A 57671-nucleotide genomic window follows, 5' to 3' on the forward strand; every position below is an offset into this window, starting at 1 on the left:
GACCTCGACGGCGCGCGCATTGAGCTGGTTCCCGTAAATTACGCCGAAACTGCTGGGTGAGTTGATGTCGTTAAAGTTATCCGAGGAAGAAAAGTGGTTGAAGACGTTGGTGGCTTGCGCGTTCAATACCGTCGAAAAGCGCTCCGACAACGCCAGGTCCTTGGTCACCGAAAAATCTACGTCGGTTTCGCTCAAGCCAGGGAAGTTGTTGCCTTCCGCTCCCGTGGTGTCCTGACCCAGTACAATTGGCCGGAATTCGGCCTTAATGGCCGCCGGATCCGCCCAGCGGTCCATGCCCGTCCCGCCCTGCGCCGGGTTCGCCTGTCCGTAGGTGGAGTTCCGGACAATACCGCTGCCGCCGGTATAGCCCGTGGTGAGAATCGCAGCTTCCTCCGTGTACGCCCCGATACAGTTGCTCTCCCCGAAGGAACCGCATTGGGAACCGTTAATGACCTGGGAGATGCCGCCGTTCAGAGAGTAATAGTTGGCGCCGATCCGCTGCCAGGTAATGATCGGCGCAAGCGACCAGCCGTGCGCAAGATGCTGCCAGAATGTGCTCTGACTCTTGGCCCCCGGTGACCAGACAAAGTAGGCGTTGTACGCCAGCGGAGTCTGGTTTTCCTGCGGGCCGTACATGGCGTGCATATTGAACGCGTCGGTGACGGTGTATTCGCTATTGAGCTGCTCGACCTGGCCCGTACCCATGGACCTGGCCCAGGTGAAATTGGAGGCTCCAGTAAGGCCATGGAAATTCCGGAAGTTCAATGTCCAGATGAACGCATTGTAGTTGCCCCAGCCCACCGAATCGTTGTCGAAGACATCCGCGAGCTGCCCGCCCCCGCTGATGAGACCGTTGGCAGGGCAGCCCGGCTGGGAAGCCGGGTTGCAGGTCGTAGGCGCATTCATGTTCGTCCGCCCGAATGTCCAGGAGGGAGAAGACTGCAGGTCCTGCCACAAATTGAACACCGTGTTCCCGTTGACCGGGTCAATGTTGTCGGCTGCGGCTGGCCCTTCGTTTTCGGCCACCGCCAGCGCGCAGTCACCGGCTGCGCGGCAATAGGCGGAGTTGTTGCCCCCCAAAGCGGCGGTGAAAAACGGCGATGCGGTGACGCGATCGTAGGGATTGGCGTCGTTCTGCCCTGCGCCAATCTGGTTGAACAGCGTGGCAAACGCCTGCTGGAACTGCTGGCCGCCGGCCGTTAGCATATAGGGCACCACATCCAGATTGGTTTCCTGGTATTCGTTGCGGATGATGCGGCCGGTGTAGCCGAGCATGGTGGTCAAGCTCGGTGTGAGCTGGCGTTGGAAGGTTAGATCAAACTCATCGGACCGGTTCGGACGGAAGTAGGGATCCAGGAAATCACCGTTCCCTGCCGAGGGGTTGGGCACGCCGTTCTGCAATTCGCCTGAGAAATATGGTTGCGGCAGCGTGGGCGTGGGTGCCTGCCCCAGCGGCGCCGTCATGCCGTTGTAGCCATCGGCTGCGGGCCCGATGCGGAAGGCATCGGTCGGATCCACGCCGCTGGAGCCCAGGCACTGTCCGCTCCCCGAGGCGCCGATGCATTCCACCGGCTGTCCCAGTCCGGTCCCGAGCAAGGGCACCAGCACCAGATCCACGCCGTTGAGACGCCCGTAGATGCGCGACCAGCCGCCGCGCAGCACGGCCTTGTTCCCGCCAAAAATCGCTCCCAGAAAACCGCCTTGGATATTGGGATTCCACGCCAGCGCCAAGCGGGGCGAAAAACCGGCGTAGAAAGGATGGTAGGGGTATTTCAGCCCGCCGCCTACGTTGCCGACCGTAGCCCAGCCAATCTTGGGGTTGTAGATCTGGCCGCCCAGCGCCGCACGTTCTTGCGAGGCCAGATAGTTGTTGACATCGAGCGGGCTCCCAGCAGCATCCACCAGTGCTACCTGCTTGCCATGATCCTCCCTGGGGGGTAACTCGACGGTGTAGCCGGCGCCGAAATCCACCGTCAGGCTTGGCCGCACGTGCCAGGCGTCGGAAAAATAAACGTTGTACATAGGGATATAGCTGTTGTCGAACATAGGCGTGCCCAGCGGCTGCAGTCCCAGGTTCGCGCCCGAACGGGTGTACAGCGTCTGTGGCTGACTTACCATGCCCAGCGTCTCCGCATAGTACTGGTTGAAGGTCCCCTTGTCGGCGCCGGCGCCGAAGTCTGTGGGGAGATAATCGAAGCGGATGCCTGGACCGTTGGTGACCTGATAGACGGTGTTGGCCATGATACCGCCGCCGTTGTCATTGCGCTGGTGGTAGTCCCACTGATCCGTAAACCGCCCGCCGAACTGGAACAGATGGTTGCCATGCAGGATGCTGACGTCGTCCTTGAACGTGTTTCCGACTCCGTCCCACACGCGCGTGCGCACGGCCTGCGTATCCACGTTGTAGGGAATCAGCGCGTTGGAGCTTTCGCCGCCGACTTCGAGCGCGCCCCCTAAAGCCGGAAAGCCGCTGAGCGGCGTGGGTTTCAGATACGAGCCGGCCCACTGCCAGAAATTGCGCAAGTACGAATAGTTGAACGTATTCGTCACATTCGAGCTTATGTTGGTAGTGAATTGCGCCGTCCACATCGAAGGCAGTTGCGGGCGCTGGCTGCTCGTCGCGGGCACGCCAAAGGTATCGCCGGGGATGCCGCCGCCGATATCGTGCTGCGCGTTGGGATCCAGCCGGACGAGACTGAAAAAGTGGTAGGTCAGCGTAAAGTGGGTTTTTGCGCCAAAGTCGTGATCGATGCGGGTCACGAAGAAATTGGTATTCTGGGCGGCCGGAATATTACCCGTGAAGCCTTGCGTGTTGAAGTGGTCACCCGCATGGCTGTTGTTGGCCGTGGGCATGTACTGCTTCCACAACTGCGCGACTACCGGGTTAATCCCCAGCTTCTCAGGATCGCAGGGAACGGCGCCCGCGCCATTCGCCGTGCAGCTCGCCGGTGCATAGGCGACATTGTTGACGGTGACCGTATTCGGGTTCAGGTTGTAGAAGCCGACCGAGTGCGACGCGTCGGCACAGTCGGCAGCTCCCGCAGCCCCCGCACTGCCGCATACAGCTTCCGTGTTGCCGCTGCCGTTGTCGGCCGCAATGACCCCGGCCCGCAGCGTGGCTGTGGGCGTGTTACGCGTGAAGGTCGGTGACTGGGGATAGCGCAGGCCCTCAAATAAACCGTACAAGTAGGTCTTTCCACCCAGCCAGTCCGGTAACAGTCGGCCGCCCAGCGAGACCCCGAAACGATTCCGGTGTTTTTTGGCCCGCGGAATCCCCGCCTGGTTGTTGCCCCAATCGTTGGCGCTCAAATAACTGCCAAGATAATAATCGTAGGCGGCGCCATGCACCGCGTCTGTACCGCGCTTGGTCACCATGGCGACGGTCGAGCCGGCAGCGCTATTGACATCGGCGGTCTGGTTTTGGGTGGTGATGGTGAACGTCTCCACACTTTCCGCCGGGGTCGGAATAGTACCGGAGGTGTAGCCGCTGGACGATGCGGAGGTGTACGTATACGCGGTATGAAAGCCGTCCATGTCGTCGGTATTATTACCGCCATCGAGCGTGAAGCTGTTTTGATCGCCGGCGGCACCGCCGACGCCCCCTTCCTGGTTGATTTCCGGCTGCAGGTTGGTGAGCGCATTGGCGTCGCGGTTGAGGCTGGGCAGTCGCACGATGGCTTGGCCCGACAGGGAGCTGGCGACGGTGGAGTTGAGCGTCTGCAACTCCGCGCCCGTGGCCGTCACCTCCACGGTTTGCGTAGTCGAACCTACCTGCATGGTGATATTGAGCAGCCGGTTCTTGCCCACGCTGACGAGCTGGTCGGTCACCGTGGCGCTTTTGAAACCGGCTTTCTTGACGGCTAGCGTGTAGGTGCCGGGCTGCAAGTTGGAAAAACTATAGCGGCCGGCGCCGTTGGTGACCGTGGGAGTCACGCCATTGGTGGCGACGTTGGTTAGCGTGGCTACCGCCCCCACAATGGCCTTGCCTTGGGCGTCTACCACCTGGCCAGTTACGGAACCACTGGTGGCGTTTTGGGCTGGCAGCCCTAGCGGTGAAAAGCAACACATGCCGGCGATGGCGCCAGCCACGAGCAACAGGTTCGAAGCGTGTTTACCGAAACAACGAAGTGACATTTCCTGGTCCTCCCCTTGGACGTCTACACGCGCTTACTTGCAGTGGCCGGTCCGCCCCCAGGGCGGCCCGACACGGTTCACGGCTACCACCGGAGAAGTAACCCCACCTCGACGGTGCGTGGAGCGAGGCGGTTTCCGGTGATCTCTCCAAAACTCGTCGGCCGATCGATGCGTCCGATCGCCTTTGCACTCTCCTTACCCTGAGTCCTCGTGCCAAGCTACTAGAGCCCCAAACGCGAGTTAGATACTATTGAAATGAGTCTCATGTCAAGCACAAAATATAAGTCTCCTCATTGTGATCGCGTCAAACTGCTAGTCTCGCTAGTATTTCGGATCGTAAAAATAAGGGCCGCAGCATCGCAGCGCTGCAACGTTGCGGCCCAAACGCTTGCTCGCTGGAGTGCTACCAGCGGACCAGCAGTCCCACCTCCACCGTGCGCGGGCTGAGAGAGTTGTTGTAGATATAACCGAAGTCCGACGGCGCCGTGATGTTGTTGTAGTACTCCAGCGCCGAAAAGTGATTGAACACGTTGGTCGCCTGGGCGTTCAGCTCGGTCGAGAAACGTTCCGAGAGCGCCAGATCCTTGGTCACCGCAAAATCCACATTGGTCTTGCTCAGACCAGGGAAGAAACTGCCGTTGCCGGTGGTATCGAGCCCGAGCACCAGCGGCCGGAAGGTCGCCAGTACCGCTGCCGGATCCGCCCAGCGGTTCAGGCCGGTGCCGTGGGCTTTCGGATTGCTGCGACCGTAAGTTGAGTTGCGCACCATGCCCGAGCCGCCGGTGTAGCCGGTAGTGATGACCGCGTTTTCGATGGTCGAGCCGGTGGAGCAGTCTATCTCGCCGAACGAGCTGCACTGCCCGCCGTTGCCCACCGAATCCATGGCGTAACCGTTGGCGTTTGCCGCCGCCTGCCGCGTCCATGTGATGATCGGGGCGAACGACCAGCCGTGCACCAAGTGCTGCCATATTGTGCTCTGGTCTTTCGCCCCCGGCGACCAGACGAAGTAAGCGTTGTACTGTACCGGCGCCGAGTTGAACTGCGGCCCATACATGAACTTCAGGTCGAACGGATTGGTCACTGAGTATTCGCTCGACGCCTGCACCGTCTGGCCGGTGCCCATGGATTTCGACCAGGTCAGGTTCGACCCGCCGGTGATGCCATGGAAGTTGCGGAAGTTCACGCTCCAGAACAGGGAATTGAAATTCCCCCAGCCAATGGAGTCGTTCATGTAGATGGCCGACAATTGGCCGCCGCCGCTGATGACGCCGCTCGCCGGGCAACCCGGCTGCACGCCGACCTGGCAAGTCGTAGGGGCGCTGGCCGTGGTCCGGCCCAGCGTCCAGGCGGGGTTGGACTGCAGTTTCGCCCACAGGCCATACACATCGTTGCCAAACGTGGGGTCAATGTAGTCTCCGCCGCTGGGGCCCGCCATTTCGGCCACCGCCAGAGCGCAATTGTTCTGCGCCGGGGCGCAGAACGCCGAGCTATTGCCCCCCATCGCCGCCGAGAAAAACGGTGATTGCGTGACCTTGCTTAGCTTCGTGGGGTCGGCCGCGATCTGCTCAAACAATTGGGCGAAGGCTTTCTGGAACTGCTCGCCCCCGGCGGTCATCATGTAGGGCACGGCGTTGGGCGTCAGCTCCTGGAACTCATTGCGGATGATGCGGCCGGTGTAACCGATCATGGTGGTCAGGTTCGCCGTAAGCTGGCGCTGGAAGGTCAGATCAAATTCATCCGAACGGTTGGGCTTGAAGTTGGGATCGAGCGAGGAACCGGAACCGGCCGAAGGGTTGGCCACGCCGTTTTGCAACTCGCCCGGGAAGTAGGGTTGGGGCAGCGTCTGTGTGGGCGCATGCCCGAGCGGCGCGCTCATGCCGTCGTCGCCGTTCGCGGTGGGCCCGATGCGGAAGGCATCAGTGGGATTCGCACCGCGGCTCCCCAGGCAGGCACCCGTACTCGTAGCGCCCAGGCAGCTCACCGGCTGGCCGAGGCCGGTCCCCAGCAGGGGCACCAACACCAGATCCACGCCGTTGAGGCGGCCATAGATGCGCGACCAACCCCCGCGCAGTACCGACTTGTTGCCCCCAAACATCCAGCCCAGGACTCCACCCGAAACGTTCGGGTTCCAGGCCAGAGAGATGCGTGGCGAAAAGCCGCCATAAAAGGGATGGTAGGGGTACTTCAGGCCGCTGCCGACGTTGCCGACGGTGGCAAAGCCCAGCTCGGGATTGAACGTCTGCCCGGCGAGCGCCGCCTTTTCCGTCTGCGCCAGGTAGTTGGTGGTCACCACCGGGTTATCGGCGCCATCCACCAGCACCACCTGCTTGCCCTGCGCCTCATACGGCGGCATCTCGATGGTGTAGCCGGCGCCGTACGTGAAGGTCAGCGAGGGCTTGATATGCCAGGCGTCGGAAAAGTACATGTTGTACATCGGAATCGAGCTCTTGTCGAACATGGGCGTGCCCAGCGGCTGCAGCGCCAAATCCTTGCCCGCTCGGGTATAGAGCGTCTGCGGCTGGCTCACCATGCCCAGCACTTCGGCGTAAGTCTGATCAAAGGTGCCCTTGTCCGCTCCCGAGTTGGCCCCGGTCTGGAAGTCCGCGGGCAGGTAGTTGAAGCTGATGCCGTTACCGTTGGTGACCTGATAGACGTTGTTGGCCATAATGCCACCGCCATTGTCATTGCGCTGGTGGTAGTCGATCTGGTGGGTGTAGCGCCCGCCAAACTGGAACAAGTGGTTGCCGTGCAGAATGGTGACATCATCCTTGAAGGTGTTCCCGATCCCGTCCCAGACGCGCGTGCGCACACGCTGCGTATTGACGTTATAGGGAATGAGAGCGTTGGAGCTTTCGCCGCCAATCTCCAGCGCACCGCCCAGCGCTCCAAAGCCGCTCAGCGGCGTTGGCTGAAGATACGAACCCGCCCACTGCCAGAAGTTGCGCAAATACGAGTAGTTGAAGGTGTTGGTGATGTTCGAGTTCACGTTGGTAGTGATTTGCGCCGTCCACATGGAGGGCAACTGCGGGCGCGTCGTGGGCGAGACGGGCACGCCGAAGCTGTCGCCGGGTATGCCGCCGCCGATATCGTGCTGGGCGAACTGATCGACCCTCGAGAAGCTGTAGAAGTGGTAGGTCAGCGTGAAGTGGGTTTTCTGCCCGAGGTCGTGATCAATGCGGGTCACGAAAAAATTGCTTGACTGTGGCGTATTGATGTTGGCGGTGAATCCCTGGGTGTTGAAGCCGTCGCCGCCGTTGGGATTGTTGGGGTTAGGCATGTACTGCTTCCAGAGCTGTGCCACCACCGGGTTCAATCCCAGCCCGCGCGGATCACAGGCGACCGCAGGCAGCGGGTTGGCGCTGGTGGAGGCGGGGTTCGCACACTGCGCCACCGGATAGGTGATGCCGCCGACCTGCGTGGAGTGGTTGTTGAGGTTGTAGTAGGTGACGGTGCGCGAGGAATCCGCGCAGCCGCCGGCAGCATCGGAACCCTGGCCGCAAATGGGTTCGGTCGCTTCGTTGCCGCTGGTCGCCGCCACTACGCCCGCGCGCAGCGTCGCCGTCGGCGTGTCCCACGTGTTGCTCGGCGCTTGCGGATAGCGCAGCCCTTCGTAGTTACCGAAAAGGTAGGTTTTGCCGCCCAGCCAGTCGGGCAGAATCCGCCCGCCCAGCGCCGCTCCGAAACGGTTGCGGTGGCTCTTGGCGCGCGGGGTGTGGCTGCGATTGCTTCTCCAGCCGTTCGCGCTCAGGTAGGACCCCAGATAGTAGTCGTACGCCGAGCCATGGATGGAATCGGTCCCGCGCTTGGTGACCATAGTCACCGATGAGCCGGCCGCGGAGTTCACATCCGCAGACTGATTGGAAACGCTGACCGTGAATTCAGTGACGCTTTCCGCGGGCGTCGGGATGACACCCGACGTCTGGCCGCCGGTCGCAGCAATGTAGATGCCCGCGCCGCCACCCATATCGTTGGTATTGTTGCCGCCATCCACCGTGAAGCTGTTCTGGTCGGCGTCCGCACCGCCCACGCCGCCGTCCGGATTGGTGTTGGGCTGCAGCATCGTCAGTGAGTTGGCGTCGCGGTTGAGGTTGGGCAGATCGACAATCGCCGCTCCGGACAGGGAGTTGCCCACGGTGGCGTTCATGGTCTGCAGCTCAGCCCCCGAGGCCGTCACCTCTACGGTCTGGTTCGCCTCGCCCACCTGCATCGACACGTTCAGCGTCAGCGGCCGCCCCACAATCACAGCCTGATTCTTGACGCTGGCGGTTTTGAATCCCGCCTTCTTCACCATCAGCGTGTAGGTGCCCGGCTCCAGGTTGCCGAAGGTATACCGGCCCACGCTATTGCTGACCGCGGGCGTCACCCCGTTGCTGGCCTGATTGGTCAGCGTGATGACGGCTCCCACAATCGCCTTCCCTTGAGCGTCCGTGACCTGGCCGGCCACGGTGCCGCTCGATGAATTCTGCGCGAGGGCGAGGTTGGGTGCAAAGCAGCTCAGCCCAACGATCGCCGTTGCGACGATGAGCAGATTGGTGGCGCACTTCCCGAAGCGACAACGCAACATGACAATTCCCCCTTTGGAATATCCACACGCCGGAACCATGCCGCACACACCATGCTGCACACCACCATGACGGCTCGGTCCGAACGCGAAGATGTTCGACGGAAGCAGGTCTCCCTGTCAAGTACAAATCGAGAATCTGTCATATGCGATTTACAACATTGCTAGCGTGACTAGCAATGTTTTCTGCAAAAAAAAATGGGCCGCAGCGCCCAAGCGCTGCGGCCCAAACTGCGGTTTCTGGATAAAATCTACCAGCGAACCAGCAGGCCGACTTCGACTTGGCGGGCACCCAGCAGGTTACCGCCGATCACGCCGAAGTTGGCCGGGTCGGAAATGTTATTGCCGTTTTCCGACGCCGAGAAGTGATTAAACAGGTTGGTCGCCTGAGCGTTGATCTCGGTCGAGAACCGCTCCGACAAAGCCAGGTTTTTGGTCACCGAGAAGTCCACGTTGGTCATGCTCACGCCCGGGAAGAAAGCGCTGTTCCCGTTCGTGTCCAAGCCCAGCACCAGCGGCCGGAACTCGGCGCGGATGGCCGACGGATCGGCGAAGCGGTTCATACCCGTTCCGCCGCTCCCCGGATCGCTGTTGCCGTAGGTGGAGTTCCGCACGATGCCCGAGCCGCCGGTGTAGCCGGTGGTCAGCACCGCGTTCTCAATGGTGTTGCCCGTCGAGCAGTCCATCTCGCCGAACGAGCTGCACTGCCCGCCATTGCTCACGCTGTCAGCGCCGCCGAAGAAGCTGTTGCTGCCGACGCGCCGCCAGGTGATGATGGGCGCAAACGACCAGCCGTTGACCAGATGCTCGAGGAAGCTCGACTGCGTCTTGCCGCCCGGCGTCCACACAAAGTAGGCGTTGTACTGCAGCGGCGTCGAGTCAAATTGCGGCCCGTACATGTACTTCAGGTCAAACGGATTGGTCACGGAGTATTCGCTCGTGGCCTGATCCACTTGGCCTGTGCCCATCGACCGCGCCCAGGTCAGGTTCGACCCGCCTGTAATGCCGTGGAAGTTGCGGAAGTTCACGCTCCAGAACATGGAGTTGAAATTCCCCCAACCGATGGAGTCGTTCATGTAGATGGCCGACAATTGGCCGCCGCCACTGATGCGGCCGCTCGCCGGGCAACCCGGCTGCGTAGCCGCGCAGGTAGTTGTGGCGCTGGCAGTGGTGCGGCCCAGCGTCCAGGCGGAATTGTTCTGCAGCTTCTGCCACAGACCGTAAACGTCATTGCCGTTTACCGGATCGATGTAGCCATTGGCGTTCGGCCCGGCCAGTTGGGCCACCGCCAGCGCGCAATCGCCCGCTTTGCCGCAGAAGGTCGAGTTGTTGCCGCCGAGCGCCGCCGTAAAGAACGGCGAGGACGTAACATGGCTCAGCCCCTTGGGATCCGCCGCGATTTGCTGGAACAGCGTCGCAAACGCGGTCTGGAACTGCTCGCCGCCTGCGGTCATCATGTAGGGCACCGCCGCCAGATCCACCGCCTGATACTCGTCGCGGATGATGCGGCCGGTGTAACCGATCATGGTGCTCAGGCTCGCGGTGAGCTGGCGCTGATAGGTGAGGTCGAACTCGTCGGAACGGTTCGGCTTGAACTTCGGATCCAGCACTTCGCCCGAACCGGCCGAGGCGTTGGCCACGCCGTTCTGGAGTTCACCGGGGAAATAGGGTTGCGGCAGCGTCTGCGTCGGCGGATTGCCGAGCGGCGCACTCATGCCATCGGTGCCAATGCGGAAGGCATTGGTCGGGTTCACACCCGCCACGCCGGTGCAACCGCCGGTCATGGAGGCGCCGATGCAGCTAACCGGCTGACCCAGGCCCGTGCCCAGTAGCGGCACCAGCACCAGATCGACACCGTTCAACCGGCCGTAGATACGACTCCAGCCACCGCGGATAACGCCCTTGTTGCCGCCAAACAGCCAGCCCAGCGGGCCGCTGCTGATGTTCGGGTTCCAGGCCAACGAAACGCGCGGCGAGAAGCCGCCGTAGAACGGCTTGTAGGGGTACTTCAAGCCGCTGCCCACGTTCTGCACCGTGGCAAAGCCGAGCTGCGGGTTGTAGGTCTGCCCGCTCAGCGCCGCTTTTTCGGTCTGGGCGAGGTAGTCGGTCGTGGTCACCAGATTGTCGGCGCCATCGACCAATTCCACCTGCTTGCCGTGCTCCTCCAGCGGCGGCATTTCGACGGTGTAGCCGGCGCCGTAGCTCAGCGTCAGGCTGGGCTTGATGTGCCAGGCATCGGCGAAGTAAGCGTTGTACATCGGAATCGAGCTCTTGTCGAACATGGGCGTGCCCAGGGGCTGCAGGTCCAGGTTCTTGCCCGCGCGCGTGTATAGCGTTTGCGGCTGGCTGACGATGCCCAGCACTTCGTCGTAGTAGGTGTCGTAGGTGCTCTTGTCGGCGCTGGAGCTGAAGTCGGTCGGCAGGTAGTTATAGTTCACGCCGTTACCCTTGGTGATCTGGTAAACGTTGTTCGCCATAATGCCGCCGCCGTTGTCATTGCGCTGGTGGAAGTCGATCTGGTGGGTGTAGCGGCCGCCGAACTGGAACAGGTGGTTGCCGTGCAGCACGGTCACGTCGTCCTTGAAGGTGTTGCCGATACCGTCCCAGATGCGGGTGCGCACGCGCTGCGTGTTCACGTTGTAGGGAATCAGGGCATTGTTGCTCTCGCCGCCGATTTCCAGCGCGCCGCCCAGCGTGCCCAGGCCGCCGCCGAGAGGCGTCGGTTTGAGGTAGCTGCCGGCCCACTGCCAGAAGTTCCGCAGGTAAGAGTAGTTGAAGTTGTTGGTGACGTTGGAGCTGATGTTGCTGGTGATTTCCGCCGTCCACATGGAGGGCTTCTGCGGCCGCACGCTGGTGATGGTGGGCACGCCCTTGACGTCGCCCGGAATGCCGCCGCCGATGTCCGCTTGGCCGTTCGGGTACAGTCGCGTGAAAGCGTACCAGTGATAAGTCAGCTCGAAGTGGTTCTTCGCGCCAAAATCGTGATCAACGCGGGTGACGAAGAAGTTAGACGACTGCGCTTCATTCGCGCTCGCGGTGTAGTTCAGAGTGTTGTGCCGGTCGCCCCCGACGGTGCTGTTGGGCATGGGCTCATACTGATTCCACAACTGCGCCACCACGGCATTCATGCCCAGGCTGCGCGGATCGCAGGGAACCGAACCGGCGCCGCTGGCGGTGCAGGTAGCGGGCGCATAGGCCGTGCCGTTTACCGTCACGGAGTTGGGATTCAGGTTGTAGGCTTCCCATTTACCGGTGTAGCCCGTAGCAGTAGAGTCGGTCACGGCCAGCGCCTGCACCACGCCTGCGCGTAGCAGCGCGGTGGGCACCGCCCGGCTGAATACCGCCGAGTTGGGATACCGCAGGCCTTCGTAGTTGCCGAACAAATAGGTCTTGCCGCCCAGCCAGTCGGGCAGGATTTCCCCGCCCAGCGCCGCGCCAAAACGGTTGCGATGGCTGATGCCGCGGGCCACGTTCGACTGGTTGTTGCCCCAGGCATTGGCGGATAGCTTGCTGCCGAGGTAGTAGTCGTACACCGAGCCATGCACCGCATTGGTGCCGCGCTTGGTGACCATGGAAACCGAGGAGCCGGCGGCGCTGTTCACGTCAGCCGACTGATTGGAGGTGGCGACGGTAAACTGCTCGACCGATTCCGTCGGCGTCGGGATGACGCCCGAGGTCATGCCGCCGGTGGCGTTGGTATAGTCGGCGTTGTTGCCGTCCATGTCGTTCGAGTTGTTGCCGCCGTCAATCGAAAAGCTGTTCTGGTCCGAGTCCGCTCCGCCCACGCCGCCATCCGGATTGGTGTTGGGCTGCAGCATGGTAAGCGAATTGGCGTCCCGGTTCAGCGCGGGTAACGCCGCAATGGTGGCGCCGCTGATGGAGTTGCCCACCGTGGCGTTCATGGTCTGCAGTTCGGCGCCGGAGGCCGTGACCTCCACCGTCTGTGTCGCCGCGCCGACTTGCATGGGAATGTTAATAGTAAGCGGCTTACCCACGATCACGGTCTGATCTTTCACCGCCGCGGACTTGAAGCCCGTCTTTTTCACCGCCAGCGAGTAGGTGCCCGCGCCCAGGTTGGTGAAGCTGTAGCGGCCGGCGCTGTTGGTGATGGTGGGCGTGACGCCGTTGGTGGCTTGGTTGGTCAATGTGACCACCGCGCTCACAATGGCTTTGCCTTGCGCATCGGTAACCTGTCCGGTCACCGTGCCCGAGGCTGAGTTCTGGGCCATGAGCATGGGCGTAAACCCGCTCAGGCCGATAAGCACCAGTAGAGCCATCAACAGGTGCTCCACACGCTTGCTGCATTTACTGCGAAGTTGCGGCATGCAATTCCTCCCCAAAAATTGCGGCGGTGCCCGTAACCCAACTGCCCTAGCGCACGGATCCCGCCGTCATGGGGAGTTTGCGACATGTCAGTCATTGTGTCAATACAAAAACATCCCGTTAATGATTATTAATTTTCTGTCATCCCTGTGACTGGCATTTTTTAGTTTTCAGTAATTAGTTTTCAATTTTGTGGAAACCGCCGTCAGCGCCGGGCGGGGGCGCCATCACTGCTTCCGCCTATAATGAAGGGGCGCCATGCCGTTTACGCTCACCACACCGCTTTATTACGTCAATGCCCGGCCCCATCTCGGCCACGCCTACTCCACCCTCGCCGCCGATGCCATGGTCCGCTTTCAGCGCCAGCAGCGGCAGGAGGCCTTTTTGCTCACCGGCACCGACGAACACGGTCAGAAAATCGAGCGCGCCGCCGCTGCCCAGAACATTGCCCCGCAGGCCTTTGCCGACGCCATCAGCGCCGAGTTCCGCAGCGAATGGGACCGCCTCGGCCTGCACTATGACGCCTTCATCCGCACTACCGAACCGCGCCATACCCGTGCCGTGCAGGACGTCTTCGAACGCCTGCGCCGCAATGGCGCCATCTATAAAGGCAGCTACAGCGGACCCTATTGTGTCAGCGATGAGCTCTTTGTAGGCGAAGGCAAGGTGGGTGACCCCTGCCCGCTCTGCGGCAAGCCCACCGAGCTGGTAAGCGAGGAAAACTACTATTTCAAGCTCTCTGCCTACGGCGATCAATTGCTCAAACTGTACCAGGACAATCCCGACTTCATCCGCCCCGAAACCCGCCGCAACGAAGTCATTGCCTTTGTGAAATCGGGCCTGAAAGACGTTTCCATCACGCGCACTTCGATCACCTGGGGCATTCCCGTCCCCGGCGATGAGAAGCACGTCCTCTATGTCTGGTTCGACGCCCTCATCGGCTATCTCAGCGGCATGGGCTACGCCTCGCCCAATGAAGCCGACCGCGCCCGCTGGGAGCATCTCTGGCCCGCCTGGCATCTGGTAGGCAAGGAAATTGTCCGCTTCCACTGCGTCTACTGGCCGGCGTTTTTGCTCGCCGCCGGGCTGCCCCTGCCGCGGGGCATCATTGCCCACGGCTGGCTGCTGTTTGACGAAGCCAAGATGTCGAAATCGGTGGGCAACGTCGTCCGCCCCGAACCCATCCGCCAGGTGCTGGGCGCCGACGCCCTGCGCTACTTCCTGCTGCGCGAGGTCAGCTTCGGCCAGGACGGTAACTTCAGCTACGCGGCGCTGATCGATCGCTACAACGCCGATCTCGCCAACGGCTGGGGCAATCTTGCCGCCCGCCTGCTGGCGATGATTGATAAATACTGCGGCGGCCGCGTCCCTCCGCTGCACCGCACCAGCGGCGCTATTCCGCCGGTGAACCAGACCCGCACGCACTTTGTCGACAACATGGAAAACTGGCAGTTCTCGCGCGCCCTCGAAGCCGTCTGGGCGCTGATCGGCCAAACCGACCGCTATATTTCGGCTGCCAAGCCCTGGGATCTGGCCAAGGGCGGCGCCGCAACTGCCGCGCAGCTCGACGATGTGCTGCGCGACGGCTACGAAGTGCTGCGCTGGACGGCGGTGCTGCTGGCGGCGATTTTGCCGGAAAGCGCCGAGCGGCTGTGGCAGCAGTTGGGCCTGCCCGGCAAGCCCCAAGGGGTTCCCTACGCCACGCTGCAGTGGAACATGCCGCTGCCCGCTGGCCCCCAGCTCGGTGCGCGCGCGCCGCTATTCCCGCGCGCCGACAAAGTGAAAACCATGGAAGAACTGAAGATCCTCGAAGAAAGCCATCAGCCATCAGCCATCAGCCATCAGTCCCCGGGCGCGGGCGATGGGCGTATTTCGATCGACGATTTCGGGAAAGTCGAAATGCGCGTCGGCACCATCGTCGCTGCCGAGCGCATCGAAAAAGCCGACAAGCTGCTCAAACTCACCGTCGACATCGGCGCCGAGGTCCGCACCATCTGCGCCGGCATCGCCAAATCCTACGACCCCGCCACGCTCCCCGGCCGCAAGGTGGTCATCGTGGCCAACCTCGCCCCGCGCAAGCTGCGCGGCATCGAATCCAACGGCATGATCGTGGCCGCCACCCTTCCCGACGGCAGCGCCGCCCTAATCAGCGTCCCCGACGACACCCCCAATGGCGCCCGCCTGAAGTAGTTTGTCAGTAGCTCAGTACATCAGTATTTCAGTTCTGCCGGGCACACCCGGACGTGGCGCGCGAACTGAAATACTGACAAACTGAAATACTGAAATACTCTTCATGATCGACTCCCACTGCCATCCCGACGACGCCGCCTTTTCTGACGATCGCGCGGCCATGCTGGCGCGTGCCGCAGAAAAACTCGAAGGCATCGTCGCCATCGACGGCGCCGCATCCATCGACGGCCTCAAGGTCTGGACCACGGTGGGCATCCATCCGCATCAGGCCGCCAACGCGGCCGCGCGCTGGGACCAACTCGAAGCCACGGTAGCGGGAGACCGACCGACCGACAGACCGATAGACCGACAACTTTCTCTCATCGCCATCGGCGAGATCGGCCTCGATTACCATTACGACAACTCCCCGCGCGCAACCCAAATTGCGGTTTTTGAGCGACAGCTCTCGCTCGCCGCCGCGCACCACTTGCCCGTCTCGGTGCACTGCCGCGAAGCCTGGGACGATGGCTTTGCCGCGATTCGCAACCAGCCCGGCATCCGCGGCGTGTTTCACTGCTTCACCGGCGGCCAGCGTGAAGCCGAGCAGGCTCTCGCCCTCGGCTGGTATCTTTCCTTTTCTGGCATGCTGACGTTCCCCAAGCTCGACGCCCTGCGCGCCGTCGCCGCATGGTCTCCCGCCGACCGCCTTCTGGTCGAAACCGACGCCCCTTATTTAGCCCCCGTGCCGCATCGCGGCAAGCGCAACGAACCCGCCTGGGTCTGGGACACCGCCCAGAAGCTGGCCGAATGCCGCAAAACCAGCCTTGACGAAATTGATCACCTGACCACCACCAACTTCTACGGCCTCTTTCCACTTGCGGCCGCACACTGAAAACTGAGAACTGATAACTGATAACCTTAGACCATGGCCGCCCAAGAAAACTCCTTCGACGTCGCCAGCGAGGTGAACCCGCAGGAGGTCGCCAACGCCGTGCAGCAGGCGCTGAAGGAAACCTCGACCCGCTACGATCTCAAAGACGCGCACACGACCATGGTCTGGAACGAAAAAGAAAAAAAGTTGATGCTGGCCACCAAAGACGACTACAAGCTCAAGGCGGTGACCGAAATTCTGCAGCAGAAGCTGGTCAAGCGCGGCGTCTCCCTCAAAGCCCTGCAATACGGCCCCATCGAAGCCGCTGCGGGCAGCACGGTGCGGCAAACCGTTGAGGTACAGAGCGGCATCCCCAGCGAAAAGGCGCGCGAGATCGTGCGCGTCATTAAAGACTCGAAAAAGAAAGTGCAGGCCTCGATTCAGGGCGAAGCCGTGCGCGTCGCCGGCAAGGACCGCGACACCCTGCAGGAGGTCATCGCCCTGCTCCGCGGTCATGACTTTGGCCTGGACCTGCAGTTTGTGAACTACCGCAGCCAATAAAGCGATGCAACCGGCGCTCACCGATTCCGAAGCCGTCACCGCCGCTGACGTACTGAGTCTGGTCCGCGACGACCTCGCCTTAGTCGAGCGCGAGCTGCGCGAGGGCGCCGCCTGCGCGGTTGAGGCGGTTACCGCTATCGGCCAGCACCTGCAGGCGAGCGGCGGCAAACGCATCCGCGCCGGGCTGGTGCTGCTGGCCGCGCGGCTGAGCGATTGCCCCGAGCAGCCGCGCGTGCGCCTGGCCGCGATTGTGGAGATGATCCACGCCGCCACGCTCATTCACGACGATGTTATCGACGAGTCCCCGCTCCGCCGCGGCCGCCCCTCGGCCAATGCGCAGTGGGGCAATCAGCGCTCGGTGCTCGCCGGCGACTGGCTCTACATGCAGGCCTTCCGCCTCGCCCTGGGCGAACGCAACTTCGCCATTCTCGACGCTCTCATTGCTCTCACGCAACAGATGGTCGAAGGCGAGTTGCTGCAACTGGAAATGCTGGGCCGCGTCGTGACCGCCGCCGAGCATCTGGATCTGATCGAGCGCAAAACCGCCCGCCTGTTTGCCGTCGCCTCGCAGTTGGGCGCGCTCGCTGCCGGCGCCGGCGCCGGCGCCGTCGAGCAGCTCGGCCGCTTCGGCCGTCATCTAGGCTTGGCGTTCCAGATGGTCGATGACATTCTCGACTTCAGCGCCGCCGCAGAAGTTTTGGGCAAGCCGGTCGCCAACGATCTGCGCGAAGGCAAAATGACGCTGCCGGCGATTTACGCCTATGAGGCTGCCGACGCCTCCGGCCGCGAAGCCATCGAGCAGATCCTGCGCGCCCGTCCTGCCGAGGGCGTCTGGCCGCGCGTCCGCGAACTGGTCGCCCGCCTCGGCCTCGAACGCGCCCGCCACGAAAGCCGCGAGCAGGCTGCACTCGCCGCCCGGGCTCTGGAGGAATTCCCGGCATCGCGCTGGAAAGAGGCGCTGCTGCGTCTGCCGGAGCTGGTCATTGCCCGAAGAAATTGAGCTGAAGTTTCCCCTCGCCGGGCCTCGCGCCCTACGCGCCCGCCTGCGCCGGCTCGGCTTCCGCGTCTCCCGTCCACGCACCCGCGAAACCAACTGGCTCTTCGATGACGCCCGTCACTCCCTGCGTGCCGCCGGCAAGCTGCTGCGCTTGCGCCGCGCTGGCCCCCGCTGGCTGCTCACCGCCAAAGGCCCCCGCCAGCCGGGCGTGCTCAAGCGCCGCGCCGAATCCCAAACCGGGGTCGACGATGGCTCGGCCTGCCGCGCTCTGCTCGAGCTCGTGGGCTGGCGCGTGGTCGGCAGCTATACCGTCGTCCGCACACTCCTGCGCAAACCGGGCGAGGCGGGCGAGATCGCCTGGGATGAAACCCCGCTCGGCCCGTATCTGGAAATCGAGGGCTCGGCCCGTTGGGTACGTCACACCGCCGCCGCCCTCGGTCTCGATCCCCGCGCCGCCGAGCCCCGCTCCTACCTCGAGCTGCTTATTGCTCGTCCGCCGAAGGCCCGTAGATCGACGGCACGGCGAGGTTGAGCAGCCGCAAGTAGACCCCCAACTGCGCCCGGTGATGGGCTACGTGATTGGCGTACATGGCGCGCCAGGCGAGAAACCGCGAGCCGCTGAAAAATACCTGCTCGCCCATGCACAGCTTCCAGGGCTCGCTCCAGGCGGCGTCGTCCACTTTTTGCAAGGCCTCGCGTACCTGCTTTTGCCCGGCGTCAAACTCCCGCACCAACTGCGCCGCCGACTCGAACTGCAGCGGCTTCATCCCGGCGGTGGCGAAATCCAGTTGCGGCATGGTGACGACCACCACCCCAAAGCCACCCAACTGCGCCACATGCGCCGCCAGCTTGCCCAGCGCCATGGATTTTTGATGCGGCTTGAACTCCGGCTGCTGGGGCACACGCTCCAGCGTTGTGCGGGTGCGCGGAGCATCGTAGTCCAGTTCCTGAAGCAGCAGGTCGCGAATGGCCATGCCCAAGTCTACCCCGCTCCGGCGGTTACGCCCCCGGCCGCCCCCTCCGCCGCCCTTTCTCACTGGCCCCCGGCCCCTGGTCTCTGATCCCTACGCCACCCCGTGGCACTTTTTGTACTTCTTCCCGCTGCCACAGGGGCACGGATCATTCCGCCCGACCTTGTCGTCGTTGCGCACCACCGTCGCCACCGCCGTGCCGCCGGAATCGTCGCCGCCGGAGAAGCGCAGCTCGCGCGCCTGCTTCTTCTTGCGCCGTTCCATTTCGCGCTCGTAGTCGCGCAGCGCCTGGGCTTCGGCGTCGCGCCGTGCCGCCATCTCCGCTTCCTGCTCCTCCCGCGTCTGGATGCGGGCGGTGCAGATGGTCCGCAGACTGTCGTTCTCGATGCGGTCCATCAAATCCTGGAACATGTCGAACGATTCTTTCTTGTACTCGATCAGCGGATCGCGCTGCCCGTAGCCCCGCAGGCCGATGCCTTCCTTCAGGTGATCCATCGCCAACAGGTTGTCTTTCCACAGGTTGTCGAGAATCTGCAGCATCACCAGCCGTTCGAAATGGCGAAGCTGCGGCGCGCCAATCAGCTCTTCCTTCTCGTTGTACTTCGTCTCGATCAGTCCCATCAGCGCCCGGTGCAGCTCATCGTGCGCGAGCTGATTGATGTCGAAGCCGTCCTTGTCGTCCTGAAAATCAACGCCGAACTGCTCCTTGACTGCGGTGCGCAGCGACGCTACGTTCCAGTTGTCGGGATGCACGTCTTTGCCGCAGTACTGCGTGAGATAGCCTTCGATGAGGCCATCGGCCACGCCCAGCAAAAAGTCTTTCTGATCGAGTCCGGCGAGCAGATCGTGGCGCATGCCGTAGATGGCCTCGCGCTGCTTGTTCATCACATCGTCATACTCGAGCAAATGCTTGCGGCTGTCGAAGTGCTGCGCCTCCACCTGCTCCTGCGCCGCGGCGATGCGCTTGGTGATCAGCTTGCTCTCGATGGGCGTGCCCTCTTCCATGCCCAGCCGCAGCATCAGCCCGGAAATCTTCTCGCCCCCGAAAATGCGCAGCAGATCGTCTTCCAGCGACAGATAAAAGCGCGATGAACCCGGATCGCCCTGCCGCCCCGCGCGCCCGCGCAACTGGTTGTCAATGCGCCGCGATTCGTGCCGCTCGGTGCCGATGATGTGCAGCCCGCCCAGGGCAACCACTTCATCGTGCTCGCGGTCGGTCTCGGCTTTATAGGGGATGAGCGCCGCCGCGCGCTCCTCCGCCGCCAGCTCGTCGTAGTTGATGCCCTTTTTGAGCAGCGCCGCGCGCGCCAGCGTTTCCGGATTGCCGCCCAGCAGAATATCGGTGCCGCGGCCGGCCATGTTGGTGGCAATCGTCACTGCCCCCATGCGCCCTGCCTGGGCCACGATTTCGGCTTCCTTCTCGTGGTGCTTGGCGTTCAGCACGACATGCGCAATCTTCTTCTTTCGCAACAGGTCGGCGACGCGCTCGGATTTCTCGACCGAGATCGTGCCCACCAGCACCGGCTGCTTGCGTCCGGCGCAGTCGGCAATTTCATCGACCACGGCGTTGAATTTTTCCCGCTCCGTCCGGTACACCACATCCGGAAATTCTTTGCGGATCAGCGGCTTGTTGGTCGGGATGACGGTGAGGTCGAGCTTGTAGGTCGAGTGAAATTCGTTGGCTTCGGTTTCCGCCGTGCCCGTCATGCCGGCGAGCTTCTTGTACATGCGGAAATAGTTCTGGAAGGTGATGGTCGCCAGCGTCTGGTTCTCGCGCTGGATCTTGACACCTTCTTTGGCCTCGACCGCCTGGTGCAGTCCATCCGACCAGCGCCGCCCCGGCATCAGCCGGCCGGTAAACTCGTCCACGATGATGACCTGCTTTTCGATCTGGCCGTTCTCGTCGTTCTTGTCCTCTTTGACGACGTAGTCCACGTCGCGTTTGTAGAGCGTATGCGCCCGCAGCGCCTGGTAGACATGGTGGATGAGTTCCATGTTGGCGATGTCGTACATGTTCTCGACGCCCAGCGCCTCTTCGCACTTCGCCACGCCCTCTTCGGTGAGCGTCGCCGTGCGCTGCTTTTCGTCGAGGAAGAAATCGCCGGTCGCGGGCTTGTCGTTATCGCCCGGCGGATCGCCGCGCTTCAGGCTGGGGATGATGCGGTCAATGCGGTAGTACTTCTCCGTGGATTCTTCTGACGGCCCCGAGATGATCAGCGGCGTGCGCGCCTCGTCGATCAGGATCGAGTCCACTTCATCGACGATGCCGAAGTGGTGGCCGCGCTGCACGCAGTCGGCCACATCGAACTTCATGTTGTCCCGCAAGTAATCAAAGCCGAACTCGTTGTTGGTGCCGTAGGTGATGTCGGCGGCGTAAGCGGCCTTGCGCTCCGCATCGTCCAGATCGTGGCTGATGACGCCCACCGTCAGTCCTAAAAAGGTATACAGCCGGCCCATCCATTCCGAGTCGCGCCGCGCCAGATAGTCGTTGACGGTCACCACATGCACGCCATGGCCGGCCAGCGCGTTCAGGTACACCGGCAGCGTGGCCACCAGCGTCTTGCCTTCGCCGGTTTTCATTTCCGCGATCTTGCCGTGGTGCAGCACCATCCCGCCGATCAACTGCACATCAAAGTGCCGCATCTGCAAGACGCGCCGTCCGGCTTCGCGCACCAGCGCGAACGCCGGCGCCAGCAACTCGTCGAGCGCCGCCTTCTCGGCCGCTTCTTTTTCCTTGGGATCGTCCGGCGCCTGCTCCACCCGCTCCCGGATCAGCGCCCGGAACTCCGCCGTCTTGGCCCGCATCTCCTCATCACTGAGGGCCTGCATGGCCGCTTCCAGGTCATTGATCTCCCCGACCTGCGGGTTCAGGCGCGAGACTTCGCGCTCGTTTTTAGTTCCAAAAACCTTGGCAACAATCGAGGGCATGGCGTGGGAAAACAGCTAGACCAAGAACACCCAATTTTACCACGCGCGCCGCAGGCCCGAGATGACGCGCAACGGCGTGAACCGGGCTATGGCGTCGAAGTCGCGGTCCTGGTGCCACACCGGAAGCTGATGCGCGAGCGCGATGGCGGCAATCAGACAATCCACCGACGAGCGGATGGTCAAGCCGCGCGCCCGCCCCCATTGGTACCGCTCGGCCGCACGCAGAAACAGCTCCAGGGGGAGCGGATCGCCGTAGCGCGGCAGCGCCAGCAGCGCGCTCCGGAATGAGGTCAGACTCCGCGCCAGCGATTCTCCTTGCAATACTTCCTGGATGACTGGTCCGCAGGTCGCCAACCGCACCTGCAGCCGCCCGGGCAGCTTCAGCGTCTGCCCCGGCCGCTGCAGCTCAATCCAGATCGAGGTGTCGACCAGAATCATTTGCGCCGCCGCGGGCGCCGCCCCTGCGGAATACGCGGCTTATCTTCCCGCATCGCGGCCAGGTCTCCCTCCCAAACCCCCGATCCAGTCCAATCGTCCAAACCGCGCAACTGATTGATCCGCACCAACTCCGCCAGCGCATGGTTCACCGTGGCCGAATAGGTCCCTGCGCCGGCCACGCACTGCGCTGCCGCCAGCAGCTTCTCATCCAGCACAAGATTTGTGCGCGTCATGTGGCTTAGGCTAACACGCCGGCGTGAGTTCTCCGTTGACGCCGGTGCGCCCCGACGGATACAGTTCCAGTCATGAAACTCCATGGCTGGGCCGTTGGACTGGCGTTGTTCGCTACCTTGCCCCTGTGGGCCGATACCGTGCCGCGGCCCAAGGGCTATGTCGTCGATCACTACACCTTCGCCGTCTCGCTGACCGACGCCAACAACTCCGTCGCCGTGCGCGACACCGTCACGCTGCATTTCACTGAGAGCGGCGTGCGCTCCGTCTGGCTGAACCTGTGCCAGTACCGCAGCCAGTCCGAGCCCGCCAATTCAGCCAATCCTTGCCTGCCGCGCGAACCCTACGGCGCGCCGAAAACCGCCCTCGCCCCGTCGGCCGGCACCGGCATGGTCGTCACGGCCGTCGCGGCCGCGGGCGGCAGCGCCGTGCGTTACCAGCAGGCGCACGATCTACTGACGATTACATTGCCGGGACCCTCGCGCGCCGGCGAGCAGTTCCAGTTCACCGCCGTCTACCATGGCGTGCCCGCCAACGGCCTCATCATCGGCGAGAACCGCCACAGCGATCGCGAGTTCTTCGTGAACGAATGGCCGGATCTGGCGCGCAACTGGCTGGCCGTCGTCGACCACCCATCGATGAAGGCCACGCTGACCATGGATGTCACCGCGCCGCGCAAGTATCAGGTGCTCTCCAACGGCACCAAGCAGAAGCAGATCGCCCTGCCCGGCGATCTGGAAGAGACCGTCTGGCAGGAGCACGTTCCCATCTGCACCTGGCAGTTCTCCCTCGCCGCCGCGCCCATGGCGGTTGACTACTTCGGCGAATATCACGGCATTCCGCTTTCTGCCTGGGTCTATCCGCAGGAGCGCAAGGTGGGCTTTAAGGCGTTCTCCACCTGGACGCAGCCGATTCTGGAGTTCTACATCGACCACATCGGCCCGTTCTCCTATGAAAAGCTGGCGCAGGTTGAGGCCAACGGCACCGGCGGCGGCATGGAGCTGGCCTCCGACATTTACTACGGCTATCCGCCCAGCGGCCCCGGACGTCAGCTTCTGGCGCATGAAATGGCGCATCAATACTTTGGCGACTCGGTTACCGAAAGCGACTGGGACGATGTCTGGTTGAGTGAAGGCTTTGCCACCTACTTCGCGCTGCTCTACACCGAATATCAGGATGGCCACGACGCCTTCCTCCAGGGCATCGAGCGCAGCGCCGCCCAGGCCCGCCGCTACTACGAGGCTCACCCCGGCTCCCCGCTCGTCCACAACGACCTGAGCAATATCGGCGCGGTGATCGCCAACCAGGTGCAGATCTATCAGGGTGGCGCGCAGACCCTGCAGATGCTGCGCGGTGTGCTCGGCACGCGCACCTTCTGGGAAGGCATCCGCCTCTATTACCAGCGTCATCGCAACCGCAACGCCGATGACGCCGACCTGCAAAAAGCCATGCAGGACGCCTGCCAGCAGGATTCCGCCTGCCCGGTCTACGGCCGCAACCTCAACTGGTTTTTCCCGCAGTGGCTACACTGGGGCGGCATTATGAAGGTCAGCGGCACCTGGAGCTACGACGCCACCGCACACGAAGTGGTGATCACGTTGAAGCAGACACCCGATCAAGGCCGCTACCGCCAGATGCCGTTTCAGGTTCGCGTCAGCGAACCGGAAACGGCCCTGCGTAGCGCGCAGCGCGGAGCAGGGCGTAGGCGCCGCATGCAGCCCGAACCGCCCCCGCCCCTGCCGGTAATCATGGTCAAAGGCGCCGAGACCACGCTCCGTCTGCCCGCCGCCCAGCTCCCTGTCACTGTCACGCTCGACCCCAACCACTGGGTCACGCTTGCCCAAAAGCGCTTCGTCGGTCCGGCGGTCACGGCCGTCCCCGTCGGTGGCGGCAACCGCTAGCCAACAGGAGCGTCCCGAGTGCCAGCAACGCGCGCCGAAATCGAGACGCTCATCCTGAAGATGCTGGCCTCGCGCTCGAACGGCGAGTACAAGTACAACCTAACCGGCCGTGACGCTCCGGGCGAGCTTGAGAGGACGTTCGGCGAGGCTTGGTCAGCCGCACAGCGCCGCTCGGCTGCGGAGGCATTCGAAGGGTTGCGAAAAGGGGGCCTTGTCCGATCGACGATGACCAACCCAAACGACACTGAAAACTGGGTGGAGATTACCGAAGCTGGGCGAAAATCCCTCTCCAGCCCCGAACCCACATCGGCTACGGCCGAGATCAGCGTCGTGACCGACGAATGGCTGGCGGAGATCACCAAGCCAGCTCTCAACGCCGGCCAACCGGTCGCCATTGCATACGCCGACCTCGACCATTTCAAGCAGGTCAACGACCGCCTTGGTCACGAAGCGGGCGATCTGTGCATCAAAGGGTTCGCAGAGGTCATTGCCAGTGTGCTCGCCCGTAAGGGCGAGTTTCGGCGCGGTTACGCCCGAGGCGATGAGTTCGTAGCCGTATTTCCAAACTTCACGCGCCGCGAGGCGACGTCGTGCTGCCAGAGGATCCGCGAAGAATTGATGCGCCTGAAAATTGGCGCGCCTGTCCAAGTGACCGCAAGCATAGGAGTGGCCGACGCCACCGAGACCGAACCGCCGGACGTGAAGGCGGCGGTCACAGCCGCAGAACAAAGAATGCGGCTGGCCAAAAACACGCGCGACACTGTTATCTCCGGCACAGAAACGCGCAGATTCATCTGACGCAGCCTCGCCGACGCCCGGCACCCCGCCCCGCCAGGGCCACCGCGCTCACTGAACACTGAAACCTGAACACTGAACACTCGCTTCAGCCTCCCAGCACTTCCTTCAGTCTCGCATGCCCGCTCCGGCTCACTGGCAGCCGCTCGCCAGAGTGCAGCACCACCATAAAGCTATCCTTGCCCGCCGGCTCGATGCGCGCTACGCGGTCGAGCCGCACCAGGCAGGAGCGGTGAATGCGGATGAACTGCGCCGGGTCGAGCGCCGTTTCCAGGCTGGCAATCGTCTGCTGCTTCAGGTATTTATTGCCTTCGCTTGCCAGCGCCACATAGTCATCCTGCGCTTCGGCGTAGTCAAGCTTGGCCACCGGAATGATCGTCACCTTGGCGCCATCGCGCACCACGATCCGCTCCAGCGGTCCCGGATGGACGGCGGCGCTCAGCTCGCGGGCGTCGGGCGGACGGCGCGTGAGCGCACGGTCAATCGCCGCCTGCAGTCGCTCGGTGGTGAAGGGTTTGAGCAGGTAGTCGACCGCATGTACCTCAAACGCCCGCAGCGCGTACTCATCATGCGCAGTCACAAACACGACGGGCAGTTTCTTGTCGATGATCTCCAGCACTTCAAAGCCATCGAGCTTGGGCATCTGAATATCGAGCAGCAGCAGGTCGGGGCTATGGAGCGCGACCGCCCGCACGGCGTCAAAGCCGTTGGCGCACTCGGCCACAATCTCGATGCGCGCATCGTGCGCCAGCATTTCCCGCAGCACCGAGCGCGCCAGCTCTTCATCATCGACGATGATGGCTCTAAGCACGGGCTCCCTCCTCCACCGGCAGCGCCAGCGTCACGCAGAACCGTGCATCGGCGGCGCTGACTTCCATTAGTCCGCGCCCGCCAAACACCGCTTCCAGCCGCGCCCGCACGTTGCGCAGGCCCACCCCGCCGGAACGCCGCCGCGTGCTCTCCGGATCGTAGGCATTCTGCACCTCGACTACCAGCGCGCCTTCACGCAACACCGCCCGCAACTCGACCGCCCCGCCTTCGACCAGCCCGCTGATACCGTGCACCACGGCATTTTCCACCAGCGGTTGCAGCAGCAGCGGCGGCACCAGCACCTCCAGCGCTCCATCGCTGACCTGCTCGTCAAACCGCAGCCGCGCCCCGAAACGGATCTGCTCGACCGCCACGAAGCTGTGAATCAGCGCCAGTTCCTCGCGTAGCGGCACCAATGCCTGTGCTTCACCCAGTGTCAGCGTGCGCCGCAGAAAATCACCCAATCGCACGCACATCTCGCGGGCGCGGGCGGCATCGGTCGTCGTCAGCGCACTGATGGAGTTGAGCGAGTTGTACAGAAAATGGGGATTGATCTGCGCCTTCAGCGCCCGCAGTTCCGCCTCCCGCGCCAGCCCATGCGCCTCCTGCGCCCGTTCGGCTTCGAGCGTCAGGTAATACCCGGCCGCCGCCAGCCAGTAGAACAAAATGCCGGGTATCCAGACCGCGATCATGCCCGCGGTATCCAGCATCGGCCAACCGTAGAGAAACGCCAACAAGCGTGCCAGCAGCGACCATACCCACCCCACTACCACGGCATCGATGCCATGCGCCGCCAAAGCCGTGCCCGGATATTTGCTCAACGGCAGCGCCCGGCACGTGTACCAGATGGGCAGCAGCCCGAACGCCAGCACCAGCGTCAGCGGCCCCGCCAGCGCCGCCGCATGCCCCACCGGCAGCCCGCTCGCGTGCAGCAGATATGCCAGCAGGAAGCCCAGCGGCACCCACGCGGCCACGTAGATCGCCAGGCGGCGGTTATTTTGCAGCACCGGGTGCATGTCTAGTTCTTGATGACCACCCCGCCAAACATCGCCCAGCCGGTAATGATCAGCCGCTTGGCGCCGGACACGGGCGTGTCCTGTTGCGTTTCATCGCTGTAGCCGCCCAGAAACGGCTGGCCGTGCATTTCGATGATCCAGTGCTCCGGTACACGGATTTCTGCGCCCCCAAACAAGGCCGTGATGTCGAGCGTGGCCGCGTCGCCGGCAATTTCGGCGCGATGCAGGTCGAGTTGGATGCCGCCAAAGAACGCATGCAGCCGCCCACCCCGAAACTGCTGCGAGTTGATTCGCCGCTGATAGCCGCCGAGCACCGCCACCCCGTCAATATAGCTATCGTCGCCGCCCGAAGGCGCACTCGCCTCCGTGCTGCCCGGCGCCGGGCCGCTCGGACTGGGCTCAGCGGATGCGCCGGTAGCACCGCTGTCGCCCGCGCCGGACCAGTCCTCCGCCCAGCCGGAGCGCCGGCGAGTCCGGTAGTAATGCCGACCGTGGCGCCGGTAGCTCCAGGGCCGGCGGAACAGCAACGAAATGCCCACCACGATCAGAATCACCGGCCAGTAGTTGGTCAGGTCTAAGTACCAATAACCGAGATTGCTCGCGATCCAGCCCGCGCCCACCACAATCGCTACCACGCCCCAGAACAATCGCATCCCGCGCGGACGCCAGCTCAGCAGCTCAATACCGAAAATAATGAACACCGCTGGCCAGAAATAGTTAAAAAAATATCCGGCCGAGATCACATGAAGCTGATCGAGCAGAAAAATCACGCCCAGCGCGATCAGGATCAGGGGACCGAACAGCCCGCGGCCGCCGCAACGGCAGTGGCGGGATTGAGAATCGATGACATCGAACATAGGCGCTTGCGCCTCCAAGATCGAGATTATGCAGCCATCCACGCTATCACGACCGCCAATCGGCCAACGCCCTTCCTTTACCGGCAAATACCGCCCAAATGGCGCTATGGAGCCTGCAACTCTGCCCAGCTCTGCCGCACCCAAGCGCAGGTGGGTTGGGATTTTAACCCGGTCATTCTGGCGGGCTGCGCCGCGCTGGCGACGATCTATTTCGCAGCCTACTACGGCACCGGCGCCCACCGCGAGAAGCAATGGCACTTCTGGCCCCGCGCTATCACATTTCTATTCGCTGACGTCGTCCTGCTTTTGGCGCTGATTTCTCCGCTCGACCCGCTCGGCGAGACGCGCCTTTTCAGCGCCCACATGGTCCAGCATTTGCTGCTGCTCGAAGTCGTCGCGCCTCTCTGGGTGCTGGGCCTGCCCGTGCCCGTCGCGCAGCGCCTCCTGCGCCTCCCTGCCCTGTCCCGTATCGAAAAACGCCTGCGTGATCCGCGCATCGCCTGGCCCATCGGCTTTTTCACGCTCGCCCTCTGGCACATCCCCTACTTCTACGACCTGGCGCTGAGCGCGGATGGCACCCATGCCCTCGAGCACCTGTGCTTTCTTCTCAGCGCGTTCGTCTTCTGGTGGCCGGTCGTCTCGCCCCTTGCCAGCCACCGCATGCCGACGGTGACTTCGGTCCTCTATTTGTTCAGCCGCATGACCGCCAACCTTATGTTAGGCGTCGTGGTAATTGCCCTGCCGGTCGGCGCCTACGCCGCCTACGCCCATCGCGTTCTGCCACTGCCCTTTGGCCTTACCCCCTATACCGACAAGGAACTCGGCGGCTACCTCATGTGGCTGCCCACGCTACTGATCGATGTCGCCGCGGTCCCCCTCTTCCTGGTGCTCCTGCTTAAACCCGCGGTACTCCCGAGCCAAACGTTACCGGAGGTGACAAATCCCGCCGCACCGGCGGCTTTTCACGGCTGACGTGGCTCGAGGTAAAAATGGCCTCGCCCTGCTGATTCAGGTAATCGGCAGTTCGGGCGGCAAGGGCCTGAATGGTCAGGCCAGGGTTGGCCGAGCCTTGAGTGGGAAAGACGCTGCCGTCGCAGATAAACAGGTTTGCGATGTCGTGCGTGCGGCAGAAACCATCGACTATGGAGTTTTCCGGCCTCGTGCCCATCCGCGCCGCGCCGACCAGGTGCGCGTAGCGCTGCTCCTCGACGACTTCTTTGGCGCCCGCCGCCAATAGAATTTCTTCGACCTTCTTGACCGCGAAGCGGATCATCTTGTGATCGTTTTCGTGCAGGCTGAAGGTCACGTGCGCGACCGGCAAGCCGAAGTCATCTTTTTCTTCCGCCAGTTCAATCTTGTTGTCGTAAGCCGGGAGAATCTCGCCCAGCACGCCGAGAGTGGACCAATGGTTGTAGTCCATCATCACCTCGCGCAAACCCCAGCCCCAGGCGCCTTTGGCTTTGGCCATTTGCTTGGCAAACGCGATGGGCAGCGGACCGACGGTCTGGACGGCAAAGCCGCGCGCGAAATCGCGCTTGGGGTCGGTCTCGTAGAACTCCTCTGTCATGGCATGTGCAGGTGGAGCTTTGTACAGCCGCACCAGATCCGGAAAGCGCCCCGCGACCACGTTGCCCGCCTGCACCATGAGGTAATGGCCAAGCAAGCCGCTGGAATTCGCCAGCCCTTGCTCAAATCCTGGGCAGGCCGAGTTGAACAACAGGCGCGGGGTTTCGATGGCGTAGCCGCAGACGATGATGGCGCGAGCGCGCTGCACGTGCTCCCGGCCATCGCGGTCGAAGTAGGTGACGGCGTTGACGCGGCGGTTCGGACCGAGATGAATGCGCGCCACCATAGAGCGGTCGCGGATCTCAGCGCCATGCGCGATGGCGTCGGGCACGTGCGAGATGAGCGTCGATTGCTTCGCCCCCACCTTGCAGCCCTGAATGCAAAAACCGCGATAGATGCAGTGCGGCCGGTCGGCGCGCGAGCCGGAAAGAATCGCCACTGGCCCTCCCGCACACACGCGAATTCCCAGCTTAGTGCAGCCTCTGACCAAGGTGTCGCCGACGCCGCCCATCGGATGCGGTCCATACGGATATCCGTGCGGATCTCCCCAGGTGAACCATGCCGGTCCCGCCGCAGGCATTTCCCGCTCGATCAACTCGTAGTAGGGTTTGAGGTCTTTGTAGCTGATGGGCCAGTCGCAACCCACGCCATCTTCGGTGTACGTGCGAAAGTCCGAGGGATGCAGCCGCGGTACAAACGCCGCCCAGTGCACCGAACCGCCGCCCACGCCCCGACCGCTGTTGTTCTCGCCCAACGCAATCGGGTCGCTGCCGCCGGTAATGCGCAAATCGGTCCAGTAGAGCTGGTGTGAGCCGGCCTCGTCGCTCACCCAATCCCGCTCGGTATCCCAGAACGGCCCCGCTTCCAGCCCCACGACTTTGAACCCAGCCCGCGCCAGCCGTTGCAACAGCACCGCACCGGCCGACCCCACGCCGACGATGCAGTAGTCCACGGCCTCTTCCTCCCGGTAGCATTTCATCTCCGGTCCGAGGTGCTGCATGGGCCCCAACCGATGCCCCTCCATCGCCATCTTCATTGCCGAGTCCCGTCGCGCCCCGCCTCACAACGAACAGTTCGCGCTGCACGGCTGATGGCTGATCGCTTATAGCTGATGGCTGTCTTCACAAGTGACTCCCCGGCAGCGGCCGGCATTCGCCCGACAACGAATCTTCCGGCGCCGCCCACTCGTAGCGTTGCTCGGGTTTTTCCCACGGCTCCGGCTCCCCGCGCTCCAGCCGCATGTAGCCGCGCGGATACGCGGGTCCGCCAAAGCCGATTTCATCCCACGCCCAGGGATGGGCATAGTAGACCTCGGCTACGTCGTTGACCAGCATCAGCCAGAAATGTTTCACCGACATGCGCGCGAAAATCGCCTTGGCCGCTGGCGGCTCGCCGTCGTGAAGGGTAAACAGCACTTGATCGCGCTCCCGATTCCTCAAGTACAGAAATTCGGCGCCGAAGAGATGCTGTGCAATCTCTTCGATGGCGCGCAAGCCCATGCGGTAAGCCTCGCCATCCGGCGGCATGTCGGCGTAGCGATAGCCCGGCCCGCGATGCTCGTACAGTCTCTTGTCCAACTCCGGAACGATGGCAATACGCCGCTCCGCCGGACGGTCATCCTGCGGCAGAATCTGGTTCACCACCGCCTCCAGACGCTCGGCTTCGCCCGGCCCAAAAAAGCGCAGCGGTGCTGGCGGCTCCAGTCGCTTCAGTACAACGGCGCGAGTGGCATCGTCCCAGAAGTCCTTCTGGGCAAGCGTTGAGTAGCCGGGATAGTAGCCGATCTGCTTCATTTCCCCCGCAACGCGGTCGCGAGCAGACCGAAAAACCCGCAAGCAGCAAACAGCAGCGGCGCCAGCACCGGCGGGCCATAGAGGATGTTGTAGATGAGGTGTTTGTGCCCGCCTGGCCGCCGCAAAATTCCCCGGGCGTGATAGCCGAAACCGGCAGCGCCGTCCGCCATCGCCGCCACCGACAGTGCCGGCAGCAGCCAGCGCGGCCCCCGGCGTGCGAACGCCGCTGCCGCCAGCGCCGGTGCCACCGCAATCGGCGTCCACTGCACCCAATAACGGAAGTTGTTCTTGTGATGGGAATAGAGCGCCTCGCCGCCGCTGCACAGCGCCGCAATTCCCGTGGCCAGGCAGAGATGCCGCTCGATGGATTCCCGCAGCCCGGCCGGAACCGATGCACTGCTGAATTCCGGCTGCAGGCGCGCGGCCAGAATGCCGAGATACGCCGAAATGCCCAGCAACAGCGGCGCGAACAGTGGTGGTCCCATCGCCAGGTTGGGCACAATCAGCCGCCAGCCTCCGGGCTTACGGGCGATACCGCGAATATGAAAGAACCAGCCGGTGGCGCAATCCACCGCGGTTAGCGCTGATACGGCGGGCAGCAGCGTCCGTGCCAGCTTCGGCTGAATCGCCGCGGCAATGCCCGCTGCCTGCAGCGCCTGCGTCATCACGATGGGCGTCCACATGATGCGCTGGCCAAACCCGGCGCGATAGTGCATGTAGCCCACCTCGAGGCCGCTCAGGCCGCTCGTCAGTCCGGCCAGCAGCGCCAGCGAGCGCTGCATGCGGCCCGCCTCCGCTTCCGCAACGACAGCGGTTTCGAGTTCACGCAGCGTAGCGCCGGGCATCGCGAGTTTTGAGGTCCAATCCGATTCCCGGACGCGACAGGTCCGGCCAGAGCGCGCCCTGGCGTGGCTGGGACGCGCCATCGAACAGCATGCTCTCAATCCGGGCGTGGTCGTGGAAGTACTCGATATTGCGCACCCGCTCCAATGCACAACAGGGATGCAAGTGGGCCGAGGGCGCGGTGTGCGCCGAAAGGGGGGTTTGATACGCCGCGCACTGGCTGTCGACCCGGGCAAATTCGCTTGGACCGGCGCAGCGGGTGATATCGGCCTGCTGCACGTGCACCGCCTCGGCAGCCAGCATGTGCTGGAAATAGGCGAGCTCGTAGCCGTACTCGCCCGCCGCAATTTCCATGCCCGCCGGAACGCGATCTCGCAGCCAGTGCAGCCCCTCCAGATCGTCGCTCGACACCGGCTCTTCAAACCACGTCACGCCTTCGGCGGCAAACTGTTCGGCAAACCGCCGTGCCTGCTGGCGCGAATAGGCGCCATTGGCATCAACGTACAGCGCGATGTCGGGCCCAATTGCCGCCCGCGCCGCTCGCACCCGTTCGAAGTCGTGCACCGGCTCGCGGCCGACCTTCATCTTGACCGCGGCAATTCCCTGCTCGGCCCAGCCCCCAAGCTGTTCCTGCAGCTCGGCGATGCTGTAAGAGGTAAACCCTCCGCTGCCGTAAATCGGCACGTGATCGCGCACCAGGCCCAGCAATTTGGCCAAAGGCAAATTGAGCAGCTTGGCTTTCAGGTCCCACAGCGCAAGGTCAACCGCCGCCATCGCCATCGAGCAAATCCCTGGCCGCCCCAAATTGCGGATTGCCCGCCGCATCGCCTCCCAGCAGCCCGGAATATCCATTGCATCGCGGCCTTCAATCTCGGCCGCCAGTTTTCCATGCACAACCGCCGCCACTGCGGGCGAGCCGTAGGTATAGCCCAGCCCCACACTGCGATCGGCATGCACCTCCGCCAGCACCACTTCGGTGGCGTCCCACGCCATGGTGCCATCCGACTCCGGCCGCTCCGTCGGAATGCTGAACAGTTCCACCGTTGGCCGCCGCAGGCGTGCATGCATAGCTACATCGGATGCTCCGCAGCCGATCTCAGAGTTGTCTGCTAAAGTAGGTGCCCATGAGAATCCTGGGCCTCGCTACGGTCGCGCCAGGGCCGGCTAATCGGGAATTTGAACACGCCGCGCCACCTCGGACCCAAACTGCCGGAAGTGGCGCTCATTCCAGGTGTAGATCGACTCGGCGCTGGCTTTAAGCGCACAGCGGGCCAGCAGCGCGTCGTACACCGCTCCGCCTGCAACGCCCATCCCGGCCGCCCAGCCAAGCGCGGCAGCATACTCGTCGCCGTCCAGTGCAACCACTTTCAGCCGCTCTCGTATGCTCCCTATGAACAGCATCGCCTGCTCGCTGCCGACGCGAAATCGCCCTGGCATCCGCGTCAGAGTCGCAAACACTTCGGCCAAGCTATGCGCCGCGCAGCAGCCACGCTGGCGCTCCACTCTTAGAAAGCATCGCGCGCTGGCATCGTGGTGAACGTGATCACCGTAAAAAACAGGAACCAGGACCGAGGTGTCAAAGAACGCCTTCACCGCTTCCGTCCGCGCGCACTTTCGCCGCGTTCCATGCGAACCTGTTCGAGCACACTGTTCGTTTCCGCCGCTGTCAGCCGCTCACCCGTCCGCCACACCCAGACGCCGTGTTCTTTTGTGAGCGGTCCCGTCGCCCGCACCGGGATCAAGGCAATCCTGTCCCCCGACTGTTCCATCTCCAATTCCGCGCCCGCCTCCAGTCCCAGTTGCTCGCGGACCGGTTTTGGAATCACCAGGCGCCCCGCCCTGTCAATCTTCAAACGAGCCATAGTAGATCCATTTTACTATGGTAAAAACCACAGCTCAATGGCACGCAGCTAGGTCCATTCCACGACGGCCTTGATCACCCCCGGGGCGAGCGCGCCGTTGGATGCCACAAACTCCTCCGGCGTAAGGTGGTGCGTAATCAGCCCTTCGATGTGCTTGCCCCAGGTCTGCCGCGCTTGCGCCAGATCATCGGCGGCCATCTGGAAATGGCCGCGGGCGGCGTTCACGCTGCCAAACATGAGTTGATTGTTGAGCACGATCTGGCGCAGCAGCGCCGCACCGGCGATCTGCAGTGGCTTGTTGCCGCCCGGAATGCCGGTGAGGGCGTAAATGCCGTTGGGTGCGAGCGCGTCCAGCAAGTTGAATTCGAGCGCGGCAAAGCCGCTGGCATCGAGCACCAGCGCCATCGGTTCGGGACACTTGGCGTTCGGGCCTTTGAGGTAATGACCGCCAATCGTGGTCAACCATTGCGGCCGGGCGCTCGTGGCATCGACGATATCGAGGCCGTAAACTTCAGCGCCGCGCAGGCGCAGCACCATGGCGGCCAGCAAACCAACCGGGCCGAGCCCCGCGACCAGACAAGGCTGGCCGTGAATCCAGCGCGGCGTGATCTGCGCTTCCGGATTTCGCTGGTGCGCCAGCTTGAGCGCCTCGGCGATGGCCTTCTCGACAATCGTCAGCGGCTCCATCAGCACGCCGGTGACTTCCAACTCGGGCGCGAGGCGCGTAATCCAGGTCTCGCTGTCGACGACAAACTCGGTCTGGTAGCCGTCGGCGCCATGAATGCCGCGCTCGGTGTACAGGCCCGTCTGGCACATATCGTTGCGCAGCATGTTGCAGTTGGCGCAGCGGCCACAACCGCGCCGCACCGAAAATACCGCATAGTCACCCACGCGGACGCGGCTGACCTTTTGGCCGATCTCGACCACCTTGCCCATCATCTCGTGGCCGATCACCAGCTCGGCCTGCCCCGCCGGCGCCATCGCGCGTCCGCCGGTGACTTCCTCACGATCAGTACCGCACACGCCCACACGGACGACTTGCAGTTTGATCTGATCGGGCGCAGTGAGTTCAGGTTCCGGGCGCGTGATCAGCCGCGCACCCGCCGTTCCGGGCGTAATCGCAATGGCTCGCATTGTTCCAGACTAGCATTGCTCTTACTGCGGTGCGAACGTGATCGAGCTCAGCGACCCGCTCAGCACCGTCACGGTTTGCGCCGACGAGGTGGTGCTGGTGCCTACAAGCGTCGTGCTGAAGCTGCCGCTGGCGACAATGCCGCTTGCGTTCACCGTTCCGGTCAGTGTCACCATCAGCGGGTAATGCGTGCCACTGGAGAAGTTCGCAGTGAAATGTCCTGTGGCATCGACCGATACGGGGCCGGTCACGGCCTTGCTGAACGGTGTACCCGAGCAGCTATCCGATGCCGGACAGGAAACAACGGTGATATTAATCTGGCCGGTAAGGTTTGCGGACCCCGACAGCAAGGTGCTGCCCGAGCCAGTCTGCAACGTGATGCTGCCTGCCAGGGTAAGCGAGGCCGAATAAACGCCGCCGGCGGGATCCGAGGCGGTGCCGTTAAACGGCGCTGAAGCCGAGCCGGTGAACGTCGTCCCCGGCGGCGGCCCGAAGTTGGCGGTAACGGAGTGATTCGCGCTCATGGTGACCGAACACGCGCCCGTACCCGAACAGTCGCCGCCCCAGCCGGTGAACACGCTCCCCGTGGCCGGCACTGCGGCGACGAAGACTTGCGTGCCCGCCGCGAAGCCTGCCGAGCAACTTCCGCCCGCCGAGCCGCAGGCCAGCGTGCCCGGATACGACGCGATGCCGCCGCTACCGCTGCCCGCGGTTGCCAGGCTGAGCGTAAATGTCGAGCTCGGCGCTGTGCCGCCGTCATAAGGCGGCGCCTTGGTAAAGGCCTCGAGCACTTCCTTGCCGTCAACGACGGCTTCGCCGAGGCCCAGCCAGGCATCGGGATCGTTGACGCCGAGCTGAGTAAGAATGCCGCCGCTGCCGGCCTTGAGCAGCATCGTTTTGCCGAGGTTCTCAAATTCGGCCACGCCCTGTTCGATCAGTTGCTTGCCCGCGGCGGTGGTCTGCGCCAGCGCACCACCCACGGCAATCTGCCCGCCTGCAGCCACCACCGTGACATAAAGCACGGCGGCGGCGGGCAGGGCCAGCGCGGCGGCGATCGCATCGGCGGGAATCGAGGCCACCGCCGCCGCGGCAGCCACCACGCCCAGTGCCACGCCGCCAAGGCCTGCGATAATGCCGACGCCGTCGCTGAACGCCTGCGCGGCCGCGCAGGGCGACGTCTGGGGCGCTCCTAAATAATTGGTCAAATCGTTGCTGTTGGGCGAGGCGTTCGTGCTGTAGTCGTTGTAGGCCGTCGCCGCCTCTGCCGACTGACAGCCGCCCGCCCCGGTAATGGCAGCAAACGGTGGCCCCGTGGTCGCGCCGCTGGAGCCGGCTTGCGCCGCCAGCATGCCCAGCAGCAGGCGGTCGACCTCGCTGAGTGCGGCCGGTGTGACGACCACGTTCTGACCGGCATAAGTGCCGATGATATAGCTGGCGCTTTGGCCATTCACCACCGCGCGGATCCCCGGCAGGATGGTGTCCAATGCGGTCAACTCATTCGCCAGCGCGGCATCGAGATCGGACGTCTCGATGCTGGACCCTTGCACGCTGCTGATGAGGGTCGTGCCCAGATAGTTCCGCGTCGCTTGTAGAAAGTCGAGCGTCAGCCGGCCTTGCGCCGAAGGCAGCGTGGGCAACGCCTGCACCGCCAGACCGGGCAGCGCCGCGCTGGAGACCGTCTGACCGGTCGCCGTCTGGGTGACACTTATGGTGAAGCTACCGCTGGCGAGCGCGCCACTGGAGGCGTCCACAAAAGGCGGCACGCTGACGGTCATGCTCGTGGCCGAAACGCTGGTAGGCGCCACCTGCGCGCTGAAGCCACTGGCCTCGGCAAAGGTGACGAGCGGACTTTGCGTCGCATCAAAGCCGGTTCCTGTGAGCGTCACCTGACCGCCGGGCAGCACCGAAGCTGGCGCGAACGACTGCACCGTGATCGGCGGCGCCACCCCGGTGCCGCTGAGCGCCAGTTTCTGTGGGCTGTCCGCGGCGTTGTCGGTAATGCTGAGCGTGCCCGCGAGCGTGCCGGTGGAAGCAGGCGTGAAAGTCACCGAAAGCGTGCAGGTACTGCCGGCCGCCACGCTCGTACCGCAGGTGTTGGTCTGCTGAAAGCTGCTGTTGTCGAGCGCCACGCCGCTGATCGTCAGCGCGGCGCTGCCGCTGTTGCTGAGCGTGACCGTCTGCGCCGTGCTGGTCGTGCCCTGCGTTTGCTGACTAAAACTGAGGCTGGTGGGCGTGAGCGTAACTGCAGGTCCCGGCGCCGCGCCGGTGCCGCTCAGGCTCACGCTTTGTGGGCTACCGGAAGCATTGTCGGCAATGCTCAGCGTCCCGGTGCGCGCGCCGGTCGCGGTGGGCTTGAAGGTGACCGACACCGCGCAGTTCGCGCCCGCGGCAACCGTCGAACAGGTATTCGTTTCGGAGAAATCGCCGGTGACCGTGACCGACGAAACCGTCAGCGCTGCCTGACCGGAATTCGTCACCGTGACCGTCTGTGCGGTGCTGCTGGTGCCTGTCGGTTCGGAAGCAAACGTCAGGCTCGTCGCCGAGAGCGTTACCGCAGGCGTGCTGGAATTGTTGCTGCCGCCGCCCGTTGAGGTTCCGCCGCCGCCCCCGCAGGCGGCCAGTGCCAGACTGGCGGTGATGCCGAGAAGTGTTGTGACCATAGTCCGGGTTGCCATGCTCCACCTCCGGCCACCCGAATCATATCCCACGACTCATGTTTCAGGTGGTACTGAGCCGGGAGTATATCACAGACGTGAGCTAACGCAACTAGGCTCGAGAGAGGACGACAATCGCCAGGATCAGCACAGCGATGCCGGCGTACATAATGCGCACCGGCTGCTTCCCGCTCCCCTTCCATTCGCCCGTCCGCAGGCCATGAACGCTGGCGGTGATCACGATGAGCGACATGAAGACCGGCCAGCCGAGAACGGTGCCGAGTGAACCCAGCTTTCCGGCGCCGATGCCGTAGAGCACCGTGCTGCCAAACCAGAAAATCGCCATCAATCCGGCCAGCCACCAATAGGCGCCGGTCGCCGGCCGGCGAAAACGATCGCCCGTGTGATTCTTTTTGACCAGATAACCGCAATACAGCCAGCCCGGAATGCCGCCGGCAAGCATCAGCGGCAGCCAGACGGCGTTGGGCGCCCAGATGGCCGCCGCGCCATGCGACTGGGCGAACTGCTGCAGCGGCTGGCCCTCAGTAAAGCCGATGTTCACCAGCGCCGAACCCACGCCGCTGATCAGGCAGTAAATGAGACCCTGCACGATCGTGGTGCGCCGCACCGGAGCGGCGACCGCGGCCGCTCCGCTCGCGGATGCCTCCGGGGCAGTCGGCGGCTTCAGCGCGGCTTCCCGCCTGCGCCCGGCGACGGCGCACACGCCCACGCCGATGAGCACCAGGATGACCCCGCCCAGCACTTGCAAACCCAGCGGCTGCAACAGCTCGCCCGGATTCTGCCGCAGCAGCGGCACCAGGCTGCCCACCGCCGCCGACAAGCCGAGAATCACCGAAAACGCCAGCGCAATGCCGACGCCTTCGACCGCCAGGCCGAAAAAGATCTGCGAGATGCCCCAGCCCGCGCCGCACGCGGCGACCGTCCACATGATGGCGGCAGCCCCGGGCGCAGCATAGACGGCGCCGAGATTGGGCACCGTCAGCCAGGCCAGCAGCGGCGGAAACAGCACCAGCGCCCACAGCGTATAGATGAGCCAGGTGTTTTCCCACTCCCAGGCGCGGGTAAACTTCATGGGCAGCGTAAAGCTGCCGTTGGCGATGCCTGCGATAACGAGGATTCCCAAACCAACAAATGCGAAGTTCATAGAGTTCGAGGCAGTATACTCCGAGAGTGTACTTGGGAGTAGATATCGGTGGCACAAAAGTGGCCGCCGGACGGGTGACTGCCGAGGGCCGTATCCTCAGCCGCGTTCGGGTTCCCATGAACGGCATCGAGGCCGTCGAAGCCGCCATCGCCCAGGCGCGCGGCAACCGCCGCGTGGCTGCAATCGGCCTCAGCTCGCCCGGACCGCTCGACCCGCGCCGCGGCGTCATTATCAACCCGCCTAATCTTCCTTACTGGCGTAATTTCCCTCTGGTGCGAACGATCGAGCGCAGGTTCAAATTCCCCACGTACCTCGACAACGACGCCAACGCCGCTGCGCTCGCCGAGGCCCGCTGGGGCGCTGGCCGCGGCTATGGCGCTGTCTTCTACGCCACCCTCGGCACCGGCATCGGCGCCGGCCTGGTGCTCGACGGCAAGATCTATCACGGCCGCACCGGCGCCGCGGTCGAAGGCGGACACGTCTCCATCAATCCACGCGGCCCGCGCTGCGGCTGCGGCAAACGCGGCTGCATTGAAGCCCTGGCCTCCGGACCCGCCTTGGCTCGCCGCGCGCAAGCGGCGGCGCGCCGTCAGCCGCGTCGCGCGGCAAAGTTGCGTCAGCTTGCCGGCGCCCAACCGATTGCGGCCGAGCACGTCGCTGCCGCCTGGCGTGCCGGCGACCGGCTGGCCACCGAGATACTGGCCGAAACCGCTTCCCTTCTGGCGCAATGGCTAGGCACGATTGTCGACCTCCTCGAGCCCGAGGTCATTATCTTCGGCGGCGGCATGGGCAAGCTCATGGCCGCCTGGTTTCCGCAGATCCGCGCGCAACTGCCGCAGTGGACCATCAACTCCCGCGCCCAGCAAATCCCGCTCCGCGCCGCGCGCTATGGTGCCGACGCGGGCATCGCCGGCGCCGCCGCCCTTTGCTTGTCATGACCGGCCTGTTCCAAGCCGCCCGCGATGGCGCCGCCGCCGTTATCCTCCTCGGCGTGGTCATCGCCGCCGCGCAATGGCTTCTGCGCCGCCTCTATCACGAGAACTAATTCCCGCTGTTCCCTGCCCCCTGACCCCTGGCCCCTGACCCCTTTGTCCCCGTGCTCAGGTGGTCCCAATTCAAGAGGGTATTCAGCACCAGTGAATACGCGCCGCGCGTCTCGCCGCGATAAATAGGATTGTTCGAGAACAACACCACATGGCCCTGTTCCACCGGTACGTCAATCACCGCAGCGTGATCGGCGATGGAGTTAGCGCCCTGCACAAGGCCGGAGATCAGCAAATGCCGCGCGTCGGCGTAGCGCACAACTACCCTCGGGCGGAACTGCGGCGGAATCACGTTCGGGTTGTTGCGCTCGGCGCCCTCGGACAGGGGCGCCGCTTGCCAGGGCTGCACGCTCGGCTCGATGGGCGGCGTCTGGTTGACGCGGCCAACGACAAAGTCGTGACCTTCCGGGCCGCCGCGCCCGGTGGCGCGGTTGCCGATACCGGCGCCGAGGCGGCGGAAGCCTCCACGGCCGCCGCTCACGTCGCTGACGCCGAAAGCGGGGCATTGATAGCAGTAGAGGGCGAGGTTCTTGCCGTAGCCGTAAACAATGGGGCTGGTGGGATCGGTAACGACGCTATCCACCAGCGTCCCGATAATGCGCTCATCGGGAGGGCTACTCACGGAGACGCCGCGCGTGAAGCCCAGGGCCGCGGCAAGATTCGCCGTATCCATCACGGTCACCAACACCCCGCCCTGGCGGGTGAATTTCTGCAGATTCGCAACTCCCGCCCAGCCCAGTTCGGGCCGCGTGTCCGAGGTGTGATCCAGAATCCCGAGCGCCGGCGTTTCGGCCGTGTGCTCCCAGGGCAGCGGATTTCCCCAGTCGGTGGGCGTTCCGTTGACGATGCTGTCGAGGCTCCCGCCACGCCCAATCGGCGGAAACAGGATGACGTCGTATTGCGCGCGTAGATCAGGCGTGCGCGCGACGGTCTGGGTCGAGATGTAACCGTAGGGAATGTGCATGCGGTCAAGAGCTTCGCGCCACCACCCCTCGGTTTGCGTCGCAATCCAACTGTGCAGGATGGCTACGCGGGCCGCGCGCGCCGGATGCATGGCGATGTCGGGCGCCGAAGCCAGGCTGTAGGCAGTAATGTGGAGTCCCTTGACGGCGCTGTCCAGTGCGCCCGCATCGACGCCCTGAATGACGAAACTGCCGCGAGCAAAGTCGTGCCCGGCGGCGCCGAAGGCGGCGTCGGCAACCTGCATATTGGCATTGGGCAACCGGTAGCGGAGCTGCGCGAGCGAGGTTTCGGCCTTGTCGTTGATGGCAAACACCGGGCCGGCGCCTGCAACCGCGCCGCCCAGCGGCAGCGTGGTCACGGCCGTCATGGGCACGCTCAAGACGCTCTTGTCCGTGATGCGGGCAACGCTGGTATTGAAATTTTGCCCGAACGTCCAGCCCGTGTCGTCATAGGGCGTGCGTTGCGGATCCTTGGGCGCCCAGTACTGCACGTCGAGCAGCGTGTCGGCAATGCGGGAATAGGGCTGATCCATGCGCAGGATGTAGCTGCCCGCGGGAAAGTCCTGACCGTTGGCCGTAAACGCCTGATCGGCGCGGTTGATCTCAACGTGCTGCAACTGCATGACGCGCAGCAATTCGTACTGAAGCTGCGGCCGCGCATCGGCGGCGGAGAGCACGTAGGCGGCCGGGCCTTCTTTTTCCGGCTTCTCTACCGCGTCCTTGGACTTGAGATAGAAATCGCGCAGGAAGCGGTCGCGGTTCTCCGCGAAAAAGTGCAGCGAGGTCAGCAGGCCGGTTTCCTCGTAATTGTTGTTGTCGCGCTGCGACCAGAGCACGCGCGGCAGCGGAGGATTCTGCCGAAACCAGGTGCGGCTGTATTCGCTCTTGCTCAGGGTGCGCATCTCGGTGTCGGCGCCGCCGTTGCCGAAAGTTTCGTAGAGCCGGCTGATGCCGTTATGCATGGCAGCGAGGAACATTAAATAGCCCGGCGACCAGGTGTCGAAATCACCGTGCGTGAACACGCCCGGCATGCCGAACTTGGTCATCGCCTGGACGTTGTTCCAGGCAATGATTTCCCACTCGTTAGCGAGAATGGGATCGATCCAGGAGTTGAATGGCCCGTCGCCGGCGGTGTTGTCGTAAAGGTACGGCACCGACTCGTGCAGATCGTGCAAAACCTGGGCATGCCAGCTCACCAGCGTATTGAGAATGTTGCGGCTGAGCGGCAGCGTGAGCGCCATGGCGTCGCGGTTGTTGTCGTGCGCGACGTAGTGACCCCAGTAGAGCAGGCGCGGATAGTTCTCGCCCAGATGGTCGCGATGCCATTTATAGAGATCGGCCATGCGGTCGCGGCCATCGACTTCGACGATGGGGGTGATCAACGTGATTTCGTGATTGCGGATGTACTGAATGTAGGGGCTGTCGTCCACCGCGAGTCGGTAGGCGAGCTCCATGAGGGCGGTGGGGGCGCCGGTCTCGCTGGAATGAATGGTTCCGGTGATGTAGTAAACCGGTACGGCTTCCGATGCGATTTTCTCGGCCTCGGTGTCGTCGAGATGGATCGAGCGTGGGTCGGCAAGCTGCGCCAGGAGATGATTGTTCTCCTCCAGCTTGGCGAAGTTGCGCTCGCTGGTGACGGCGACGGCGATCTGCTCGCGCCCTTCGACCGAATGCCCAATCACATAGACGCGCACGCGCGGCGTCGCCTTGGCGAGCATGCGGAAATAGCGGTAAACGAGCGTCGAGTGCGGCAGAATGTTGGGCGCGCCCGCGATGTCGCCCAGCACCGCCTCCGGCGTAGGCACCGTCTTCGAGGCCGGTAGATAATCCACCAGCGGCGAGTCAAAGTACGGCTCCGTGGTGTCCTTGCGGATCTTCGCTGTGTACGCCTGATCGACCGCCTGCCCCGCCGCCGGACCCACCCCCGGCGGAATCGAAGCCTTCGGCGCAAACTGCTGCGCCCCCAGCGTCCCCGCCAGCGCCACGGTCAACAAACAAATGACAGTTTGAGAATGTCGCACAAGTGCCCCCGAAGACTGCCGGGCCACTGTATGCAATCGGTCGGGGTTATGTCAAGCGCGCCGCGGCGATGTTGACCGATTTAGAATTTCTGTGGAGCGATCCTCGTGTTCCAAAAGCTCACACTTGAGTGTCGCAGCCCGGTTCGTTCAACAAGCTGTCTGCGCAAGCCCAGTTACGCTGTCGGCTTCGCGGTCCTGATAGCAGTCTGCGGCTTTCCGCAGCACCGCTCGCCGGCGACGCGAACGGTCGAGCTAGCCGTTATCGTTCTCCCGAGCACGTACGGCTCAGGAAACAGCGAGCATTATTGCCCGAGGAGGATTTCCGCCCTCGTACCGGCAGATTTAACCAACCGGCACGCCGCCTTCGGAGCTGCAGGCAGGCTCTGGCTCGGTCTTAAGGGTTGGGCTGGATCGGCCAGCGAGGGTGCCGATGGCTCAACTTCGGTGCTGCTTCACCCCGCTACCCCGCAAGCTCCCACGGGCAGCGCTCGCGCACCCGCCGGCCCAACTATTTCATATTCCGATTCCGGCGGGTGCGCCGGTTGCGCAATGCACGATTGTGCCGTGTTTTTCGGTACGCGCCCGCTCGACGGCAGCCCCATCTCTATCCCGCACGGCCTGAAGACTCGCCGGCTTTCATCTCATCTGGTGGAGTTCTCTCTGCCCGGACGCGATGGCATCTCAGTCTCCGGCGTCGCTTTCTGCGGGGCCCGCCCGATTACTATTTCTCCGAAGCCCAGTTTGCTTTTCGGCCGTCGGAACTCGCACAGAAGGAAATTGCGTTCCTGAAGTCTGTGTACATTCACAGTCTCTCCAGCCCGGATCGATCTACCCTCCGGTGACGGTGAATTCGCTACCCAGAAAACCGGGCTTTTCGATTTGCTTGTGGCTGGCGTGACGGCGGAAGCGGTCAGGCGGTGGTGAGACGGCTGGGACTCGAACCCAGAACCCTTGCCTTAAAAGGGCAATGCTCTACCATTGAGCTACCGTCCCCCGCTCTTCATTTTGCCACGGTCGCGCGCGCTGGCCCGGCCTAAATCCGCCTTAGCCGGGATGCCGTGTGTACCGCCGGACTGGCGTCGCCCTCCGCCGCGTGGCCGCTGTGGCACACTGAGAGCATGACAGGCCTGTTGGAGCTTGCCGGGGCGGTGGTCGCCTACTTCGTCGTAATGCGCTGGCTGCTGCCGCGGCTGGGCGTGCCGACCTGAATGTCGTCCGCTTGTAGCGCCGCGGGGCGGCGCCAAAACGTGCATCCGAACGAAGGATCTGAACTCACCGGCTCCCGGGCGCGTTCGGAAAAACCTTAGCGGAATCAGAGCAGGCTGGAGAGTCCGCACCACACGCCAATCGCGCTGGTCAGCGTGCAGACAATCACGGCGGTGTGCAGTTGCACCCCGCGCAGGCGGTGCGGCGCAGGCAGCACGCGCGCCGCCAGATAGACGAGCAGCCCGAGCACCAGCGGCAGCAGCAGCGCGTTCATGACTTCCACCGCGACGTTGAGCGCCACCAGATCCGTCACGCGCGCCACTAGCGCCGCCGCACCCACCACCGCCAGCGCATACACCCCATAGAACCAGGGCGCCTGCCGCGGCGTATGCTCCAGCGAGCGTTTGTACCCCGTCATTTCGCCCAGACCCCAGGCGGCCGCGAGCGCGGTCACCAGCAGCGCCACCAGCGCCGCGCCGCTGATGCCGGCGGCGAACACAATGCGGCCCCAGCGCGGTCCAAGCTGCGGCACGAGAATCTGCGCCATGCCGCGCATCGTGCCGAGCGCCGCCGCTGCGCGGGGCGAGCTCGCGCTCAGCGCCGCCGTCATCAGCACTGCGGCCATGATCACCTGCGTCACCACCGCCCCGATGGCGGTATCCCAGCGCGCCGCGCGCAAATGCTCCGGCTTCAGGCCCTTATCCACCACCGCCGATTGCTGGAAAAAAATCATCCACGGCATGATCACCGCTCCAATATTCGCCGCCACCAGATAGCGGAAGTCCATACTGTGCCACGCGCCCGCCATGGCCCGGATCGCCTCGGCGCCAGGGCGCGCGCTGGTCGCTGTCCAGACAAAAACCAGCTCGAACAGGCCCAGTCCCAGCACCACGCGCTCCACATGGCGGTAGGATCCCGCCCAGACCACCGCCAGCAGGAACAGCACCGCCAGCGACAGGCTCACCGCGCGGGGCACGCCCAACAGCTCGCCGACTCCGGCGATCCCCGAAAACTCGGTGACCATCGCGCCCAGTACCGCGATGGTCAGTCCACTCACCGATACCCAGCCCCATTTTCTTCCGCAGTAAGTACAGATCAGCTCCCCATGGCCGCAGCCGGTGGTAAGCCCGAGCCGCACGGTCAACTCCTGAACGATGTACAGCACCGGGATCAGGAGTATCTGCAGCGGCAGCAGCGCGTAGCCCCAGCGCACTCCGCTTTGCGCAGCGGTGACGATGCTGCCCACGTCCGTGTCGGCCATCATAGCCATCAGGCCCGGGCCCAACACCCAGGCAAACCGCAGCCAAGCCTTGGAGCCGCGTGCAGGCGCTCGTACGGTTGTTTGCGACAAAGTCGCATCTTCTACGAAATCAAAAGAGCGACTGGGTCGCATAGTCAACATTGGAAACTAAGAAGCCCTCTGCCGTCAAGCCTCACGTGGGTGGCGTTCCGCAGCCACGCCAAGCCCCAGCCCATCAGCCGTGGGCGGCTTCGTCCATGATCTGGATGATCGCGGCTTCGACTTCCTGGGCGACGGCCTGCAGCCCCGGGGTGTGGAACATTTCGATCATCGCGGTCGGGCGCATGGTGGCCAGCGTGACGCCGCCCGAGGGGTCGGGATAAACGGAGACGCGGCAGGGCAGGGCGGTGGAGATTTGCGGATTTACATCGAGCACGTTCTTCGCCTGCTGCGGGTTGCAAACCTCGTAGATCATGCATTCGCTGGCGAAGTCAACGCCCTTTTCCTGCATCTTCGCCTTGAGGTCGTGGACAGCCATCACGCCGAACTTATTTCTCTGGGCGGCGGCCTCGAGGTCGCGGCCGATCTGGGCGATGGGTTTGGTTGATTTGACTTGGTACAGCATAGGAACCTCTTTTCTGTAGGATAGCGGCCGTAGGAGCAGGTTTAGCACCGCTGTAGCCCGACCAAGCGCCCCTCATGCGGCTTTTCACCAAGAAAAGCCGCACGCATCCGGTCAGCGTAGGAAACACCAACGCTAAAACTGCTCCTACGACTGCGCCCCTTTCCTCCCCGGTGCGAACTGCCGCAGCGCCGCCTGCGCCTGCCGGGTGACGTCGCCGCACATGAGATCACAGAGCTTGAATACCAGCGGGTCGGAAATGAAATACAAGCTGCTGGTCCCGGAACGGCGGCGGGAGACCAGTCCGGCCTCCGCCAGCGCCTGGAGATGCCGGGAAACGGTCGGCTGACTGACGCCAAGCGCTGCCACAATTTCATGCACCGGTTTGGCGCCGCTTTCCAGCGCTACCAGGATGCGCAGCCGCTGCGGCTCGCTCAGCGCCCGGAAACGCTGGGCGACCGGCTCGATTAGGTTTTCCGTCATCCGCACGGACGGCCGGCGCCTATATGCTTCGATAGCCATACATGCATAAACTAGCACGCCGCGTGGGGCCCGATGTGCCTGAAGTCACACCGGATCCGGGAAGAGAAAATTACAAAACTGTGACACGCGGCAGAAAGCGGCGATGCCAACATCAGTTTTCAGCGTGCCTAGCAACCTGCACATCTACCTGATCAAGCCGACGCTCTACGACGACGATGGCTATCCCGTCCGGCACTGGCGCGGCGTGCTGCCCAGCAACACGCTGGCCTGCCTCACGGGCCTGACCGAAGACGTGGTGGCGCGCAATCTGCTCGGAGATATCAGGGTTGCGATCCACGTGCTCGACGAAACGGTGGATCGCGTGCCGGTGGAGCGCATCTGCCGCTCGCAGGTGGCGGGCAAGAGCCAGACCATTGTGGGGTTGGTGGGAGTGCAGACCAACCAGTTCCCTCGCGCCACCGATCTGGCGCGCCGGTTTCGGCAGGCGGGACTGACGGTGCTGATCGGCGGCTTCCACGTGACCGGCTGCCTGGAGCTGATACCGGAGATTCCGCCCGACATCCAGGAACTCCTCGACCTGAGGGTCACGGTCGTCAAGGGCGAGGTGGAAGCGAGTTGGGGCGATCTGCTCTTGGACGCACTCCACGGACGGCTGCGGCCGCTCTATGACTTCACCGGCGACAAGCCCGATCTCGCCGGCAAGCCGCTGCCGGTGATTCGCAGGCAATACCTGCGCAAGTTCGCCGCTTCCAACTTCGGCACCCTGGATTGCGGTCGCGGCTGCCCCTACGCGTGCAGCTTCTGCACCATCATCAACGTGCAGGGGCGCACCATGCGTTTCCGTCCGGCCGAAGAGATCGCGGCGAAGCTGCGGCACAATCACCGCGCGCACGGGGTCACATTCTACTTCTTCACCGACGACAACTTTGCGCGCAACAAGAACTGGGAGGCGATTTTCGACGCTCTCATCCACATGCGCGAAGCTGAGAGGATCCCCATCGGCTTCATGATGCAGGCGGATGTGCTCTCCTGGAAGATTCCGCGCTTTCTGGAAAAAGCCAGTCGCGCCGGCTGCACCAGCGTTTTTATCGGCATGGAGAGCCTGAATCCGGAGAGCCTGAAAGCCGCCGGCAAAAAGCAGAATCATGTCGAGGACTACCCCCGCCTGATGGAGGCCTATCGCGCCGCCGGCATTTCGACCCACGTGGGCTACATCATCGGCTTTCCCCACGACACCGTGGAATCGGTCCGCCGCGACCTGACCACGCTGATCCAGGAAGTGCGGCCGGATCATGCCTCGTTTTTCATGCTGACCCCCTTGCCCGGGTCGCAGGATCACCTCACGCTGCTGCGGCGCGGGGAGTGGATGCATCCGGATTACAACCGCTACGATTCTTTCCATGCGGTCACCCATCATCCCCATCTCAGCGCCGAAGCCTGGGAGGGGCTGTACCGTGAAGCCTGGCGCAGCTTCTACAGTCTGGAAAACCTGCGGCCGCTGCTGCGGCGCTGCCCGCCGCAGGAGTACTGGAGTAATTTCTTTCGCTACTTCTGGTACAAGAATTCGATCCAGACCGAGGACCGCCATCCGATGGTCTGTGGCTTTTTCCGGCTGAAGGACCGCCGCAGCCGCCGGCCCGGCTACCCGATTCTGTCCCGGTCCCGCTATGCGCTGCAACGTAGCCGGGAAATTTGCCGGCACCTTGCCGCCATGGCACGGCTCCTCTGGGAAATGAAGACGTTATGGCGGCAGACGCGCGCGTCCGGTTCCGGCGAGCGGCAAGCCACTGGCAGCCCCGCCCCGAGCTTGCCTCTGGCGGATGAGACTTAGTTCAGGCGGACGAGATATGCAGGAAAATGCTCGGCGCGCAGGAAGCGCACGATGCGGGCCGCAGGCGCCATTTCCAGGTGAACGGACTTGCTATAGCGCAGCCAGCGCCCCTCGTCCGAACCGAACGCAATCACAGGATCGTCCAGCCTCTGCTGCATCAACCTGCGGCACTGCTTAAGCTGCTGGTTGTCCGTGAACCAGCCCACCTGGACCGTGTAGATACCCGGTGGAACGGGATCTGGCAGGTGCACAATCTTGATCCGGACGCGGTCGAGTCCGGGATCGCCAATTCGTTTTGCTGCGCCCCAGGACAAGTCGAGAATGCGGTTCGGCCAGAACGGGCCGCGGTCATTGATCGTGACCACGACGGATTGGTCCGTCCGGAGATCGGTGACTTTGACTTTCGTGCCCAGCGGCAGAAGCCGATGCGCGGCGGTCATCTTGCGGTAATCGAAGGGCTGGCCGCTGGCAGTGGAATTCCCTTGCTCGCGTGGACCGTAGAAGCTCGCGACACCGGTTTCCCAAAGCTCGCCGACGCGATAGTCGGGACTGTAGTTGCCGGCAGGCAGCGCAAGCGCCGTGGGTGGACTCGGATACGCAGAGTTGGAGCGGCTCGCAGGCTGACGCCCAGGTGAAGGGGCGGGCGTTGCGGCGGTCGCCACCGTTGCTGCCGGAAGCGGCGCGCCCCAGGATACGCCCGGCGGCATCGAGGGCGGCGCAGAGCTGGGCGAAACAAGCTTGGGCTTGTGGCCGCAGCCGGCAGCCGCGACGGCAAAGGCAACCAGCGCTACGAGCGCGAGCGGTCGAGTGTGTCGCCAAGCTGATGCAGCTTGTCGGCAATCCGATGCAGCGTCTTGCCGCCGTCGCGTCGCAGTGCGGGAACCACCTCGTCGTTCAAGGTTGTAATCAGGCGCTTCACTTCTTCTTCGATGCGCTTGGCGGCAGCATCGAAACCGGAGGTCGAAGAGGAGTCGGCGGACATGCATTCCCTCGGGCTTAGTATGGCGCAGCGGGCTGAGTACCGTCAGGGGGTGGAACCGCGGAAGTAAAGGGGCAGTGCTGCGTGACGAGTCGTCAGTGGCCGGTGGGGCTCACAAGGCGGAGGGCGCGGGAGCCATGGCGCAGGTTCACTGTGTAGGTCAGGGCGCCGTCGGAATCAAATTGTGCGGTGCCGGAACCGGTAAACCGCAGACCGTGGGCGGCGCAATCGACATCCGTCAATGCGGCCTGGCCACGGTTAAGGTGATACTCGCCGCGGCAGGACTGAAAGCGCCAGGCACCGTCGGAGGTAGCCAGGGCGCCGTTGCGAATCCGGAAGCTGCCGGCAGCCTCGAGGTGTTGCAGATTGCCACCGAACATGGGCCGCGTGAGGGCGAGCGAGCCCGACAGCACGCCGCTGAGGACGCCGGCGTAAGGAGTTTTCTCGAGCAGCGGCGCCAGGCGCACGGGCTCACGGGAGGGAACCGCGCCGGTAATCTCGAAGTTGCCCCGCAGCAGCCGGCCATGGCCGGCGAACAGCCCCTGTGCGAGATGAATTTTTAGTTCGGGAGCGTGCCAGGCCCCGGGCGATGCGGCCACTTGAAGCTGCACGTCGGCAGCAATACCGTTCCAGTCGAGCTGCTGAAACCGCACGCTCCCGCTGGCGTGCAACTGGCTGAGCCAGGCGGGCGTTGCCGCATCCCCGCCCAAAACGGTGCCGAACACGCGCTGTACCAGGTCGCCGCGCGAAAAGTGCAGCAGGCTCCAAACTGCATGATCCTGCAAATTCCGGCCAGTGAGTGAAAAACGCATGCCGCCGCCAGATTCCCAGGTGATCGAGCCGTGCACAGGCTGGGATGCCAATCCGAAGCGGGCCTGCTGCGGCCCTCCTGCTCCCAGCCGCAGCGCCAGCGGCTGCAACTCCAACCCCGAGGTGCCGGGGAGCTGCAGACCGGCGCGCACGAAATTGGCCTCCCCGCTCCAGGCGACCTCCCGAAATTGTGGCCAGGCGGCAGCCAGGCGCAAGTCGAGCCGCGCCACGCCGCTCAGCCGCTGCGGCCAGGGCGACGGTAAGCCCAGCAGATGCGTCAGCGCGGCCGTGCCTGTGGCGTCGAGCGATGGCGTGCTGAGCGTGAACGAGAAGCCGCGCGGGTCCAGCTTGCCACTCAGCCGCAGGTGCGCCGCGCCAGCGCCCTGCCGCTCGAACGTCGCATGGGTCACCGGGACCGTTAGCTGGTGGCCGTTCCAGAGGAGCACGGCGGCGGGCAGGGCCAGACTCGCAGCGCTGTCGGCAAACTTCAGGCCGCCGGAAGTGATTCTGGCGTGACCTTCCGGCACGGCTTCATCGGCCACCCAGGTCAGGTGCGCGGCGCCATCGACCGTGCCGGTAAGCGCCAGATTGGAGGGCAAATTCGCCTTCAGTGCCAGCATGACGGGCAGCAGCGCGCCCGCTGGCAGCTTGTGCAACTGCAGAGAAAGATCCGTCCTGCGGCCGGAGAAGACATGCTGCACCGACCCGGACAACTGCACATGTTGCCAGCCGGGATCGCCAATATGCTCGATCGTGAGCCGATCCTGCGACGGCGTGTAGCGGGCGGCCACCGCGGCCGTGATCGCGGCCGAAGTGGGCAGCAAATCCCAGCGGCGCAGCCCCTGTGCCGTGACCGTGCCGCTAATGGAGAACTGCCGCCCCGTACCAGCAAGGTGCAGAACCGCGCTGAGAATGCCATGCACCCCGGCATCGTGACCCACCAACAAGGCCGAGGAGCCGGCCAGGTAAGAGTCGCGCAGATGCAGCACCACGTCGAAAGGCGCTTGCATGAGGCTGGCGCCACGCGTCTGCCAGCGGCCATCCAGCGTGACTACCCCGGTATTGGATAAATTCAAGTCACTGCGGGCAGGCACAAAGCTCAGGTGCAGCCGCCAATCGGAGCTCTCACGCGCCAGCGATCCCTTCACCTGGTCAAGATAGAAATGTGTCTTGGTCTGGTCGAATTTGAAGTTGACGCGGGCATCGCTCCAGTCGAGGTAAGGAAAACGAACCGAGGGGCGAGGGGATGGGCCGGTGCGCGGCCGGCCCGTGCTCTCCAGCAGAGCGGCAATGTTCCAGCGCCCGGCGGGGTTGCGCACCAGGTTGATGCTCGGGCTCTGCAGGTGGATATGCGAGAACACCAGCCGTCCGCGCATCAGGTTCCAGAGGCTGATGTTGGCGGTGGCGCTGCCCGCCATGACCATATCTTCCAGGCCGTAGGCGGGATCGTCGGCGAGCTGGACGTTATCCAGTTCGACGCCCGGTAGCGGAAAAAGCTGGAAGTGCACCCCGTCCGCGGTGATCTTGCGGCCCAGGCTGGTCTCCAGCGAACGGAGGATTTCCGCATTCGCGTGCGGCAGGGTAATGAGCGGCACCAGGATGGGAATCAGCACGAGGATGATGATCCCGATCCATATCTGACGCTTCTTCATTTGGGCAGATGTAGCGTACGGCTCCAGCGGGTGCGGAAGGGGGCGTGGACGATTTCCGACAATAGGCTGCCCAGCCGTCCGCCAAGACCGGTCGCGTCATACTGCGCCGCAGTGCTTTGGTAGGACCAGTAAACCACGCTGGGGCGGCCGACGATATTGGCGCGAGGCACGAAGCCCCAGTAGCGCGAATCGAGCGAATTGTCGCGGTTATCGCCCATGCAAAAGTACATGCCCGGTGGGACGACCAGCTCCCCATCATGGACGTACGCGGGCAGCGCCGCAGCCCACGCCGGGGCGGTTTCCATTAGCGGCCCGCCATTGGGAAAATCATCGCGCGCGGGATCGTACTCGCCTGTCGTGATTACGTAAGGCTCCGTGAGGGGATGACCATTGCGCCACACCACCCCATGGATCAGCTTGATGTGATCGCCCGGCACACCGATCACCCGCTTGACGATGTGCTCCCCCGGCGTCGTGCCCAGCGAAACGTCGTTTTGGGTGGCGAGAAAAATGACGATATCGCCGTGCTCGATGTTGCGATAGGGCAGAATCCTGGGCGCCCATTTGGCGGGCGGTGACATCCGCACGCGATCGGCCACCAGGTGGTCCCCAATCAGCAGCGTGTTTTCCATTGAACCGGACGGGATGGCAAACGGCTGCGCAACAAACGTGATGATGAACAGTGCCACCACCAGCGTCGGCAGCCATACCCGCAGCGGCGAATCCTGCAGCGAGCGTACCTTGGCGCCAGCGGCTTTGGGCGGCGTTTGTGGCGCCTTCGGGGATGCAGATCGGGCCATGAAAGTATAAGTCTAGCAGTCCGGCGACGCGGATCTAGTCCTCGACCTCGCGGGCAATGGCCTGCTCGACCAATTGATTCAGGCTGATACCTTGAGCGGCCGCTGCCTCAACCGCTCGGGCGTGGAGCTCGGGCCGGACGCGCGCGTTGAATTTGCCGGAAAAATGCCGCACCGGCTCGATTCCTCTTTCCCGGCAGGTCTCCAAAAATACGCGCAGGGATTTGGCCCCTTCGGTCCGCAGCGCGCCGATACTGCGAGCGTAAAAATCTGCCCCGCCGTTCAAACCCAGGAACTCGCCGCGTAGCCGATCCGAATCCGGATCATAGGTAACGACAGCACGATAGCCGCCAATGTTCATGATGTTCATGGCCTTATCCCATTCGACCCCAACCACCGGCGCAGGCTGGCCACCGCGCCCTTATCCGCCATCGGGAAGGATGCGGACGATGGTAGAGCAAAACCAGACCTCCAATAGCCCGGCGGCCCGGGTCGTTTGCGGCTTCGACATCAGGAGAAGCCGCACGCACTCTGACCGAGCGTGCTACACCAAGTCTGGTTTTGATCCTAGACCTGCACCTGCTCGAAGAGCACCTCTGCGATGCGAGATCCAGCGCGCTCGCTGATATCGGCCCCCAGGCTAGCAAGCAGCGCCTCGACGTAGGACCAGCGTAGATTCGCCGGTACCGGGTGCGCAAAGATCGCGGCAAGCGTTTTCGCGTGCTTTCGATTCGTACCGCCTGATAGTACCACAATGCGGTACTGCTGGCACCCCTGCGCGGGGCGGTGGTTTCTCAGTTTGACCGCAACGGTTCTTCTGGGGTCTCCGGAGTCCGCACCGACGTTGGCGTTCCGTCGACGCCCTCGGCAATGTCGTCCCTACTGCTGCCATGACCGCGACGGTGCGTTTGGCGGCAGCTTGGAGGAGCCCCGAGCGCCAGCGGGCGGGTCCTGCCGGGAATCGAAGCCCGCACTCCGAGCGACCAACGGGAGCGACCAGGGCAAAAAGTGGCGAGCCACTCCGGTAGTCGCTTAGCATCTTCGAATTCCCGGGCTATTTCTTCATCTTCGAACGCCATGCCGCCGATTATGCCACGCAGGAGCGCGCCGTCAAGTGGTTGGATAGCGCGGCCACGCTAGGCCCACGCCACCTACGTCAGCGCGGCCAGCGCCGCCGCGGCGGCCCGCTGTTCGGCCTGCTTCTTGGTGCCGCCGGCGCCGCGCCCCAGTGTGCCGTCAGCCAGGCGGACTTCCACCGTGAACTGCTTGACGTGTTCCGGGCCAGTCGCCTCTACGAGGTGGTAAACCGGCAGCGGAAGCCCGGCGGCATGGGCACGCTCCTGGAGCGCAGATTTGTAGGCAAATTCGTGCAGTGCCCCGGCTTGGTGCAGCGCGAGACTGGGCGTGACGATCTGGGCGTCGATGACCGCAGCCGCGGCGGCGTAGCCCCCATCGCGATAGATTGCGGCGATGACCGCTTCGAGCGCATTGGCGAGGAGGCGCTGCTTGTGCCGGCCACCCACAGAATCCTCCGAACGGCTCAGCCGCAGGTGCTCGCCCAGGTTCAGGCGCTCAGCAACCACCGTGAGGTTGCGCGCGCTGACCATCCAGCCACGCAAGCGCGTGAGCTCGCCTTCGCTGGCTTCGGGAAACGCGTCCAGAATGCGCTCGCTCACCCGCAGCTCCAGAATCGCGTCCCCCAGGAATTCCAGACGCTCGTTGTCGTGGCCCTCGGCGTCGCGCGCCGATCGGTGCGTCAGTGCCCGCAGCAGCCAGTGCCGCTCGCGGAACTCGTAGCCGAGAGCGGTTTCGAGCGCTTCCGTATACGCGGCCTCTACTTGCCGCCGCCTTGCTTTTCCAGCTCGGCCACAACCTTTTTGTTGGAAGCGACCGCCGCCTGAATATTGGGGTCGCTCGGATCGGCCTGGAGCGCCTGGTTGAGCGAATCCAGCGCCTGCGCGTACTGCTTCCCCGCGATTTGGGCGCGCGCCATATAGAAGTAATCCGACGCCTTGCTGTACGGCGAGGGGTCGTTCTGCACCGCCTGCTTGTAGTCGTTCACCGCCGCGCCGTAATCCTTATCCTTGACCGCAAGCTGCGCCAGCGCGGCGTAGGCCATGGAGCGGGCGACGCTCTTGGCCGAATCAGGAAAAGGCACGCCGTTGATTTTCGCGCCCACCGTGTTGGCCACGGCAACGGCCGTGTTGGCATCCTTCTCGGCTTCGGCCTTGCGTTGCGCGTAATCGAGGTCCGTGCTGGAGATGTGCTGAGCAATGATGGTGCTCACCGTCGCCAGCGCGTAGACGCTGACCGGCTCATGCTGGATGGTCTGCTCGCCGTAGAGCAGGCTTTTCTCGTAGTCCTGGTGCGGCGGCGTCTGGTAGAAGCGCAGACCGTAGGAGGCGACCACACCCAGATATTCGCTGCTGGGAAACTGGGTGGCGAAGTTGGTCAGCGCAGCATCCATCTGGTCCGACGTCACCGTGTCGCTGGTGGACATCTTCTGCAGATTCTGCAGCGCCTTGACTTCCGCCTTTGATTTAGGCTTGGGCACGACCGCGGCCGCCGCCAGAATCGCGCTCTGCGGCGAAGCGGCAGGCGCGGCCGGGGTAGCGGGTGTGGTTTGCGCGAAGGCGGCAGGCGCGGCCAGCGCCAGCCCGAGGCTCAACAGCAGGCTGCCGGAGAACAGTGCAGTACGTTTCAGCATGACGGTGTTAATTCCCTACTCTCTGTGATGCGGTGGTGGATGCTATGGAACGATGATAGCGCGCTCTGGCGCGCGCGTCGAGACGATATGGCGGCAGCTTGGAGGAGCCCTGAGCGCCAGCGGGCGGACCCTGCCGGGAATCGAAGCCCGCACTCCAGGCGACCATCGGGAGCGACCCGGGCAATAAGTGGCGAGCCACGTCGGCCGTATCAATGCGGCCTTCCCGGCGGCAGGAACGGCGCCTTAATGCCCGCCTCGGCCAAGGCTTTGGAGGCGGGTGTGTCCGCGACTGCCAGCGCGGCCTTGTAGTGCGCAACGGCGTGCGCCCGATCCTTTTCCGCATCGTAGAGGCGTGCCAGGTACATATTGGCCCAGGTGCGCAGATAGTGATCGCCGGGGCTGGACGCTTGTAGCGCCAGTAGAAAGTTGGTCATGGCCGGCTGCGGGTGATTTTCGAGAGCCGAAATTTTGCCCAGCAGGTAGTAGGCCGAGGCGTGATCCTGATGGGGCTGGCGCAGGGCCGTTTGGGCGAGCGCAGCCGCGGTCGCCAGATCGTGCTGGTCGAAGCTTTTCTGCGCCAGCGCCATCGGGCTGGGGGCGCGAATCGGTTCGGGGGCAGCGGCCGCCACACTCACCGCTGGCGCGGGCGCAAACCGCAGGTGCTTGACCTTGCCGGCGAGATCCGGAATGCGGAGCGCAAATGCCGCTTGCGGGTAAAATTCGCTGAAACTCGCCGGGTCCGTGCTGAACTTCGTGAGCTGGTCGTACCACAGTCCCGTGAGAACGAGGCCTTGCCCCATCGCGGCCTGCACCTCGGCGTCACGCGCGGCTTCCGCCGCCGGATCGAGCTCAATTTCAACCGCACGCACCAGGCACTCGGTGTACAGCAGCGTCGCGTTGCGCTTGAATTGCACATGGAGCGCCGGCGCGTTGGCCACCAGCGGCAGGATCTCCTGCTCGACCGGATCAATCGCCGCCGGGAACTGAGCGATGAGCGGATCCAGCAGAAAATGCAGATAGGTGTGCCGCACCTGGGCCATTTCACTTTTCAGGTGCAGATTGGCGACCAGGTAGTAGTTGTCCTCGTAATTGAGCGCGTCGGACTCGCCCGGCGCGATCATGGCATCGGGAAAAATGAAATACTGCCGCGGCGAGTACGCTTGCGGAATGCGAAAAAAAGCGTTCACGCGCGTCAGCGTCGAGCGCACCTGGGCGGCGTCCGCCTGTAGCGCGGCGTCATATCCGGGCTGGATCTTCTGCCAGACGGCATCCATGTCGGTCTGCTGCCAGAAATCGCGCAATAACGGCAGGATGTCGGAAACCGATTCCGCCGAGGGCGGCAGCCCCTCGGGGGTAATGGTCAGGGTCAGCCCGGGAGGGTTGCCCAGAAACAGCGCCAGCGTCACATAGCGCGCCAAATCCTGCGCCCGATTGGGCAGGTGGTGGACGGCGTAGTAGGCCTTCAGCCGGGTAACCGCGGGCGAGGGATGGGCGGCAATCTGGGCGCGCACCGCCTCGCGGATGGGATTCTTCGCGCTCACGCCTGTGTCATAGCCGGCCGCATTCAGCCCCGCCAGCATCGCGAAAACGGACGGATTGGAATCTACGACGACGTTGCTGTGCACCGCTTGGGCGCAAAGGCCAACGCCCAGCAGGCTGATCCCGGCAAGCAAAGCGATATGACGTCGGCGCAGAAGCAAGAGCAGTTCAGCCGCGTACATCCACGCTGCCGAAGGAAACCAACAGCCGGCCGGTGGTCGGCTGGCCGAAATTGGTGGTGGCAGGCTGGAAGACGCTCATCAGAAGTTGGTTATTCAGGCGCGAGATCAGCGTGGGGTTAAGCACGCCCGAGAGAACACTGTAGCCGTAGACGTGCCCGGTCGCGTCGATTTGCGCCTCCACCAGCAGCGGGACGCTGATGTCGAATATCGGCGCACTCGTGAGCCGCGGCGGCTCTGCATCCACGCCCACCTGCGGATCCGGCAGCAGCGGGTTGGCTGCCACCGGCGCGCGCATCCCGCCCACGAGCGCGGCGAACATGCACAGTGCCGCAATGGTGCCCACCGCGGTAGGCAGCGCCATCGCCTCGATAGCGTTGCGCAGCCGGATCCGCCAGTACTCCCAGCGCAGCCCGCGCACGGCGTATTGCGAGGCTTTCACCCGCAGCCGCAATCCCAGATCCGCCGGCAGCGGCGCCGCCGGCAAGGTGCGTAGCCGCTCCCCCAGTGCGCGGTACTGATCCAAACGCTCGGAACATTCGCGGCACTGCTCCAGATGGTGGATCAGCGCGCCGCTTTCGCTCAAATCCAGCTCGTCATCGAGATACGCCGACAGCGCGGGCTGTAAGACTGCGCAACTACCGGTCAGGCCGTGCCACTCTGCTGCGGACTGCTGCGAATTAGACATGGCCGTGCATACTCCTCAATCCGGTCAGTACTTCCTCTGCTTCCGCGCCGGCGTGCCGCTGCAACCATTGCTGCCGCAACATTTCCCGCCCGCGCAGCAAGCGCGATTTGATGGTGCCCATGCGCACCTGCAGCACTTCGGCAATTTCGTCGTAGCTGAACCCTTCCACCTCGCGCAGAACTAATACCGTGTGGAACGGTTCCGGAACCTGCCGCAGCGCCGCTTGCAACTCCAGCCGCTGTTCCTGCCGCAGCGCCAGACTCAGGGGCGATTCCCGGCCGTCGGGCAGTCGCTGCGCCCAATCCATGCCGCTGGCGTCGCTGGCGTCGAGCGA

43 protein-coding genes and 1 tRNA gene (2 of these 44 cut by a window edge) are annotated in these 57671 nt (G+C 63.7%); 10 read left to right on the plus strand and 34 right to left on the minus strand.

Annotated features, from left to right (window positions below):
• The 3 genes from EPN33_10695 to EPN33_10705 all read right to left on the minus strand — a co-directional run.
• On the minus strand, window positions 1-4134 hold the 5' portion of the coding sequence (locus tag EPN33_10695; protein ID TAN22109.1) for a carboxypeptidase regulatory-like domain-containing protein. Its footprint begins 21 nt before the window's first position; only the first 4134 of its 4155 coding nucleotides appear in the window; its start codon is at window positions 4132-4134; its stop codon lies beyond the left edge, outside the window.
• A 403-nt stretch (window positions 4135-4537) separates the two neighbouring features.
• Window positions 4538-8737: a carboxypeptidase regulatory-like domain-containing protein gene (locus tag EPN33_10700; protein TAN22110.1), complete on the minus strand. Its 4200-nt coding sequence runs from the start codon at window positions 8735-8737 to the stop codon at window positions 4538-4540.
• 209 nt (window positions 8738-8946) lie between these two features.
• Window positions 8947-13020: a carboxypeptidase regulatory-like domain-containing protein gene (locus tag EPN33_10705; GenBank protein ID TAN22111.1), complete on the minus strand. Its 4074-nt coding sequence runs from the start codon at window positions 13018-13020 to the stop codon at window positions 8947-8949.
• A 256-nt stretch (window positions 13021-13276) separates the two neighbouring features.
• On the opposite strand from EPN33_10705, the gene metG reads away from it, so the two are divergent.
• The 5 genes from metG (at window position 13277) to EPN33_10730 (ending at window position 18148) form a co-directional block, all read left to right on the plus strand.
• A complete protein-coding gene (gene metG / locus EPN33_10710; protein ID TAN22112.1) occupies window positions 13277-15208 on the plus strand; it encodes a methionine--tRNA ligase in 1932 nt (643 codons plus the stop codon).
• 103 nt (window positions 15209-15311) lie between these two features.
• Complete coding sequence (locus tag EPN33_10715; protein TAN22113.1) at window positions 15312-16079, plus strand: TatD family deoxyribonuclease; 768 nt, start codon at window positions 15312-15314, stop codon at window positions 16077-16079.
• 33 nt (window positions 16080-16112) lie between these two features.
• Entirely contained in the window at window positions 16113-16619 is a 507-nt protein-coding gene (locus EPN33_10720; GenBank protein ID TAN22114.1) for a YajQ family cyclic di-GMP-binding protein, read from the plus strand.
• Between the two features lie 4 nt (window positions 16620-16623).
• The gene (locus tag EPN33_10725) at window positions 16624-17619 is read left to right on the plus strand and encodes a polyprenyl synthetase family protein (GenBank protein TAN22115.1); all 996 of its coding nucleotides are present in this window, start codon (window positions 16624-16626) and stop codon (window positions 17617-17619) included.
• The gene (locus tag EPN33_10730) at window positions 17381-18148 is read left to right on the plus strand and encodes a CYTH domain-containing protein (GenBank protein TAN22116.1); all 768 of its coding nucleotides are present in this window, start codon (window positions 17381-17383) and stop codon (window positions 18146-18148) included. Before EPN33_10725 ends, EPN33_10730 begins: the two co-directional genes overlap by 239 nt.
• Here the strand turns inward: EPN33_10730 and EPN33_10735 are convergent.
• The 4 genes from EPN33_10735 to EPN33_10750 form a co-directional block, all read right to left on the minus strand.
• The gene (locus tag EPN33_10735) at window positions 18099-18590 is read right to left on the minus strand and encodes a hypothetical protein (GenBank protein ID TAN22117.1); all 492 of its coding nucleotides are present in this window, start codon (window positions 18588-18590) and stop codon (window positions 18099-18101) included. The genes EPN33_10730 and EPN33_10735 overlap by 50 nt on opposite strands.
• A 90-nt stretch (window positions 18591-18680) precedes the next feature.
• Window positions 18681-21515, minus strand: a complete 2835-nt coding sequence (gene secA, locus EPN33_10740; protein ID TAN22118.1) for a preprotein translocase subunit SecA — start codon at window positions 21513-21515, stop codon at window positions 18681-18683.
• 36 nt (window positions 21516-21551) lie between these two features.
• Window positions 21552-21953: a PIN domain nuclease gene (locus EPN33_10745; GenBank protein ID TAN22119.1), complete on the minus strand. Its 402-nt coding sequence runs from the start codon at window positions 21951-21953 to the stop codon at window positions 21552-21554.
• Window positions 21950-22426, minus strand: a complete 477-nt coding sequence (locus EPN33_10750; GenBank protein TAN22120.1) for a type II toxin-antitoxin system VapB family antitoxin — start codon at window positions 22424-22426, stop codon at window positions 21950-21952. The genes EPN33_10745 and EPN33_10750 overlap by 4 nt, the downstream gene beginning before the upstream one ends.
• Here EPN33_10750 and EPN33_10755 point away from each other — a divergent pair.
• Window positions 22259-24085 carry a hypothetical protein gene (locus EPN33_10755; GenBank protein TAN22121.1) on the plus strand — a complete coding sequence of 609 codons (1827 nt, stop codon included), beginning with the start codon at window positions 22259-22261 and terminating at the stop codon, window positions 24083-24085. The genes EPN33_10750 and EPN33_10755 overlap by 168 nt on opposite strands.
• 18 nt (window positions 24086-24103) lie before the next feature.
• Entirely contained in the window at window positions 24104-24883 is a 780-nt protein-coding gene (locus tag EPN33_10760) for a GGDEF domain-containing protein (GenBank protein TAN22122.1), read from the plus strand.
• 85 nt (window positions 24884-24968) lie between these two features.
• On the opposite strand, the gene EPN33_10765 is transcribed toward EPN33_10760, so the two are convergent.
• Genes EPN33_10765 through EPN33_10775 form a run of 3 tightly spaced genes read right to left on the minus strand, consistent with a single transcriptional unit; the run spans window position 24969 to window position 27563 of the window.
• On the minus strand, window positions 24969-25634 hold the full coding sequence (locus EPN33_10765) for a response regulator transcription factor (protein TAN22171.1): 666 nt from the start codon (window positions 25632-25634) through the stop codon (window positions 24969-24971).
• 49 nt (window positions 25635-25683) lie between these two features.
• Window positions 25684-26706 (minus strand): sensor histidine kinase, encoded by a 1023-nt coding sequence (locus EPN33_10770; protein TAN22123.1) that lies wholly within the window; start codon window positions 26704-26706, stop codon window positions 25684-25686.
• Between the two features lie 2 nt (window positions 26707-26708).
• Window positions 26709-27563 carry a hypothetical protein gene (locus tag EPN33_10775; GenBank protein ID TAN22124.1) on the minus strand — a complete coding sequence of 285 codons (855 nt, stop codon included), beginning with the start codon at window positions 27561-27563 and terminating at the stop codon, window positions 26709-26711.
• Between EPN33_10775 and EPN33_10780 the strand changes: the two genes are divergently transcribed.
• A complete protein-coding gene (locus tag EPN33_10780; protein ID TAN22125.1) occupies window positions 27450-28535 on the plus strand; it encodes a cytochrome c oxidase assembly protein in 1086 nt (361 codons plus the stop codon). The two genes, EPN33_10775 and EPN33_10780, sit on opposite strands and share 114 nt — an antisense overlap.
• Here EPN33_10780 and EPN33_10785 read toward each other — a convergent pair.
• From EPN33_10785 to EPN33_10825, 9 genes are all read right to left on the minus strand, one after another.
• Complete coding sequence (locus tag EPN33_10785; protein TAN22172.1) at window positions 28459-30108, minus strand: GMC family oxidoreductase; 1650 nt, start codon at window positions 30106-30108, stop codon at window positions 28459-28461. The genes EPN33_10780 and EPN33_10785 overlap by 77 nt on opposite strands.
• A 142-nt stretch (window positions 30109-30250) precedes the next feature.
• On the minus strand, window positions 30251-30922 hold the full coding sequence (locus tag EPN33_10790) for a gluconate 2-dehydrogenase subunit 3 family protein (GenBank protein TAN22126.1): 672 nt from the start codon (window positions 30920-30922) through the stop codon (window positions 30251-30253).
• Entirely contained in the window at window positions 30919-31767 is an 849-nt protein-coding gene (locus EPN33_10795) for a hypothetical protein (GenBank protein ID TAN22127.1), read from the minus strand. Before EPN33_10795 ends, EPN33_10790 begins: the two co-directional genes overlap by 4 nt.
• A complete protein-coding gene (locus EPN33_10800; protein ID TAN22128.1) occupies window positions 31745-32833 on the minus strand; it encodes a mandelate racemase in 1089 nt (362 codons plus the stop codon). The genes EPN33_10795 and EPN33_10800 overlap by 23 nt, the downstream gene beginning before the upstream one ends.
• 96 nt (window positions 32834-32929) lie before the next feature.
• The gene (locus EPN33_10805; GenBank protein TAN22129.1) at window positions 32930-33358 is read right to left on the minus strand and encodes a PIN domain-containing protein; all 429 of its coding nucleotides are present in this window, start codon (window positions 33356-33358) and stop codon (window positions 32930-32932) included.
• Window positions 33355-33627, minus strand: coding sequence for an AbrB/MazE/SpoVT family DNA-binding domain-containing protein (locus tag EPN33_10810; GenBank protein TAN22130.1), 273 nt, complete (start codon window positions 33625-33627; stop codon window positions 33355-33357). Before EPN33_10810 ends, EPN33_10805 begins: the two co-directional genes overlap by 4 nt.
• Window positions 33628-33675: 48 nt before the next feature.
• Window positions 33676-34761, minus strand: a complete 1086-nt coding sequence (locus EPN33_10815) for an alcohol dehydrogenase (GenBank protein TAN22131.1) — start codon at window positions 34759-34761, stop codon at window positions 33676-33678.
• Between the two features lie 21 nt (window positions 34762-34782).
• Window positions 34783-37434, minus strand: a complete 2652-nt coding sequence (locus EPN33_10820) for a choice-of-anchor D domain-containing protein (protein ID TAN22132.1) — start codon at window positions 37432-37434, stop codon at window positions 34783-34785.
• 91 nt (window positions 37435-37525) lie between these two features.
• Window positions 37526-38578, minus strand: a complete 1053-nt coding sequence (locus EPN33_10825; protein ID TAN22133.1) for a hypothetical protein — start codon at window positions 38576-38578, stop codon at window positions 37526-37528.
• Window positions 38579-38604: 26 nt separating this feature from the next.
• Here EPN33_10825 and EPN33_10830 point away from each other — a divergent pair, with 26 nt between their 5' ends.
• Window positions 38605-39516 (plus strand): ROK family protein, encoded by a 912-nt coding sequence (locus tag EPN33_10830; protein TAN22134.1) that lies wholly within the window; start codon window positions 38605-38607, stop codon window positions 39514-39516.
• Between the two features lie 103 nt (window positions 39517-39619).
• Here EPN33_10830 and EPN33_10835 read toward each other — a convergent pair whose 3' ends face one another.
• The 5 genes from EPN33_10835 to EPN33_10855 form a co-directional block, all read right to left on the minus strand.
• Window positions 39620-42583, minus strand: a complete 2964-nt coding sequence (locus tag EPN33_10835; protein TAN22173.1) for a hypothetical protein — start codon at window positions 42581-42583, stop codon at window positions 39620-39622.
• A gap of 939 nt (window positions 42584-43522) precedes the next feature.
• Window positions 43523-43597, minus strand: a tRNA-Lys gene (locus tag EPN33_10840).
• Window positions 43598-43916: 319 nt separating this feature from the next.
• Complete coding sequence (locus EPN33_10845) at window positions 43917-45203, minus strand: divalent metal cation transporter (protein TAN22135.1); 1287 nt, start codon at window positions 45201-45203, stop codon at window positions 43917-43919.
• A gap of 82 nt (window positions 45204-45285) precedes the next feature.
• Complete coding sequence (locus tag EPN33_10850) at window positions 45286-45675, minus strand: DUF302 domain-containing protein (GenBank protein ID TAN22136.1); 390 nt, start codon at window positions 45673-45675, stop codon at window positions 45286-45288.
• A gap of 144 nt (window positions 45676-45819) precedes the next feature.
• Window positions 45820-46155 (minus strand): ArsR family transcriptional regulator, encoded by a 336-nt coding sequence (locus EPN33_10855; protein TAN22174.1) that lies wholly within the window; start codon window positions 46153-46155, stop codon window positions 45820-45822.
• A 142-nt stretch (window positions 46156-46297) separates the two neighbouring features.
• Here EPN33_10855 and EPN33_10860 point away from each other — a divergent pair, with 142 nt between their 5' ends.
• A complete protein-coding gene (locus EPN33_10860) occupies window positions 46298-47986 on the plus strand; it encodes a radical SAM protein (protein ID TAN22137.1) in 1689 nt (562 codons plus the stop codon).
• Here the strand turns inward: EPN33_10860 and EPN33_10865 are convergent.
• From EPN33_10865 to EPN33_10910, 10 genes are all read right to left on the minus strand, one after another.
• A complete protein-coding gene (locus EPN33_10865) occupies window positions 47983-48972 on the minus strand; it encodes a septal ring lytic transglycosylase RlpA family protein (protein ID TAN22138.1) in 990 nt (329 codons plus the stop codon). The genes EPN33_10860 and EPN33_10865 overlap by 4 nt on opposite strands.
• An 88-nt stretch (window positions 48973-49060) precedes the next feature.
• Window positions 49061-51427 carry an AsmA family protein gene (locus tag EPN33_10870; protein ID TAN22139.1) on the minus strand — a complete coding sequence of 789 codons (2367 nt, stop codon included), beginning with the start codon at window positions 51425-51427 and terminating at the stop codon, window positions 49061-49063.
• A complete protein-coding gene (lepB, locus tag EPN33_10875) occupies window positions 51424-52227 on the minus strand; it encodes a signal peptidase I (GenBank protein TAN22140.1) in 804 nt (267 codons plus the stop codon). The genes EPN33_10870 and lepB overlap by 4 nt, the downstream gene beginning before the upstream one ends.
• 34 nt (window positions 52228-52261) lie before the next feature.
• Window positions 52262-52594: a type II toxin-antitoxin system HicB family antitoxin gene (locus EPN33_10880; GenBank protein ID TAN22141.1), complete on the minus strand. Its 333-nt coding sequence runs from the start codon at window positions 52592-52594 to the stop codon at window positions 52262-52264.
• A 197-nt stretch (window positions 52595-52791) separates the two neighbouring features.
• The gene (locus tag EPN33_10885) at window positions 52792-52977 is read right to left on the minus strand and encodes a type II toxin-antitoxin system HicA family toxin (protein ID TAN22142.1); all 186 of its coding nucleotides are present in this window, start codon (window positions 52975-52977) and stop codon (window positions 52792-52794) included.
• Between the two features lie 398 nt (window positions 52978-53375).
• Window positions 53376-53996 (minus strand): ribonuclease III, encoded by a 621-nt coding sequence (gene rnc / locus EPN33_10890; protein TAN22143.1) that lies wholly within the window; start codon window positions 53994-53996, stop codon window positions 53376-53378.
• Window positions 53997-54058: 62 nt separating this feature from the next.
• Window positions 54059-54931 (minus strand): tetratricopeptide repeat protein, encoded by an 873-nt coding sequence (locus EPN33_10895; protein ID TAN22144.1) that lies wholly within the window; start codon window positions 54929-54931, stop codon window positions 54059-54061.
• Window positions 54932-55140: 209 nt separating this feature from the next.
• Window positions 55141-56631: a hypothetical protein gene (locus EPN33_10900; GenBank protein ID TAN22145.1), complete on the minus strand. Its 1491-nt coding sequence runs from the start codon at window positions 56629-56631 to the stop codon at window positions 55141-55143.
• A 7-nt stretch (window positions 56632-56638) separates the two neighbouring features.
• The gene (locus tag EPN33_10905; protein TAN22146.1) at window positions 56639-57337 is read right to left on the minus strand and encodes a hypothetical protein; all 699 of its coding nucleotides are present in this window, start codon (window positions 57335-57337) and stop codon (window positions 56639-56641) included.
• Window positions 57330-57671: the 3' portion of a sigma-70 family RNA polymerase sigma factor gene (locus EPN33_10910; GenBank protein ID TAN22147.1), read on the minus strand. It continues 336 nt past the right edge of the window; only the last 342 of its 678 coding nucleotides appear in the window; the start codon falls outside the window, past its right edge; its stop codon occupies window positions 57330-57332. The genes EPN33_10905 and EPN33_10910 overlap by 8 nt, the downstream gene beginning before the upstream one ends.

Source organism: Acidobacteriota bacterium (assembly GCA_004299485.1).
Lineage (GTDB): Bacteria > Acidobacteriota > Terriglobia > Terriglobales > SCQP01 > SCQP01.

Excerpts from the sequence above, each read along its gene's own strand:
- EPN33_10700 (TAN22110.1), bottom strand. The coding sequence starts at position 8,737 with ATGGTTCCGGCGTGTGGATATTCCAAAGGGGGAATTGTCATGTTGCGT.
- EPN33_10705 (TAN22111.1), bottom strand. The coding sequence starts at position 13,020 with ATGCCGCAACTTCGCAGTAAATGCAGCAAGCGTGTGGAGCACCTGTTG.
- metG (TAN22112.1), top strand. The coding sequence starts at position 13,277 with ATGCCGTTTACGCTCACCACACCGCTTTATTACGTCAATGCCCGGCCC.
- EPN33_10715 (TAN22113.1), top strand. The coding sequence starts at position 15,312 with ATGATCGACTCCCACTGCCATCCCGACGACGCCGCCTTTTCTGACGAT.
- EPN33_10720 (TAN22114.1), top strand. The coding sequence starts at position 16,113 with ATGGCCGCCCAAGAAAACTCCTTCGACGTCGCCAGCGAGGTGAACCCG.
- EPN33_10725 (TAN22115.1), top strand. The coding sequence starts at position 16,624 with ATGCAACCGGCGCTCACCGATTCCGAAGCCGTCACCGCCGCTGACGTA.
- EPN33_10730 (TAN22116.1), top strand. The coding sequence starts at position 17,381 with ATGAGGCTGCCGACGCCTCCGGCCGCGAAGCCATCGAGCAGATCCTGC.
- EPN33_10735 (TAN22117.1), bottom strand. The coding sequence starts at position 18,590 with ATGGCCATTCGCGACCTGCTGCTTCAGGAACTGGACTACGATGCTCCG.
- secA (TAN22118.1), bottom strand. The coding sequence starts at position 21,515 with ATGCCCTCGATTGTTGCCAAGGTTTTTGGAACTAAAAACGAGCGCGAA.
- EPN33_10745 (TAN22119.1), bottom strand. The coding sequence starts at position 21,953 with ATGATTCTGGTCGACACCTCGATCTGGATTGAGCTGCAGCGGCCGGGG.
- EPN33_10755 (TAN22121.1), top strand. The coding sequence starts at position 22,259 with ATGAAACTCCATGGCTGGGCCGTTGGACTGGCGTTGTTCGCTACCTTG.
- EPN33_10750 (TAN22120.1), bottom strand. The coding sequence starts at position 22,426 with ATGCAGCGTGACGGTGTCGCGCACGGCGACGGAGTTGTTGGCGTCGGT.
- EPN33_10765 (TAN22171.1), bottom strand. The coding sequence starts at position 25,634 with ATGCTGGCGCACGATGCGCGCATCGAGATTGTGGCCGAGTGCGCCAAC.
- EPN33_10770 (TAN22123.1), bottom strand. The coding sequence starts at position 26,706 with ATGCACCCGGTGCTGCAAAATAACCGCCGCCTGGCGATCTACGTGGCC.
- EPN33_10780 (TAN22125.1), top strand. The coding sequence starts at position 27,450 with ATGAAGCTGATCGAGCAGAAAAATCACGCCCAGCGCGATCAGGATCAG.
- EPN33_10775 (TAN22124.1), bottom strand. The coding sequence starts at position 27,563 with ATGTTCGATGTCATCGATTCTCAATCCCGCCACTGCCGTTGCGGCGGC.
- EPN33_10785 (TAN22172.1), bottom strand. The coding sequence starts at position 30,108 with ATGAAATGCTACCGGGAGGAAGAGGCCGTGGACTACTGCATCGTCGGC.
- EPN33_10790 (TAN22126.1), bottom strand. The coding sequence starts at position 30,922 with ATGAAGCAGATCGGCTACTATCCCGGCTACTCAACGCTTGCCCAGAAG.
- EPN33_10795 (TAN22127.1), bottom strand. The coding sequence starts at position 31,767 with ATGCCCGGCGCTACGCTGCGTGAACTCGAAACCGCTGTCGTTGCGGAA.
- EPN33_10800 (TAN22128.1), bottom strand. The coding sequence starts at position 32,833 with ATGCATGCACGCCTGCGGCGGCCAACGGTGGAACTGTTCAGCATTCCG.
- EPN33_10810 (TAN22130.1), bottom strand. The coding sequence starts at position 33,627 with ATGGCTCGTTTGAAGATTGACAGGGCGGGGCGCCTGGTGATTCCAAAA.
- EPN33_10815 (TAN22131.1), bottom strand. The coding sequence starts at position 34,761 with ATGCGAGCCATTGCGATTACGCCCGGAACGGCGGGTGCGCGGCTGATC.
- EPN33_10820 (TAN22132.1), bottom strand. The coding sequence starts at position 37,434 with ATGGCAACCCGGACTATGGTCACAACACTTCTCGGCATCACCGCCAGT.
- EPN33_10825 (TAN22133.1), bottom strand. The coding sequence starts at position 38,578 with ATGAACTTCGCATTTGTTGGTTTGGGAATCCTCGTTATCGCAGGCATC.
- EPN33_10845 (TAN22135.1), bottom strand. The coding sequence starts at position 45,203 with ATGCGACCCAGTCGCTCTTTTGATTTCGTAGAAGATGCGACTTTGTCG.
- EPN33_10850 (TAN22136.1), bottom strand. The coding sequence starts at position 45,675 with ATGCTGTACCAAGTCAAATCAACCAAACCCATCGCCCAGATCGGCCGC.
- EPN33_10855 (TAN22174.1), bottom strand. The coding sequence starts at position 46,155 with ATGACGGAAAACCTAATCGAGCCGGTCGCCCAGCGTTTCCGGGCGCTG.
- EPN33_10860 (TAN22137.1), top strand. The coding sequence starts at position 46,298 with ATGCCAACATCAGTTTTCAGCGTGCCTAGCAACCTGCACATCTACCTG.
- EPN33_10865 (TAN22138.1), bottom strand. The coding sequence starts at position 48,972 with ATGCATGTCCGCCGACTCCTCTTCGACCTCCGGTTTCGATGCTGCCGC.
- EPN33_10870 (TAN22139.1), bottom strand. The coding sequence starts at position 51,427 with ATGAAGAAGCGTCAGATATGGATCGGGATCATCATCCTCGTGCTGATT.
- lepB (TAN22140.1), bottom strand. The coding sequence starts at position 52,227 with ATGGCCCGATCTGCATCCCCGAAGGCGCCACAAACGCCGCCCAAAGCC.
- EPN33_10880 (TAN22141.1), bottom strand. The coding sequence starts at position 52,594 with ATGAACATCATGAACATTGGCGGCTATCGTGCTGTCGTTACCTATGAT.
- EPN33_10895 (TAN22144.1), bottom strand. The coding sequence starts at position 54,931 with ATGCTGAAACGTACTGCACTGTTCTCCGGCAGCCTGCTGTTGAGCCTC.
- EPN33_10905 (TAN22146.1), bottom strand. The coding sequence starts at position 57,337 with ATGTCTAATTCGCAGCAGTCCGCAGCAGAGTGGCACGGCCTGACCGGT.